Here is a 57347-nt window from a genome sequence, read left to right as displayed (position 1 = left end):
ATGCTACTCCTCGGGCTCGTCGCCCACGACGACCGGTTCGTGCTCGGAGGGCTGCACGCTCTCCTCGGCGAGGAGCTCGGCGCCGATCTCGGCAGGCGTGTCGAGATGCGGCTTGGAGAACAGCGGCACCTCGACTACGAACAGCATCGCGACGAACGAGAGGGCCATGAGCACCGTGCCCCACAGGAACGCCTCGGTGATACCGGTGGTCAGCGCGAGCTTCACATCGGTGAAGAACGGATCGAGCAGCGGCTGCAGCTCAACCGGCACCTTCGCGGCGACGGCTTCGAGGGCACCGGCGTTGAGCAGCTTCGCGGGTTCCTCGGCGAGTTTGGTGAACAGCGGGGCGGCCTTCCCGAACGTGTCCGAACTCGAGGCGACCAGCGCGGTGAGTTCGCGGCCGAACGCGGCATTCATCACGCCGCCGAGCGCCGCCACGCCCACGGTGCCACCGATCGAGCGGAAGAACTGCATCGCGCCGGTGACCTCGCCGATACGCGTGGGGAACTGCGACTGCAGCGACACGGTGAACAGCGGCATCGTGATGCCGATTCCGATACCAACCAGCACCATGTCGAACGCGAGCATCGCGCTGCTCGTCTCCATCCCGATGCGAGAGAGCATGAACATCCCCACGGCTGATACCGCCAGCCCCACCACTCCGTAGATCTTGTAGCGCCCGGTGCGGCTGATGATCTGCCCGGTGACGATGGAGCCGGTGATCATCGAGAGCATCATCGGCATGAGCAGGGCGCCGGAGTTCGATGCGCTGCGGCCTAAGACGACCTGCATGAACGTCGGCAGGAACATGATCGAGCCGAACATGCCCACTCCCGAGAGGAAGAGCACGGCCATGCTCGCCGAGAACCCGCGGTCCTTGAAGAGCGTGATGTCGAGGATCGGCTCGGAGGCGCGCAGCTCGCGCAGGCAGAAGAGTACGAGTGCGACGAGTGCCGCTGCCAGCAGCGCGAGGATCGTGGGAGAGCCCCACGCGTACTCCGAGCCGCCCCAGTTCAGCGCGAGCAGCAGCGGCACGAGCCCGGACGTGAGCGCGAGAGCACCCCACCAGTCGACGCGATGCTGCTGCCCGATCTCGGGCTTGGGCATGACGGCGATGAGCAGGCCGAGGGCGGCGATGCCCAACGGAATGTTGATGTAGAAGATCCAGCGCCATGACAGCGTGTCGGTGAGCCACCCGCCGAGCATCGGGCCGAAGACCGAGGCCAGCCCGAACACGCCTCCGGTGAGCCCCTGGTAGCGGCCGCGCTCGCGCGGCTCGAACAGGTCGCCGATGATCGCCATCGCATTGGCCATCATCGCGCCACCACCGATGCCCTGGATGCCTCGGAAGATGATGAGCTGCAGCATCGCGTTGTCGGAACCGGTGAGCGTGCGGAAGATCGAGTTGAGCCACGGCTCGCCGGCCGCGCCCGACAGCGCCGAGCCAACGAGGAAGATCATGATGCCGCCGATGTAGAACCACTTGCGGCCGTACAGGTCGGACAGCTTGCCGACGATCGGGATCGTGATCGTCGAGGTGAGCGAGTAGATCGTGAAGACCCACGAGAGCAGCGCCATGCCGCCCAGTTCACGCACGATGTTGGGCATGGCCGGCCCGACGATGGTGTTGTCGAGCGCGCCGAGGAGCATGGCGAGCAGTACTGCCCCCAGAATCGACATCTTGCGGCGTTGCGGGAGTGAGCGAAGTTGCATTCGGGGGCTCTCCTTGCGGTGGACGGGGTGGGTCAGCGGACGGTCGTCGGCGGTGTCTGACGCCGGGTCATCACCCGCAGTGGGAATCGGACACAGCGTTGAGCGTGCGAAGCGTCGCGAGAAACGCGGTACGCTCGGAGTCGGTCAGGGGTTTGAGCTTCGCCTCGAGCTTGGCCGAGAACAGGTCGCGGGTCCGCGCCAGCTCGGCGACCCCCGACTCGGTGATCTCGACCTCCACGACGCGCCGGTCCTCGCTGGAGCGAACGCGCGCGACGTGGCCGCGCTCCTCGAGACGGTCGACGATGCCGGTCAGCGACGCCTGCGACGTCTGCATGCGCTCGGCGAGGGCGGTCATCCGCAGCGGCCCGTCGGAGAGCGAACTGAGCGCCCAGTACTGCTGGCGGTCGATCTGCGCCGCCCGCTCGCTCTCGCGGATGAGCCCGTGCCAGAAGGCGCGCAACTCACGACCGATCTGGGCTGCCTCATCGGCACCCGCATTTGCTTTATGGGGAATATTGTTCATGGCATGAAGTATTACCACATGGCGGGGCCGGCATCAACCGCCCCCGCTCTGAATCGCCCTGCTAGCCGCTCTTGATGTAATAGCGGCATCGGATCGCCTCAGGGCAATCCGATGGAAGTTCCGACTGGATGTAGTTCCAGCCATGGCCTTCGATCGAGCACATACACTCGACCCGCTTCTTCGCGGCCTTGATTGTGATGTCGTGCGCGTCGTCTTCGTGCACCGACTCACGCCACCAGCTGCACTTGCCCGTTATCGGCTCGTACCAGCCGGCCATGTCGGCCTACTTGTCGACGAGCGAACGCAGCGTCGCGGTCATGAGGTCGAGGAACCGCTCGAAGAACTTCTCGAACTTCCCGATCTCATCGTCGAGCCCGCTGGGCTGGTACTTCGCGTAGAAGTCGCCACCGGCGACGCGCATGGAGAGGTCCTCCATGCTGTTGATCATGTAGTTCAGGCGCTTGAAGACCCACAGGTCGAGCATGGCGCCGATGACCAGCGTGACGATGAAGAGCGTGAGGCCGATGGCGATCATGGTGCTGTAGATGACCCACTTGGCCTCTTCGGCCTGCGGAGTGATGTTGTCGATCGCGTACAGAACGCCCACCTGCTTGCCGGCCTTGTCGGTGACCGGGATCACGACGTGTGTGCGGCTGTCGCCGTCGTCACTCCAGGCGACCTTCCAGAAGTCGCCCTCCTGCTTGATCGTCTGGTGGCACGCGCCGAGGCATGCGCCGTTCTCGATACCGACGATCTTGCCGATCTCGGGTACATCAGCTGCCGTCGTGGTCTTGAGCTGCATCTTCTCGGCAACGGCCTCGTCGGTCGAAGCAACCATGACGAAATTGTCGCGCTCATCGAAGTTGCTCGGCTTACCTGCCGCATCGAGCTGCTTCTCGTAGGTCTTCTGGTCGATGGCTTCCTTGTCCATCATGAGACCGAAATCAGCACCCGAGATGCCCTTGAGCGCTTCGACGTACTTGGTTGCGTTCTTTGGGTCGGTGAAGTCGCCGAACTCATCGGCGGCGATGCTGTTGAGCTCGGTCCACGACGCGGTACCCACGTCGAGCGACTCCTGCGCCCACACGTCCAGACCTCCGGAGAGCGACTGGTGAAGATAGACGATGACCAGCAGTCCGCCGATCAGATTGAGTGCAACGACCCCGACCAGCATCTTGGTGCGAATTGACGTGACCTTCATTGACTTCCCTCCCCAAGGCGGCCCTTCGCCGCTTGCCAGCAAGTGTACCCGTTTATCTACAATCAGGTTACGGCCAATACGTCGCCGTCGGAACGTCCGACGGACGGGGGTGGCGAGTGGGACTGCTGGCCGGATGGCAGCTGCCCACCACGCACGAACTCGAACGCAACTGCGTCTGCGGATTGAAGCTGCGCAGACGTATTCCGAGCAACCCGTCGTGCCCCGTACTCACGTACGGGAACGCATCGGGTGTGGCTCCATCTGTGGTGACGACCGTGCGGATGAGCATGCGCGGGCGCTTCCAGGCGTGCGGGATGCGCACGTGGCAGTCCACGCACGTCTCGCCCTTGTAGTGCTTGCTCGACGGGTCGAGGTCGGGGTGCGTCACGTGCCTCGCATGCAGCGATGCGCCGCCCGGCGTCGTCGTGCCCTCGATACCGCCCGAGTAGATCGGGTGACACTTGAAGCACACAACACGCCTGGTGCCGGTCGCTTGGAACTGACTGACGTCGCGCGAGGGGTTCGCGTACTCGGTCTGGCTGTACGCGGGGTCGATGGCGATGGGAACCGCCGAGCCGTGCGGCCCGTTCATGCCGGCCGGCAGCGTGTGGCAGTCCGCGCACGTCATGCGAATGTGACGGATCGACTCGGTGGTGTCGGTTGCGCCCGGCGGGAACGGTGCGGCGATGAGCCATTTCGTCTGCCCCGAGTTGGGAGGCAGCGCCCACACGTAGGTCGTGCCCTCGATGCTGAAGGTGGACTCCGGGAACAGCTTTTGGACGGCGCCGCCCACGAGCTCGGCTGAGAGCGCATTGTGGCCCGAGCCGGTGACGCCGTCGAAGGCTGCCTTCCAGTCGTCAAGCGGGTCGGACCACACGCTGCCGGCAGGAAGCGTGGGGGCCGTCGAGGTGTTCTTGTGCGCCGACGCCGCGGCGGCGGCCGTGTCGTGCTTGCTCCCGCTCGCGTGACACGACGCGCAACGCGCATCACGGTCGGCGATCGCACGCTTGACCGCGGTTGCGCCGGCGTACGAGCCCGCACCCGCTGTCTGCTCGTGGCATATCGCGCAGCTGCTCGAACCGCCGCCCTCGAGCGTGCCGGCCTGACGCGCGTTCTCGTGCTCCACGCGCAGGTCGGTCACGTGGCAGCCGAAGCAGCCGACGTTCTTGCCGTCGACGTACGCGACCCCGTTGACGGTGCCGGACCGGTTCGCGTCGTGGTCAGTGAAGTGCGTGTTCTCCGAGAAGCCCGCGTGGCAGGCGATGCTCGAGTCGACGCCGCCGCAACTTGTGATGGTCCCACCGAAGATGCTTGCCTGCGTCGAGTGGCAGCCGTCTGCGGTGCAGCCCACGCCGCGATGCAGTACGCGCAGGTCAAGCGACGCGTGGCAACCGCCCCGCGCGCATGCCCCGTTTTGCGGAGTGCCGCTGGCGGAGAGTTCGGTTGCTACGTGCGAGGTCTCGATCGATGCATGGATGGCGCGTGTGGAACCGGCAACGTGGCAGGCCCGGCACGCGCCGGTGCCGGCCTTCTGCGTCCAGCTCGCCTTGACCACCTCCGAGACATCCTCGGCGGCGTTGTGGCATCGCGAGCACAACGTCGATCGGCCGCGCGCGGGGCTCGCGTATGTACGCGAGTGCTCGGTGCCAAGAATCATGCTGTGACACGAGCCGCACGCCGTCTTCGTGCCGGCCGCAGTGTCGTCCCAGGTGGCCGTGGCCTGCGCTGCGCGCGCTGCGTGGTGTGCGGAGTCGGTGCCGTCCGCCAGACCGCCGCCGCCGTTGTGCACGTCGGTGGCCACCACGTAGCTGCCGCTGGCTGAATGACAGTCGCGGCCCTCGCCGCAGGTGCGCTTCTCGGGGTTGTACGCCTGATTGCCGTCTGCCTTCGTCCAGTCATGGCAGCGCAGGCAGTCGCGATGGATGTTCGCTGTCGTCGTGGGAGCGCCGACCTCGGAGAGGTCGTCGGTGGGATGACATCCGGCGCCCGACTCCGAGCAGCCCCCGCTGGTCTCGGCGTGGGCGGCCGCCACGTCACCCGAGTGCGCCTCGGGCAGACCGGCCTTGCCGTGACACGTCGAGCACGCCTCGCTCGTCGCGCGCTCGGGCCAGCTGTCCTGCACGGCGACGACAGCGGCTTCGTTGTTGTGGCAGTTCACGCAGACATTGCCCGGCTCACCGGACATCTCAGACGTCGCCAATTCGTGCTCGACGACGAGACTGGTTCCGTCGTTGTCCATGAAGTGGCAGCGACCGCAGGGCGCGTCGCCGAACGAGGTGTCTGCCGCGAGTGACCCGGCCGGTGAGTGCACTTCGATGTCGCGCGCATGAGTGTAGGAGTCGTTCACGTAGTACAGGTGGCAGGTCTCGTCATCCTCGCCGCCGCACGTGATCGCGTTAGGCTTCGCGGCCTCCGCGCCGATCACGTGACACGAACCTTCACCCTCCTCGGCTTCCCCGGAGCAGGTCTTGGGCTTGTCGGCGTGGATGAGGTGCAGGTCGTTGACGCTGTGGCAGCCCAAGCCGGTATCCCCGCATGAGAGCGGGCTCTTGGCCTCGGCCACCTCAAGCGATGTCGTACCGTGCTGCGGCGAGGATGAGCCGGTCTTGTGGCAGTCCTCGCAGGCGCGGCCCTTCCAGTCCGAGAGCACCTCGGCCAGACCGTTGGCGCGCACGTCGTTATGGCACTCTCCGCAGCCAACACCGCCCTTGTACTCGCTTCCCGCCACCGAAGGAACGTCGGTGTGCGAGGCGGCGAGATCGCGCGAGTGACAGTCCTCGCACTTCGCGGACGCCTTGCCCTCCTCGGATGCGCGAACGGGCTCGTCCATGGGCGTACCCATGGCTGTGTGGGTGGTCTCGCGATAGTGCCCGCGCGGGTAGGGGTCGGTCAGCTTGACCACGTCGGCCGCGCGCTCCATCGACCCGTCGTGGCAGAGCTGACACTCCTTCTCGGGCGGCATGTGGCACGGAATGCAGCCGACGCCCTGATAGTCGTGGCAGGTCGTGCACTTGGCGTTGGGGTGATAGACGTTGAAGTCACGGTAGGTCTTCTCGGCGCCGTGACAGCCCTTGCCGGAATTGGTGCAGCCGCTCTCGCGGTCCGGCTTGTAATCGCTGGCCTTCGAGAACTTGTGCACGTTCGTGGTGGGAGGATTCCAGCCCCATGCGAACGCGACGACAGCGATCACCGCGACAAGGATGATCCACGGGCGCGCCTTACGTGCGCGCTCGGCCTTTGGGTCTGGTTTCGGGTCCGAGAACGGCGAGCGCCAACCCGTATCCACGGGTCCGCCGGAGCTCACTGCCAGTCCTCGCGGCGGGAATCGCCTGGAAGCATTGGAGTACTACTCCAGGTTCAACCCGAAGAGTTCCCGGGCTGCCTCTCGCAGCGCCTGGATCTTCTGCGCATCGTCAGGATCGTCCGGCTTGACCAGCGGCATGAGGAAACCACACCTCATGGCGATCTCTCCGCGGGACTTGTAGATATCCAGACCGTTGGACTCGATATGCTGCTGCACCCGCTGGCAGTAGTCGTATAACTTGCCCATTCCGCTCCCCTGCGCGTTTTGCCAGTACCCCCGGACGGTCAACGGCATCATAACCGACCGCACGAGCGTGTTCACCATCAATGATGAGAATCGGCTAATGATGGGAATGCTTGATAGTTGAGTCCGAATAATCTCGGGCGTTTACGATACAGTGTGCGGAATTCGATTTCCCCAACCTCCAAGGAGGCCCTTGTCATGGCACCACTCTCTGGCGACACCGTCTTGGTGAACTACACAGGCACGCTGTCCGACGGCTCAGTATTCGACTCGAGCGAGGGTCGCGACCCCCTCGAGTTCGTTATCGGCACCGGCGCGGTCATCCCCGGTTTCGACTCGGCTGTGTCCGGGCTTGAGCTCGGCGAGACCGCCACGGTAACCATTCCCGCAGCCGAGGCGTACGGAGAGCACCGCCCCGAGGGACTGCAGACGTTCCCGCGCGATGCCTTTCCGCCCGACGCCAACCCCGAGGCTGGCTGGGCCGTGGAGCTCGAGGGCGAGGACGGCCGTCGCGTTCCCGCGCTCATCACCGAGGTTGATGACGAGAAGATCGTGCTCGACTTCAATCACCCCCTGGCCGGCCAGGACCTGACGTTCGAGATCACGCTGGTCGAGGTCAAGTAGCTCGAACGGCACCCGTCAGCCAACCAATCGCCTCCTGAGGGCCGCCAGCACCGGGGCTCCCGTCGCCGTCCCGTAACCGCAGCGCCACGCTCTGGAAACACGGGCGTGGTTGACTGCCTGCATGGCTAAACCCGTCACATCTCCTGCGTCATCCCAACCCGTCACCGACGAGCTGACGACACTGCTCGCGGTCAGCCAGACGATGGTGGGCAGCTTCGACATCGACCGCAACCTGCGCAAGTCGATGCGCCTGCTGGCCGAGGGCATCGGTCTGACGCGAACGATGGTGGCGCTCGTCAACCCGAACACACACGAGCTGCGTATCGCCGCAGCCCATGGGCTGACGCGGGCCGAGATCGCGCGCGGGATATACCGCGCCGGCGAGGGCGTTGTCGGCCGGGTCGTCGCCAGTGGCAAGGCGATGTGCATACCCAACGTGGGTGAAGAGCCGCTGTTCCTCAACCGCACCGCATCCAGGACGCCCAAGAGCGACGTCGCGTTCATCGCGGTGCCCATCACGCTGCGTGGCGAGGTGCTCGGCGTGCTTGGCGCCGACCGCGTGCTCGAAGGCGGCCCCGTAGGACTCGATGAAGAGGTGCGGATCCTCGAGATCGTCGCATCGATCATCGCCCATGCGGTGCGCTTGTACTGGACGTACCAGCACGAAGTGGAGTCTCGGGAGTCGCTCAGACGCGAGCTTCGCGGGCGCTATTCGCTGCCCAACATCATCGGTGACTCCGACGCCATGCAGGAGGTCTTTCGGGTCGTCACAAAGGTGGCGCGCTCGAGCGCGACCGTCCTACTGAGAGGCGAATCCGGAACCGGCAAGGAGCTCATCGCGCACGCACTGCACTACCAGGGGCTCCGTCCCAAGGGTCCGTTCGTTGCGATCAACTGTGCCGCGCTGCCGGAGAACCTGCTTGAAGCCGAACTCTTCGGTCACGAGAAGGGCGCGTTCACTGGAGCGGTCGCCACCAAACAGGGCCGCTTCGAGCTCGCACGGGGAGGCACGATCTTCCTCGACGAGGTAGGCGACATCTCGCCCTCGCTGCAGGCCAAGCTGCTGCGGGTCTTGCAGGAGCGCACGTTCGAGCGTCTCGGTGGGACCAAGACGCTGACGACCGACGCGCGGATCGTCTCGGCGACCAACCGCGACCTGGAGGCGATGAGCCGCGCCGGGGAGTTTCGCGAGGACCTGTACTGGCGCCTGAACGTGGTACCCGTCTTCCTCCCCGCGCTCCGCGACCGCCGAGAAGACCTGCCGCTGCTCATCGAGCACTTCCTCGAGCGTTTCTGCGCGACAGCCGGCCGAGAAGTGCGCCTGTCATCCGAGACGCTTCGGCTCCTCATGCGCTACCCCTGGCCCGGCAACATCCGCGAGCTGGAGAACGCCGTGCAGCGGCTCGTGGTGCTTGCTGAAGACGACGTCATCGGGCCCAGCGACCTGCCGATGCACCTGGTCATGCACGATCAGCCGGAGACGGACGGCGGGGCCGGACTCACGCTGGAGGACGAGGTGGAATCACTCGAACGGCGTAGAATCGTCGCGTCGCTGCGCCGTCACGCTCACGTTCAGGCGAAAGCCGCACGCGAGTTGGGTATCACCGCTCGGCAGCTCGGCTACAAGATGCGCAAGTACGACCTGGAGGGAGCGTGAGGTCAGTGGCGTTTGAGCGCACGCAACCGGATCTGGATGCCGCCGTCGCCGACCTCCTCGGACCAGAGGGCCCCGAATCGCGATTCGCGGCTCAGGTAGCTGAGCGACGCGTCGAGTTCGATGCGCTCGTTGAGCTACTCGAGCGCGACGCGACACCGGGTGTGGACTCGGATGACCGCCACCGCATCGCGCGCGCGGTCGCAGCGGGCTGCCTCGGGGAGCAACACCTGTGGCGTGACCTCGCGCTTGAGAGGAGGGGCGTGCTGCGCGCACTCCTCGAGGAGTACTTCGAGCCCCTGGCCGCCGACAACGTCATGGATATGCGCTGGAAGAAGTTCATCTACCGCCGACTGTGCCGGTGGGGCGGATTCGCCACCTGCAAGTCGCCGAGCTGCGGCGTATGCCCGGACTACTCGGAGTGCTTCGGGCCGGAGTAGCCCCGGACGACAGCGTCCTACTCGCGACCGGGTGGCTTGGGCCGCTCGGGGCGACCCTCGAGCCAGCCCTCGCTCGCGTCGGGGAAGCTGTCGAATCGCGGGATGTACGGCTTGATGTCGAGCAGCGGCGTCTCGTCGAGCACGTCGATCCCACCGACGGTGAGCGTCGTGCCGTCACGCGAGATCAGCGTCACGACGGTCATCCCGATGGCATTAGGCCGCGCGGGGTGACGCGTGGCGAACAGCCCGTGCACCTCATCGCCGAGGAAGGTCTGGCGCACCATCTCCACCGGCGCCGCCCGGTCGAACTCGTAGAGCAAGACGAGATGGCTGAAGCCGTCGATGTCAGCCAGTCCGGCTGCGAACTCGGGGTCCACTTCGACCGTGCCGGTCACCTCCGGGCGAAACGCTCCCTGGATCGGTGCGTCGTCTTTGGCGGCGAACGGCGTGCGGATGGTACCGATCGGGCGAAGCTCTGGCATCGACGGCTCCTTGTCCGGCGGTTGGCCGTGCGGCTCGCGGTGCTACTACTCCACGCCGAGAATGACGGCGCTTGCCTTGAACATCGCGGTGACCTCGGCGCCCTCCGTCAGCTCGAGGTCATCGGCGGCCTCGGTGGTAAGCGTCGCCGTGACGTATTGACCACCGCCAAGCTCGACTTTGACCAACGCGGTTATCGGTCCGCGCGTGACCGAAACGATCGTGCCCTTGAGTTGGTTCCTGACTGAGAGTCTCATGCGACCCGCTCCTTTCGGGTGAACGGTATGACCCGTTCCGACTTCTGTCCACGTCCCTTACGGTCGAACACCGAGTCAGGCACCTCCGCCGCATGGAGCAGGCGCCGGATCTCGGGGGTAGCAGGGTCACCGATGAGCTCACGTGCGGTCCCGACCTGTACGACGCCGGTGCCGGAGTACACGACGAGCGTGTCGGCCAAAGAGCACGCCTCATACAGGTCATGGGTGACCATCACCACCGGTATGTCCAGCTCGGTTTGGACCTCTGCCAGCAGTTCGCGCATCTCCACTCGGACGGGAAGATCGAGTGCGGACAGCGGCTCATCGAGCAGCAGCGCTCGTGGCTCGGAAGCGATGACCCTGGCGAGCGCCGCGCGCTGACGCTGACCGCCCGACAACTCATGCGGTAGCTTCGCCGCGAGTTGCCCGATGCCAAGGCGGTCGAGCGTCGTGGATACCCGCTCGGCTCGCGCGCGGCGCGGGGTGCGGACGAGTGCGTAAGCGACGTTATCGGCGACGCTCATGTGCGGGAAGAGCTGGGCGTTTTGCGGGACGTAGCCGATCATGCGCGCTTGGGGAGGAACCCACAGTCCTGCGGTCGCATCGAACAGCGTCTCGCCGCCGAGGACAACCCTGCCCGCGTCCGGACGCAGCGTCCCGGCGATCGCCGACAGCGTCAGGGACTTGCCCGCGCCCGAGTATCCCAACAGCACGGTGAACCCGTTGGTGACGGCCCACCCCGTGTCGAGTGTGAATCCCGGCAGGTACGCTCGAACCGAGACCGACAGGCCACTCATCGCGCCACCGCCCTGGTCAGACGGTTTGCCAGCAACAGCATTCCGGCCGACACGACGGTGAACACCGCGACGAGCATCGTCGCGCCGCGCCAGTCGCCGTACAGCACCGCGTTGTAGATCTGCAGCGCCATCGTGTTCGTGCGACCGGGGATGTTACCGGCGACCATAACCGTCGCGCCGAACTCCCCCAGCGCGCGGGCGAACGCGAGCGCGAGCCCGGCGGCGATCCCACGACTCGCCAGTGGCAGCACCACCCGCAGCGCCGTCGCGATCTCCCCGTGCCCGAGCGTGCGCGAGGCGTCCGCGTGCGCCGGGTCGACAGCCGCGATCGCGGCTCGGGCGGTGCTCACCGCAAGCGGCAGTGCGATCGCGAACGATGCGATGACCGCCGCCTGCCACGTGAATGAGATCCCGTAGGCGGTGCCGGTCAGCGACTCGGTCACCTTTCCGAGCAGCCCCCGCCGGCCGATCACGAGCAGCAGATAGTACCCGGTGACCACCGGTGGCAACACAAGCGGCAGCATGACGGCAACGTCGGCGATCGCCTTGCCCCGGAACTCGCGCGTCGCGAGCAGGTATGCCATCGGCACGCCGATGACCGCACAGCCGAAGGTGGCGAGCAGCGCGACCTGAAGCGAAAGCCGCAGCGGGAACGCTATGTCGGCGAAGGCGATCACCCTACTTCGCCGGTACCGCGGTGAAACCGGCCTCGGAGAAGGCCCGCTGGACGTCGGGCGACAGCAGGAACTCCAGGTAGGCCTTCGCGAGCTCCTGCTGCGTGGAAGCCGAGATCGGCGCCCCTGCGTATTTGATCGGCTTGATGGTGCCATCGGGCACCTTGTATGCGATCTCGATGTCATCTCGGCCGGTCGCGTCGCTGGCGAAACCGATGCCGGCGTCGACCTCACCGCGCGCGATGTAGTCATCGGTCTGAGCGGCATTTGCGGCGTAGACGAACTTGGAAGAGAGGGAATCCCACAGCCCGATCGCCGTCAACCACTCAACCGCCTTCTGCCCGTGTGGCGCCACAGCCGGGTCACCCGTCGCGAGCCGCTCCGCCTTCTTCAGGTCGCCGGGTCCGTGAATGCCGGCCGGATTGCCCTTCGGCACGAGCACCACGAGCGTGTTGCCCGCGAACGTGGCACTCGCTTCGCCGGAGGCCAGACCCTCGGCTGCCAACGTTGTGACGGCCGACGGGCTGGCCGACAGGAACAGGTCAACCGGAGCGCCGCCTTCGATCTGCTTCACGAGCTGCCCGGACGCACCGTAGTTGAACGTCACCTTCGCCCCGCTCGCGCTCTCAAAGGCGGGCGTCTGCTCGGTGAGGACCTTCTTGAGCGAGGAAGCGGCCGATATCGTGAGCGCAACCGGCTCCGTGGTCGTCGACGCCTCCGGGCTCGGAGCCGATGCCGCTGGGGCGCATCCGGCCCCTCCCAGCGCCAGTGCCAGTGCGACCAGCCCGCTGGCCGCTCCACGCGCCAGACCGGCGGTCACCTTCAGGGGTACTCGCAGCATCCGCTTCATCACGCCACCACTTCGCAGTAGTCATCGCCGAGGCGCGCCATGAGCGTCTCTGACTCCATGTCCTGATCCTTGCCGATAAGCCCGCACGCGTCCGCGCGGCACTGGTTGCAGTGCGTCATCTGCGACAGGTACTCGCCACAGGCGTCGCGGGCTGCGTGGATATCGGCCGGTGAGGGCGGCTTCGTGTGCCGGAATCTCGACTGCGGGATGAGCGGAAGGATGTTGGAGAGGTGCGCTCCGTACTCGGAGGCGAGCATCGCCACCGCGGGAAGCTCGAAGTCGTTGACTCCCGGAATCAGCACCGAGTTCACCTTCACGATCAGCCCCGCGCGCACCGCCTTTGCGAGTCCGTCCCATTGCCGCTCGAGCAGCCGCGCCGCGCCGTCGACGCTGCCGTCGCGCTCGCCGTTCTCGTCGCTCACCCACGCGTAGACGGCGTGGGCGGTCTCGGGCATAACCGCGTTGATCGTCACCGTGAGGCTGCGCACCCCGACCGCGACCAGGTCGTTGACGCGCTCGGGCAGCGCGAGCCCGTTGGTCGAGACGCACAGGATCGACTCGGGATACTCACGGCGGACCAGGTCGAGCGTCTCGAAGGTCGCTTCGTTGGCGAGTGGGTCGCCCGGCCCCGCGATACCCACGGCAGCGATCTCGCCACCGCCGCGCTCGACGACGGCTCGCACGCGCTCGATCGCCTCGGAGGGGGTGAGCACGGTGCTCGCCACGCCGGGTCGCGACTCGTTGACGCAGTCGTACTTGCGCACGCAGTAGCCGCACTGGATGTTGCACTCCGGAGCGACCGGCAGGTGAATGCGGCCGGCCCGCTTGTGCGCGTCCTTGCTGAAGCAGGGATGGTTGGCCATCACGAGACGCTCGTTGCTCTTGGCGCTACAGCCTGCTGTGGGATATCCGTCACTCATGGGGCTCTCCTCGGCGCGTCTTGGTGCTGAGATGTGCCCTCAACAAACGCAACGCGCGTGCCAACGCTCCATACGCCCTGACCTGCGGTTTTGCGCCCTGAGGCGCCGACAAGCCCGACCAGATGGTCGGGCTTGCGACATTTTTGTCTTGTCGTGAGCGCTACTCGTGAACCTGGTGGAATCCCGTGCCGTGACAGAACGGGCATCTTGGGAGGGCGTCGCCGTCCTCCAGGTCGAGTCGAGTCCCGCAGACGAGGCACTGATAGCGCCCTGCCCCCGGTGTATCTCCTGCTCGAAGCATCTCGTCGGCCTCCAGTCTCCTGGCCTGCAGCGTCCTACGCGGCGAAGGTGTGTGCGTTCTTGGTGCACACCTTCGAACACGACTGGCAGCCGATACACGCACCGCCATCGCTGACCGCCATCACCGTGCAGATGACATCCTCGTCGTCCTCGTCCTCGTCGAACTCGATCTCGAGCGGAGCGAGTACGCCGCGTCCGCACACCTTGTAGCACCGACCGCAGCCGATGCACGCCTTCGGGTCGATGGAGTCCAGGTACGCCGGAATCCACTCGCGACCGTCGCGTGTCAGCGCCGTCGTCATCTACGCCACCGCCTCGACGCCGACCTCGCCGGTACGGATCCGCGTCGCTTCTTCGATCGGCGCGATGAAGATCTTGCCGTCGCCGGGCTGCCCGGTCTGGTTGACCGCGATGAGCGCGGCGACGACCGCCTCGACCGACGCGTCCTCGACGATGACCGTCAGCATGCGCTTGGGGACGTAGAGAACGACCTTGGGCAGATAGTGCTCGAGCGCGTACTCGGACGGCGTGGGGTAGAGCGGCACGACGGTCGAGTTACACATGCGACCGTCCTCGTCCATGTCGAGCAGCGAGCAGGCGACGTCGCCGCGCTGCTTGCCTCGGCCTTCCACCGTCTGGATCGACAGGGACGGCAGTCCGAGCTCGACAAGCGCCTCCTTGGTGAGGTGCAACTTGTCTCGGCGGATGATCGCGGTGATCTCCTTCACAGTCCCACCTCGCCGGTACGGATGGTGTAGGCCTCCTCGACAGGCGAGATGAAGATCTTGCCGTCGCCGATGAACCCGGTGCGCGCCTTGTCCTCGATGACCTCGACGGCGTGCTTGGCCTGCTCGTCCTCGACGACGAGCATGAGCAGGGTCTTGGGCAGCTCGTCGTAGTAGATCGGACCGACCTGCAGGCCCTTTTGCTTGCCGCGTCCGAAGACCGGCATCTTGGTCAGCGAGCCGTACCCGGCGCCCTCGAGCGCCTGGACGACCTCCTGCTCCTTCTCGGGCCTGATGAATGCTCGAACCATCTTCATGTCGCGTTCCTCTCCTTCGTATCCTGCTGACGGGTAATGGCTAGCAATCCGCGGCAAGCGCCTTTCGCATCCACGGAGCGGGATTGGTGCGCATCGTCTCAACGAGCTTGTCGGCCAGGTCGTCGATGGGGGTTGCCGTCTCGGTCTTGAGCGGCATGACTCCCTTGCGAACGAGCTTGGCCGCGCTGGGGCCGCCGATCTCGGTGAAGTAGACGATCTTGCAGTCCGCGAGCTTCTCGATCTTGGCCGCGATCGCAGCGTCGTGCAGGTCACCCATGCCGCGCGTCACGACGACCTCGGTGTCGAGGTCCCCCTCGGCGACACGGCGCAGCTCAAGGAAGGCGGCGCCTTCGGGGGTGATGTCGTAGATCGCGAAGGCGCCGGCTCGACCGAAGTGCTCGTCGACGGTTGTGCCTCGCGTGGATGCGAAGGCGACCTTCATGTCGTGCTCCTTTCCTGGGGGGCTGGCGTGTGCGGCGCACCCGTGAGCGGTGCGGGATGGACCGGACCAAGCAGATTGGCGATGGCGTCGATCACGGCAGTGGCCCCGCGGTAGCCCACGGTGACCTCACGCGAGGCGCCGAACACCTCGAAGCGCGGGAAGCCGGTCTCGAACAGCGGGACGCCGAGCACGCTTGAGGTGCGCCGACCGTGGCTGCCGCCGACGAGCAGGTCGATGTCCCCGGGAACGCTCGCAAAGTCCCCGACGACGACCTCATCGGCGAGGATCCGGCGGGTGACGGGCGGCGCGGTGGGAACGACGACGCAGACCGGGCGAGCCGCCATCTCGTCGAGAATCGCAGCGATGCCGGCAGCGCAGTCTGGCTCGAGTGCGAGCGCGAACCGCTTGCCGCTCACCCGCAGGTGCGTGTCGCGCATGGCGTCGACGAGCACACGCCGGTCGCGCTCGAATCGCGCTGCCGGAGGCGCACCCGAGAGCAGGGTAAGCGTCGTGAGCAGATGATCCGTCCCGGCCAGGCCGGTCGCGGCATCGATCACCGTGTAGGGCGTGTCGAACCGTTCGCGCAGGTCGCAGGCGGCGGGTTCGAGTGACGCACCGATGACGATGGTGTGGCAGCTCGTGTGCAGGTCGCGCAGCTGGGGCAGGGTGACCCCGCCGCTGGCCAGCGCAGACAGGCCTTCTCGGCTGCCATCGAGCGCCGAGAGATCGGGGATGACGACGGCTTCGAGTCCGAACGCCTCGACGGTGTCGCGCAGTTCGCGCACGTCACCGGGCGAGAGGTGCGAGCCGGCCAGCACGGTGACCCGCCACGGGTCGGGCTCGGCCTCGGGGTGGGCGTTCTCGGCGAGCGTGAGGAGCGCGCGGACGGCGGCGAGATAGCCGTCCTCCAGCCCACTGGTGTAGTCGGGTGCGTGCACGCTCAGGACGCGTGCGTCGAGCTCTCGGTCGAGCGTGCGCACCATCGCGTCGACGTCCTCGCCCTTGACCTCGGCCAGACCGCCCGAGACGAGCGCGATGACATCGGGATGCGACGCCGCATCGAGTGAACGCAACGCCGCTCCTGCAGCGTCATCGCTGCCCATCACCACGTCTTCGGTGAAGAGCTTGGTGGTGCCAAGCGCGATCGGATCGTTGAAGTGCCGCAGCGCGAGGACCTTGCCCAGGAAGGTGCAGCCCTGCGCCGCGTGGAGCACCGGGATCGCGCGATCGACGCCCTGAAGTGCGAGAGCGGCACCGAGCGACGGAGCGTTCTTGAGCGCATCGATCGCGCCCGTTCGCTCCTCGATGCGGACCGGTGTGGTCGCCAGCGGCGCCGCGCACGAGATGTCACGATGCTGCCGCTGGTAGAACGAAACGCTCGCGGCCAGGTCGCGTGCGAGGTTCACGAGCCCCTCGTAACCGGCGTACGCCGTCTCACGCTCCTGGTTCACGTCAACAAACGGCCACCCCTCCTTCGCAGCGAGGTAGCGGTTGCGACCGCCCGCTACGAGCAGGGTCGCGCCCTCCTCGGCGAAGTAGCGGCGGATGACTGCAGGTGAGATGTCCTCGATCAGAGGAACCTCGTGGCCGAGAACCTGCAGGACCTTCTCTTCGTCCTCGGCGGACGACTTCTTTGTGCCGACGGCGAGGATCTCGACCCCGAGATCGACGAGCGCGGACGCCATTGACCAGCTCTTCACACCGCCGGAATAGAGCACGGCGCGCTGTCCGTGCAGGACCCCGAAGGGAGCGAGGGCGCCGTCCAGCCACGCCTCGCGTCGTGCGATGACCGACTCGACACGCTCACGCAGACCGGCAGCAGCGGCGTCGGGCGAGGTCGCCTCGAGCGCATCAGCGATCGCGCGCAGCGAGCGGGCGATCTCCGTGGCGCCGAAGAACGACACCTCGATGCTGGGCATGCCCCACTGCTTCTGCAGCCCGGCCGCAACGTTGATGAGCGCCCGCGAGCACACCGTCGCCGAGAGCTTGGCGCGGTGCGCGTAGCGGATCTCTTCGAAGCGCGCGTTGCCGGTGATGTGCGAGAGCACGCGGATGCCGCACTCGCGCAGCAGCGGCTCGACGAGGTCGAGGTCGCCGGCGACGTTGTACTCGCCGATGAGCGTGATGTCGAACGGGGTGGTGACTTCGGGCTCAGCGGTGCCGATGACGTGCTCGAGCAACGCCTCCCCCGCGATACGGTTACCAAGGTTCTTGGGGCCGACGAAGCCGGGCGCGTGCACCGGAATGACAGGTAGCCACAGCTCGGATGCAAGCTGCGCGCACACGCCGTCCAAGTCCTCGCCGATAAGCCCGGTCACGCAGGTCGCGTAGACGAACACCGCTTTGGGATGTTCGCGGGCAACGACCTCACGGACCGTCTCGGCGAGTCGCTTCTCGCCTCCGTAGACGATGTCGAGCTCACCGATGTCGGTCGTGAAGCCCCGGCGGTGGAAGTCGCCGGCGCTTGAGTGCACGCCGCGGCCCTCCCACGCGTTGCCGGCACACACGATGGGGCCGTGCACGATGTGAGCGGCGTCGGCGATCGGCATGAGCACGATCGCAGCACCGTCGAACGCGCACGACTCCCCACCGCGGCTGCGGCAGACCTTATGCTTGGCTTCCGCGTCGCATCCGGCCTCGAAGAGCTTGTCGAGTTTGACTGACATCGGGCTCTCGCCTACCTGACCAGGTCAAACGAAGCGTTGTTCATGCTCGCGCGGTCCATCTCGTCGAGCACGGTGTTCACGATGTCGGTGAGCAGGTTCTCCGCCCCGCGATAGCCGATGATGGCGCGCTTGTGCAGGTGGTGACGGTCGAAGAGCGGGAAGCCGACTCGTACGAACGTGGTGCCGGTGTCACGCCACAGGAACTTGGCGGTGCTGGGGCCGAGGAGCAGGTCGACCGGCTCGGTGAACATGAGCGAGCGCAGGTGCCACATGTCCTTCTTGATCCACACGGTCGCATCCGAGCCGAACGGCGACTCGGCAAGCAGCGCCTCGGCGGCCTTCTTGAACTTCTTGTCGCCGTTGGTCGCCACGACGTGCACCGGACGGGCGCCGATCTCGAGCAGGAAGCTGATGAGGCCGAGCAGCACGTCCGGGTCGCCCACGATGGCGACACGCTTGCCGTGCACGTAGGGGTGCGAGTCCACCATCGAGTCGACCGCGCGGCCGCGCTCGAGTTCAAGCTCAGCGCTGATGTCCTTGCCGGTCAGCGCGGTGACCTCGGCGAGCAGCGCATCGGTCGCGGTGACGCCGATCGGGAACGGACCCCCGACGAACGGCTGGTCCCACGACTTGGTGATGAACTCACCGGTCTTGACGCTGGCGAAGCGCTGGAGCGAGAGGGTGCCGACGGCGTTGATCGCCTGGCGCACGTCCTCGAGCTTGGTGCCGCCTTCGGGGTACATGTCGTAGTCGCCGGTAGCGGGCGAGTCGACCACGTCGGAGTAGTCGCCCAGCACGCGGTAGTCGACACCCATCGAGCCCAGGATGTGCTTGATCTCGCGCAGGTTGCCCGAGTACCCGTCGAAGCCGGGGATGACGTTGAGCGTGCCGTCGGTGGTCTCGGCCTTCTCGCCAGTGAGGCCCTCGAAGATGCCCTTCATCATGACGTCGTAGCCGTTGAGGTGGCTGCCGGCGAAGCTCGGCGTGTGTGCGAACGGGATGGGCATCTCGGCAGGTACGACTCCGCGGTCCTTGGCGGTGGTGATGTAGGCGCCCAGGTCGTCACCGATGACCTCGGCCATGCATGTCGTGGAGACCGCGATCATGTCCGGCTTGTACATCGCGTTGGCGTTCTCGAGGCCCTCGATCATGTTCGAGAGGCCACCGAACACCGCGGCGTCCTCCGTCATCGAGCTCGAGACGGTCGCGATCGGCTCCTTGAAGTGGCGCGACAGGTGGCTGCGGAAGTACGCGGTGCAGCCCTGCGAGCCCTGCACGAACGGCAGCGTCTTCTCGAACCCGAGCGCTGCGAGCACCGCACCGAGCGGCTGACACGCCTTGCATGGGTTGATGACGATGCCCTCACGGGCGAAGTTCAGCTCGCGGTACTCCTCGGTCTGCGTCCAGGCGCTGACCCGAGCGATCTCCTCGGCCGACGAGCCGTTCTCGAACTCCTTCTTGTTCTCGAACTGCTCGACGTATACCGGCTCGGAGAAGAGTGTGTTGTGGTCCTTGGTCGTCATGGCCGGCCTCCTAGCTGGCCGCGCGCTCGGTGACGGCGGCTGCCGCTCCCGGCTTGCGGACGAGTCCCCATACGGGGCTGTTGACGGTCATGTCCATGTCACGGGCGAACACCGAGAACCCGTCGAAACCGTGGTACGGGCCTGAGTAGTCCCACGAGTGCATCTGGCGGAACGGGACGCCCATCTTGTGGTAGGCGTACTTCTCCTTCACGCCGGAACCCACCAGGTCGGGCTTGAGGGCCTTGGTGAACTCCTCGAGCTCGTAGGGGGTGGCGTCGTCCATGATCACGGAGCCCTCGGCGAGCAGCGGGTAGGTGCGCTTGTACTCATCGGCGTGGCCGAACTCGTAGCCGGCTGCGATGATCTCCATCCCGAGGTCCTCGTAAGCACCGATGACGTGGCGGGGGCGCAGGCCACCCACGTAGAGCATCACGGTCTTGCCCTCGAGGCGCGGCTTGTACTCGGCGATGATCGCGTCCATCTCGGGCTTCATCTTCTCGATGAGCGCCTCGGCGTTGGCCTGGATGGTCTCGTCGAAGTGAGCGGCGATGGCGCGGATGGACTGGTAGATCTTCGTGGGACCGAAGAAGTTGTACTCCTCCCACGGGATGCCCCAGGTGTCTTCCATGTACCGGCAGATGTAGTTCATCGAGCGGTAGCAGTGGATGAGGTTGAGCTTGGCCTGCGGCGCGTTGGCGAGTTCGGCCATCGTCGCGTCGCCGGTCCACTGGGCGATGACGCGCAGGCCCATCGCCTCGAGGATCCGCCGAGAAGCCCAGGCGTCTCCGCCGATGTTGTAGTCGCCGATGATCGTGATGTCGTAGGGCGTGGTCTCGATCTCGGTCGCGGCCTTCTCGAAGATGTGGTCGCGGATGGCGTCGTTGGCGATGTGGTGGCCGAGCGACTGCGACACGCCGCGGAAGCCCTCGCACCGAACCGGCACGATCGGCTTGCCGTGCTCGGTGGTCTTGGCCTTCGAGACCTGCTCGATATCGTCGCCGATGAGCCCGACCGGACACTCGGACTGCACCGACACGCCCTTGGCCAGCGGGAACAGGCCGTCGAGCTCGTCGATGATGGTGCCGAGCTTCTTGTCGCCGCCGTAGACGATGTCGCGCTCCTGGAAGTCACTCGTGAAGTGCATCGTGCCGAACGAGTCCACGCCGGTCTGGCCGTTGTAGTAGTTGCGGCGCGACCAGTTGGAGTAGGCGCCGCAGCCGACCGGGCCGTGGCTGATGTGGATCATGTCCTTGACCGGGCCCCACACGACGCCCTTGGAGCCGGCGTACGCGCAACCTCGGACGGTCATGACACCCGGACGAGACTTGACGTTGGACTTGACCGCGCACGTGGAGCAGTCGCTCGGGTCGTTGGGCTTGACGTGCTTCTCACGGTCGATGCGGGTCTTCTCGGGATAGATCGAGAGGACGTCGTCGATGAGCTTCTGCGTCTGATGGATCTTGGAGGAGGGGTTGGACATGGCTTATGCCACCGCCCCGGCGGCCTCTTCGACGATGTCGGGCTCCATGATGCCGAACTCCATGAGCAGCTCTTCGAGCTCGTCCATGCTGATCGGCGTCGGGATCACGAGCATCTCGTTCTCGCTGATCTTCTTCGCGAGCTGGCGGTACTCCTCGGCCTGCACGTGCTCCGGGTTGTACTGCAGCACCGTCTTGCGGCGAAGCTCGGCGCGCTGGACCTCGTTGTCGCGCGGGATGAAGTGGATCATCTGGGTGCCGAGCTTCTCGGCGAGAGCCATGATCAGCTCGTCCTCGCGGTCGGTGTTGCGCGAGTTGCAGATGAGCCCGCCGAGGCGAACGCCACCCGAGTGCGCGTACTTCAGGATGCCCTTGGCGATGTTGTTGGCGGCGTACATTGCCATCATCTCGCCGGAGGTGACGATGTAGATCTCCTGCGCCTTGCCCTCGCGCATCGGCATGGCGAACCCACCGCACACGACGTCGCCGAGAACGTCGTAGAAGACGAAGTCGAGGTCGTCGGTGTAGGCGCCCTCCTCCTCGAGGAAGTTGATGGCGGTGATGACGCCGCGGCCGGCACAGCCCACGCCGGGCTCCGGACCGCCGGACTCAGCGCACAGAATGCCCTTGAATCCGCGCTGCAGGACGTCTTCGAGCTCAAGGTCCTCGACGCTGCCACGCTCGCGAGCGAGGTCCATGACGGTCATCTGCATCTTCTCGTTGAGAATCAGCCGAGTCGAGTCGGCCTTGGGGTCGCAACCAACGATCATGACGCCCTTACCGGCGTCCGCGAGTGCGGCCACCGTGTTCTGAGTCGTCGTGCTTTTGCCGATGCCGCCCTTGCCATAGATTGCTATCTGACGCATGGAGCCTCCTTTAACGTCGCCATCGCGATCGGAAAAACCGCGTTTCATGGGCGGTGTGAAGCGCAACGGGTGTGCCAAGTCCGATGAGGCTCTGACCTGCGGTTATACCAAGTCTGGCGAATCCACTCGCGACTATTTGGTGGCACCGTGCGACAGAAATGTCGCGAGATTTCGGAGAGGTTTCGGCGCGACAACGCAAGCCCGCGGGCTGCGCCTGACTCGCGGCAGCAATCCTTACGGATTCTGTAATGATTCTGGCACGCGCCTCGCTTTAGTCGGCAGCACCTGCCGAGAGGAGCCACGTTGACGACGACCAGAACTGTCCGAGCAGTGTTCGCATCGCAGCCCACCCTGGAGGGCGCCGGCGTGCACCTGAGGCGCGCGTTCGGTTTCGGCCGCGAGGAGCTGTTCGATCCCTTCCTCATGCTCGATGACTTCCGCGGCGATGACCCTGCGAAGTACAGCGCGGGCTTCCCGTGGCACCCGCATCGCGGCATCGAGACGATCACCTACGTCATCGACGGCGAGGTCGAGCACAGCGACTCGCTCGGCAACAAGGGCCGCATCGGCGCGGGCGACGTGCAGTGGATGACGGCCGGAAGCGGAGTGGTCCACCAGGAGATGCCCGAGGGCGACGCAACGGGCCGCATGGGCGGCTTCCAGTTGTGGGCGAACCTCCCCGCACGCCACAAGATGACCGACCCGCGCTACTGCGGCGTCCCCTCCGACGACATCCCCTCGATCGTCACGCCGGACTCGAGCGTGCGCGTGATCTGCGGCGAGGTCGACGGAGTCGAGGGGCCCGTGAGAGACATCGTCGCCGGCCCGGAGTACCTCGACGTGACGCTTCTCCCGGGCAAGTCGTTGACGCACCCGACCACGCCGGGGCACACGGTGTTCGCGTACCTCTTCGAAGGGTCGGCGTGCTTCGGGCCGGAAGGCGCCGAGACGATCTGCGCCGAGCAAGGAACCGTCGTGCTGTTCAACGACGGTGACGTGGTCTTGGCCCGTGCGGGCAAAGACAGCGCGAGATTCCTGCTCATCAGTGGAGCCCCGCTCGGCGAACCCATCGCCTGGGGCGGACCGATCGTGATGAACACCCGAGAAGAACTCGAGACCGCATTCGACGAGTACCGGCACGGCACGTTCGTGAAGGTGGGCACGCACCACCAGGAGTAGTCCCCGTGAACGTGAAGAAGGGCCGCACCCGAATCTCGGATGCGGCCCTTCGTGCGTTGTCGCGCGGTGGGTGCGGTGCGCCCTACTTCTTGTCCGGACCCAGCCCGACCATGATCGAGGTCTCGGGATCGTCCTGGGCGCGGCTGATCGTGATGCCCGCCTTCTGACCGTCCTTGATCGCCACGATGCTTGCGAAGGCGGCCTCCGAGTTGGTGCCGTCCATCGACTGGTCGATCTTCCAGCCCGCGGACTTCAGCTCGTCGGTGTACCACTTGAAGACATCAGCCGCGGCGTCGGCGGTCATGATGATGACCGTGAAGCTCTCCTCGCCGTTCGTACTGCCCTTGAGCCCCGAGTCGACCTTGCCGTTGGCGTACTGCGGGAAGTCCGACGGGAAGCCATCGGGGTAGGTGCCCTCGGCGGCGGAGAGCTCGGTCGTGTTGCCGTCCTCATCGGTCGTGCTGATGGTGCCTGCGTTCGTATCGACCTTGACGCCGGTCGCCTTCTCAACAGCGGCCTCGGTCGCTTTCTGTGCCATCTGCTGGCAACCCGAAAGTGCGAATACCGCGACCACCATAACCAGCACTAAACCCAAAGCTGTGATTCTGCGCATGAAGACCCCTCCGACTCATCCGCGATTCGGGCGAAAGCTCCGAGGAATCCCCGAGCACTACCGTCTGGCCGCCCTTGCGTGAATGCTAGCAGCGCACTGTGGTCGCCGTCGATGTCGCTCGCCGAAGTGTGACGGTCGTCGTGTTACCGAATGCGTGTAGGGGTATGCACCTACCGAGTGTTGAACCGTTCGACACCGAGAGGAGCCGACAATGGCAACCAGCGCTTTCGGCGACAGCACCGGTCTGATCACCGGTCTGTTCAGCGGGACGTTCGGCCTGATTTACGCGGCGTGGGCCGTTCTCTACCTCGTGGGGCTGTGGAAGATCTTCGCGAAGGCCGGCGAGCCCGGCTGGGCGGCGATCGTGCCGATCTACAACATCTTCGTACTGCTCAAGATCGTCGGTCGCCCGTGGTGGTGGCTGCTGCTCATGCTGATCCCCTTCGTCAACTTCGTGATCGCGATCATGATCACGTGGAATCTGGCGAAGGTGTTCGGTCACGGCTTCGGGTACTTCCTCGGCCTGCTGTTCCTCGGCGGCATCTTCTACCCGATGCTGGGGTTCGGCGGCTCACGGTACTTGGGACCTGCAGTCTAGCCCGAGCCCTGCGACTTCACCTGCAACAACAAGGCAGCCCTACCCCCGAGGGGATAGGGCTGCCGTCATTTCGTGGTGCGGGTGAAAGGAGTTGAACCTTCACGGGGTTGCCCCCACATGGACCTGAACCATGCGCGTCTGCCATTCCGCCACACCCGCGTAGCGCGAGGACAGATAGTAGCACCGCAGGTGGAGTGGGGCAAACAGGCAGGTGGAGTGGGGACGTCGCGCCGGCTCTCCCGACGCTACGTTGCGTGCGAACCCGCCAGATCCTCGCGTCGGAACAATCCGAGGAGCGTGGGCGCAGTCGCTGGCTGCACGAAGAACGATGGTGTGACCGTCGACTCCACGGAGGGCGGCATCGTGATCGTAGGCTGTTCCGATGCGGGCGGCTCTTCAGGTGTGGGCATCGCCGTGATGGAGAAGACGACCGTCTGCGTTGCCTCGACATTGCCCGCTACGTCCACTGAGCCGAACTCGAGGGTGTGTGGTCCGACCGTATCGGTCGCCAGCACCGTACCGGTCGCGATGTCACCGCCGTCGAGGCTCCAGCGGGTCTCGGCCACGCCCGTGCCCGTCGCATCGGTCGCCGAGAGCGTGATCGTCGCAACTCCCGAGTACTCGGTCGCCACGTCGCTCGCTGTGATCGGCGCGACGGTATCGACGGTGAACGTCGTCACGGTCGGCGTTTCAACGTTGCTCGCCGAGTCGACCGAGAAGAACTGCACCGCGTGCGTGCCCTCGACGCTCGTCGCAAGAACGGTCCCGCTTGTGACGGCACCGCCGTCGAGCGAGTAGTACGTGGCTTCGACTCCCGAGCCCGTGTCGGTAGCGACCAATGAGACGGTGCCCCGTGCGGAGGCCTCGAGATTGGCGACTGTGAGAGGCGCGATCGTATCGGTAGCGACTGCTGCAGTTCCGTCGGGCGACAGGTCGTGCACGTTGTACCCGCCTGCCGCATAGCTCTGCCCGTGGCACTCGCCACACGCCTGCGCGTCCGCTTCGGCATGGCCACTCGTCGCGCTCAGGTGCAGCGCGCCGCCATCACGCGCGAGACCGACGACAGTCTCGGTGCCGGGCGTCGCATACTCGGCAGCCCCGCTGTCCCAGCCGGTGCCGGTGTCGCTCGTGGTGTGGCAGGTGAAGCAGAACGCGCGCTCGCCTGCCGCCGAGGAGGTCTCGAGCGATGCCCCGAGCTCATCGGATATCTGTGCGCTGTTGCCCCGCTTGGAGCCGTGCGGGTTGTGGCACTCGAAGCACGGCATCGGCGAACCGACCGGCAACGTGCCGCCTGCGGTCACGATACGGTGGCCCGCGCCCGCGCGCCCGGATGTCACGTAGCGCTCGATGTCGACGGTGGTGGCGGCCGGACCGGTGCGATCGGCGCCGTGGCAACTGAGGCAAAGCGCTGCGTAGTCGCCCCGCGACTGATCGGCCGCGAGGGTCGCCTGCGTGGGGACGGTGAGCGTCGTGGCGAGCGCGTCATACGCATTGGGTCCGCGGTGTGCCGCATGGCAGTAGAGACAGTCGCCTTCACGCCGCGTAGCGGTGGTCTCCGCGCTGACTGCGACTGCGGAGGTCGGGATGCGGCTGTGCGCGTTGGTATCGGAGGCCCAGGTGGCCGGACCGGTCCACGTGCCCGAGACCGGATAGCCGGTCGCGTCACGCGTGGGCGCCGAGGTGGAAGGGTAGTCCGCGCCGTACCAGGAGTCGCCCGCGTCGTGACATGCGAGGCAGACAGCCGGCCCGCCGTCCTCGACGTCGACTCCGTTGATCCTGCGGTTCGCGAGCATGCGCCCGTCGGATGATGCGCCGTGCGAGTCATGGCACGTCTCGCAGCCGCCGATGTGAAGTCCCGATGCACTCGTTGTCTCAAGCGAATGACCGCTCGGGAGGGCGAAGGAGTCTCGTGTGCCCGTCGCAACGTTGCCGGCGCTTGCGTTGGCCCCCGTGTGGCAAGCGAGGCATCCGGCGGTTGGGCTATCGGCTGCCAGAACTCCGTCCGTCTCGCGATACGCGAGGTCGCGATGGGCCGTGTGACACGCAGCGCAGCTCTGGCTGTCGATCTTGGCCTGCACGTGGGGTGTCTCGGCGAACGCCGAGGCCACGCCAAACGACAGTGCACACGCAACGACGACAACGAGCGCGCTCGTTGGGCGCAGCGCTCGTCGGATGGGTCGGGCAGTTGGGGCGAAACGCACGTTCCACACGGTCCTTGCGCTGGGTTCCTCTACGTGACCCCCTATGCGCAAGGCGCGAGCCAAAGGTGCTCTCAAAGCGTGTGAATATTATGGAGACTTAACGAAAGCTCATTCGGGCGTCTGCTCGGCCTTCGCAGGTCGACTGCGCCACCAGCAGTACAGGTACACAAAGCCGAAGATCGGCAACAGCGACACAACCGGGCCGAGGTCAGACATCGGCGCCCCAAACCGCACGCTGTTGATGACCCAATCAGCCGCGGTCCCTCCGATGAGCACGATGGCGGCGGGCAGGTCTGCGAACCAGCCGATGATCAGCCCGGCGAGTGTGATGGCAAGAACCGTCATGTGGAGTGGATCGGTTGCGAAGAGAAAGAGCGGCGCGCCGTCTTCGAGGAACAACGCAGCCATAAGCAGCGCTACCAGCGCACCGATCCCACGCATGATCCACCGGATCACTCTCACGTGTCGCAGCGATTGGCTCTGTGTCGTAGTCATGGCGACTCCTTCCTGCGCGTGGCTTCAGCCCGACTCGCCCGCTAGGACTTGCCCCTCATCTTGTCCATCTCGCGCTGCACGTCGGCCTCACTCGGGCCATCCGGGTTCACGAGTGCTCGGAATCCTTGAATGGCCACGCCGATTCCCCAGCCGAAGATGGGCCAGCCGGGCCAGAAGTAGCCCCGCCCGTTGATGAACCAGACGCCTACGAGCACCGCGTTCACGACGACGTACACCGCCAGACTCATGTAGAACGAGCGCCGCTCACCGATACGGTGGAGTGCTTGCTTCCTGAGTTCCTCTTCACTGGACATGATGACCCCCTGTGTCCTGGCCTGAGCGGTGGATATTCTACAGTGTAGAATTACTCCATGGGCGGATTCTACACCGTAGAACGAATGCGTCAAGAGGCGACGTTGCGGACCTGCGCGCTAGTTCGCCAGCGCGTCAAGAAGGTCCGAGACGCGTCGGGCCCGGACCTCCTCGGCGGAGAGCGCTCCCATCTCGGCGAGCACCTCGCGAGTGCGAGGCACGTCGCTCGTGATGATTCCGTCCACTCCGCGCATCGCCGCTTCGCGCACCATGGCATCGTCGGTCAGCGACCACACCCAGACCTTCCTGCCGGCGGAGTGTGCCGCCGAGACGAACAGCGTCGAGGCCATCGAGGACGTAGGCGCTATCACGTCGGATGGCAGCAGCGGCACCTGCCCGATGGCCACCGAGACGAGATCGGCGGTGCGAAGGCGGGGTTCTTTGCGATGCGCGAGGTCGGTAATCGCGGGGTCAAGCGAAAGCAGCACCGTCCGGTCGATGGCACCGCGAGCCTGAAGCAACGTCACAACCTCCTCGGTCGACTGCTTGTCGCCGGGGTGCGTCTTGATCTCGAGCGCGAGAGGCGTGTCGCCGGCGGCGTCGAGGAACTCGATGAGCGTGGGGACGTGCTGGCCCTTTCCGATGTCGACTGCCTGCACCTCGGCTAGGGTGGATCCGCCCACGGAGATGTCCTTGCCGCTCAGGCGCAGCAGGTCCGCGTCGTGGACGACCACGAGTTGGCCGTCGCTCGTGCGCTGCACATCGAACTCGAGGCGGTCGGCGTTGTCCTTGCGCGCCTGCTCGACGGCGGCGACGGTGTTCTCGGGCGCATACGCCTCGCCCGCGCGGTGTGCGATGAGCTCGATCTGGGTCGGCGCAATGGGTCCCCCAAGCGTCACGCTGACGACCAGGACGCCGAGCGCACCCACTGTCGCCGCGGCGAGAACGATCAATCCGATGGCCGTCCATGGTGCCCGACCTGCTCGCTCGGCAGATGACGGCGCTATCGACCTGCTGCGAGCCCGCAGGTAGCGCGACATGACCAAAGCTTGAAGCGCGCTGAAGATGAGAACCGCGAGCGCCGCACTCAGCATGGAGTTCACCGCGAGCCACACTGCCAGCCAGCCCACGCTGCCACTCGCGCTCATGACCGCAAGGCGCGAGACGAGCGAAACCACAACGCCCGCGAGCATCAGCCCCAGAACCAACGCGGCGATCGAGCCGCCGATTCGCACCCAGCGACCGGCGGTGAGTTCACGGCTGCGCCGCAGTGCTGCTCGGCCGCGATAGCCCTGTTCGACGAATGCTTGTACGGAGAACACCCAGCGTAGCGCGAGATACACCCACATCGAAACCAGCACGACACCAAGCACTCCGCCGATCCAATACAGGCCGTTGGGATTGCGCGCGTACGCGGAAACCGGTCCTCTCGGCCCGAACGCGATCAGGTACGCACCACCCGCCAGCGCGAGCGCGGGAAGTGAGTACAGAAGCAGCAGCCAGAACTGCCACAGAGCGATTCTGAGCAGTTCTCCGAGGTGCTTGTCTGCCCCGGTCAACGCGTCCCATGCACCCTGCTCCGGATTGACGACCACAGCCGCAGTCGCCGCCACAGCGACGCGCTCGACTGAAATGGCCGCCAGCGCAGCGAGAGCCAATGCAAGCACGCTGACAGGAGTGGTCACGAGTCGGGTCAGCGCGGAGTTCACGACTGCGCTCGAGCCCGACGCCCGGGCCACGGCGAAGCTCCACGCACCAGCAGAGATCGGGCCCACGACGAGGAGGAGGAGTGCCTGGTACACAACGCCTACGCTACACAGCGCCCAGCCTCGCGCGCGGAACACCGCGATGAGGCCGGGGCTGCGTATCGCGCGGTGGTCTTCACTCACGGCGTGTCCCCCCTGTCGGCGCGATCATCCGCTCCATCACGCGCCCTCCCCTAGCCGCTCGAAGCTCCCAAGCAGCCGACTTCACTGATGCGAGCAGTATGGCACCGGCCGCCATCGCCTCACACGCGCTGGTCGGTGTGTCTCGACTTGCCGAGGAAGGGTACACTCCCCCCTATCTGACGATGCGCAGCGATTCTTGGGGGACGCCGTGCACGAACCCAATCCGCCTCTGCACCACACCACCAGCGGTGCCGTCTGGGGCGAGCACGAGACGGCTGCGTTCGATCGAGCGGTCATCACACATTCGCAGAACGCCGTCGTCGCCTGCGACGAGAACGGCGACCTCGTCGTCTTCAATCCGGCTGCGCGCACGTGGCATGGCATGGACGCGCGCGCTCTGCCGCCGGAGCAGTGGTCGAGCTACTACGGCCTGTACGAGAGCGATGGCGTCACACCGTACCCCACCGACCAGCTCCCACTCACGCGTACGTTTCGCGGAGAGACCATCCGCGACGTGCCGCTCGTCATCAAGGCCGAGGGACAAGAGCCCCGGCATGTCGCCTGTGGTGGCGGCCCGTTCTACGACGACTCCGGCAAGAAGCTCGGTGCCTTCGTGGTGATGGTCGACACGACCGCGATGCACCACCTCACACGAGAGCTCGAGCATCTCGCGAGCCACGATGTACTGACCGGCCTGGCCAACCGCCGGACATTCGAGTCCGAGGTCGAGCGCGCTACGCGGTTCGCCGCCAGGGGCGTGATCTCCACGGTTCTCTTCGCCGATGTGGACCGCTTCAAGACCTGCAACGATCTTTACGGCCACGAGTTCGGCGACAAGGTGCTGTCCGACATCGCCCAGCGCATGCGATCGGTGGTCCGCGCAGTCGACACTGTTGCGCGAATCGGCGGCGACGAGTTCGGCGTTGTGCTGTGGGGCAAGAGCGGTGAAGCGGTCGACCTCGTGGCAGTCCGGTTATCCGAAACGGTAGCGGCCGCGGGCCGTGTATACGACCTCGACATCGGGCTGAGTATCGGCAGCGCAGTGGTGGCCGCCGATTCCGATGCCTCGCGCGTGCTCGCCGAAGCCGACAGTCAGATGTACGGGATGAAGGCGACCGGAGGGCACGGCGGCGCGGGTGACGTGGGCGATGTGGGCGACAACCTCTAAGCCAGGGACGGTTGCCTGCTCGTCACGCAAGCGCGCGGTGGCGAGACCGTCATTCCCGCCGCGCGACGACGCAAGCACTCCCGCGCGCCCGCGAACACTTACAATGCGTGCGCCGCGCTTTACTCCCGAGGAGCCCTCCCGTGCCCCACATGCCTGATCTCAAACCGTTTGTGGTGGTGACCGGCCACTACGGCTGTGGCAAGACCAACCTCTCAGTCAACCTCGCCCTCGACTCGGTGGCGAAGTACCCGGCGGTAACGCTCGTCGACCTCGACGTCGTCAACCCGTATTTCCGCTCGTCGGACTACGCGGCGATGCTCGAGCGCGCGGGAGTGCGTGTCATCGCTCCTACCTTCGCGGGCACCACGCTGGACTCCCCATCGCTACCTGCTTCGATGTACTCGGCATTCGATACCGAGGGCGCCGTCATCATTGACGTCGGCGGGGACGACGCGGGTGCGACCGCTCTCGGAAGGTTCGCGCGCGAGGCGACCGCACTCGACTACGACCTGCTCTACGTCATCAACCGCTACCGCAACCTCACGGCGACGCCGGCCGAAGCTGCGGCGCTGCTCGGCGAGATCGAGACCGCGTCGCACCTCAAGGCGACCGGCATCGTCAACAACTCGCACCTGCGCGACGAGACGACGGCGGCCACCGTGCTCGACTCGGTGGAGTACGCGCGCGAAACGGCGGCGCTTCTCGGACTGCCGCTGGTGTGCACGACGGTACCCGCCGCGCTCGCCGACGAGTTCGCGGCTACGCAGGACTCTGCAGCGTTCGTGGAGAACGCATATCCTGTCGAGGTCTATGTTCACACCCCCTGGGAGGCCGGCTTCCAGCCGCACGAGGAGATCGGATAACGATGTCGAGGATCGTGGTCGACGAGCAGTACTGCAAGGGATGCGGGTTGTGCGTGGAAGCCTGTCCACGCCACATCATCGTGCTCGATCCCGACAAGATCACGCCCAAGGGCTACCACCCCGCCATGCTCACCGACGAGTCGGCGTGCACCGCGTGCGAGAACTGCGCACTCATGTGCCCGGACGTCGCGATCACCGTAGAGAAGGGGTGATCCCGTGGCCGAGAAGATCCTGATGAAGGGTAACGAGGCGCTCGCCGAGTCCGCGATCCGAGCGGGATGCCGGTGCTTCTTCGGATACCCGATCACCCCGCAGACCGAGGTCGCCGCGTACATGGCGAAGCGCATGGCCAAGGAAGGCGGCACGTACCTGCAGGCCGAGAGCGAGATCGCCGCGATCAACATGGTGTACGGCGCGGCGGCTGCGGGCGCTCGGGCGATGACCTCGTCGAGCTCGCCGGGTATCTCGCTCAAGGGCGAAGGCATCTCCTACATGGCCGGCGCCGACCTGCCCGGCGTCATCGTCAACATCCAGCGCGGCGGCCCGGGCCTCGGCGGCATCCAGCCGTCGCAGTCGGACTACTGGCAGGCCACACGGGCGACCGGCCACGGCGACTTCCACCTCATCGTGCTCGCGCCTTCGACCGTCCAGGAGATGGCCGACGACGTCTTCGAGGCGTTCGACCTCGCCGACACGTACCGCACGCCGGTCATGATCCTGGCCGACGGCATGCTCGGCCAGATGATGGAGCCGGTCGTACTGCCTGAGCGCAAGACCGAGTTCCCCGAGAAGCCGTGGGCGCTCACGGGTCACAAGAACCAGCGCCCACACAACATCGTCAACTCGCTGCACCTCAAGCCCGAGGACCTCGAGCGCTTCAGCGTCGAGCGCTTCGAGCGTTACGAGACCATCAAGGCCAACGAGCAGCGCGCCGAGACGTTCCTGGTCGATGATGCGGAGATCGTGCTCGTGGCGTTCGGCGCCTGCGCACGTATCGCCCGCAGTGCCGTGAACAAGGCGCGAGAGGCGGGCATCAATGTCGGCCTCATCCGCCCCATCACGCTCTGGCCGTTCCCCACCGATGCGATCGAGGCATCGCTGGGCACAGCATGCGCGGTCCTGACCGTCGAGATGAACATGGGCCAGATGGTCGACGACGTGCGCCTGGCCGTGAACGGCCGCGTGCCCGTCGAGTTCTTCGGGCGCGCCGGCGGCATCATCCCCACGCCCGCCGAGGTGCTCGCGAACATCGAGGCGCTCGCCGAGCGCTGCTCGGCGGCAAAGACGGGAGGTGACGCCCGATGAAGACCGTCTTCGAGCGTCCGCACGCCCTCTGCGACGTGCCCTTCACCTACTGCCCCGGCTGCACCCACGGCATCACGCACCGCCTCGTCGCCGAGGCGCTCGACGAGCTCGGCATCGAGGGCACGACCATCGGCGTCGCTCCGGTCGGCTGCTCGGTGCTCGCCTACGAGTTCTTCGCGTGCGACATGATCCAGGCAGCCCACGGCCGCGCACCGGCGGTCGCGACCGCCATCAAGCGTGTGAACCCCGCCAACACCGTCTTCACCTACCAGGGTGACGGCGATCTGGCCTCGATCGGCATGGCCGAGACGGTGCACGCCGCTAGCCGCGGCGACAACATCACCGTCATCTTCGTCAACAACGCGATCTACGGCATGACCGGCGGCCAGATGGCGCCGACGTCGCTCGCGAAGCAAGTCACGCAGACAAGCCCCTACGGGCGCGACGTGAGCTCTGACGGCTTCCCCATCCGCGTCTGCGAGATGCTCGCAACGCTCGACGGCGTCGCGCTCGCACAGCGGGTGAGCATGGACACGCCGCGCAACGTGCGTGCCGCGAAGAAAGCCATCAAGAAGGCGTTCGAGTACCAGATCGAAGGCGTCGGCTACACCATCATCGAGGTCGTCTCGACCTGCCCGACCAACTGGGGTCTGGCGCCAACCGACGCGATGGAGTGGCTGCGCGAGAACATGCTGCCGCACTACCCGCTCGGCGTGTACCGCGACGTGAAGGCCGAGGGCTTCGCCGACGTGGCCGAAGCCGCGCTCGCTCGCGATGCCGAGCCGGAGTGCGACCCGTGCACCGAGCCCATCGAGGCGTCCGAGCCGCCGTTCGAGGACGCACCCGGCGAGGTCGGCTCACAGGCAGGTGACGTCTGATGACCACCCTCAACGTGCTTCTCGCCGGATTCGGCGGCCAGGGCGTGCTGTTCGCCGGCAAACTCATCGCCGAGGCCGGCCTCATCGAAGGCCGCGAGATCTCGTGGCTGCCCAGCTACGGTCCCGAGATGCGTGGCGGCACCGCGAACTGCAGTGTCTGCCTCTCCGATGAACCCATCGGCTCACCGCTCGTACTCGAGCCCGACGTGCTCATCGCGATGAACCAGCCGTCGCTGGACAAGTTCTACGCCGACGTCATTCCCGGAGGCACGATCATCGTCGACTCGACCATGATCCCCAACGTGCCACAGCGCGCCGACGTCACCATCATCACGATTCCCGCGACCCAGCTCGCCGAGGACAACGGCCTCAAGGGCCTCGCAAACGTCGTGCTCGTGGGGACGCTCCTCAAGGAGCTTGGCTTCTGCGCCATCGACGCGCTCGACAAGGCGATCGTGAAGTCGGTTCCGCCCAAGCGCCAGCAACTGCTCGAGCCCAACCGCAAGGCACTCGCGCTGGGCATGGAAGGCGGCACCTGCGAGATGTAAGTAGCGCCATCCGCCGGCGCGAACACGCGCTCGCGAGTGGCTTTAACTGCTCGGCGAAGACGAGAGGGGTCTACACCATGAACACCGATTTCACGCAGATTGGGCTGCGCATCAGGGGGCTGCGCGAGGCGTGCGACATCACGCGCGACGAACTCGCGACCGAGCTCGGCGTCTCGGCTGAGACGTACGCCGCCTACGAGGACACCGGGGCCGACATCCCGATCTCGGCGGTCTACCACATCGCCAGTAGGTTCGGCGTAGACCTCTCCGAGATCCTCTCGGGCACGGATGCACGGCTCGACACCTACCAGGTGGTCAAGGCCGGCTCCGGGCGCCCGGTCAGCAGGCACCCCGGCTATCGCTACCAGGACCTCGCATGGCTGTTCAGCCGCAAGGTCATGCAGCCGCTACTCGTCACGCTCGATCCCACCGAAGAGCCCGCGGCGCTCGTCACCCACACGGGCCAGGAGTTCAACATGGTGCTGTCCGGCAGCATCGTGCTGACCTTCGACGACCGAGAGATCACGCTTGATGTCGGCGACAGCATCTACTTCAACCCGACGCACCCGCATGGCCAGAAGTGCAACGGAAGCACGCCCGCCCAGTTCGTCACGATCATCGCCGAATAGCGTAGGGGGAGACCGATCGCCATGGACCACCTGCTGAACAAGTTCTGCCCGCGCACCGAGTTCCACTCCTACGAGGACTTCGCCGAGAACTTCCGCATCGAGGCTCCCGAGGGCTTCAACTTCGGCTTCGACGTGGTCGACGAGTGGGCGGCGGTCGAGCCGGACAAGCGCGCACTAGTGTGGTGTGACGACGACGGCAACGAGCGGGTCTTCACCTTCGCCGAGCTCTCGCGCCTGTCGAACCAGACCGCCAACGCCTGGTCGAAGCTGGGTATCGGCAAGGGCTCGGTCGTCATGTTCGTGCTACGGCGCCGCTGGGAGTACTGGGTGGGAGCGATCGCTCTCGCCAAGCTCGGCGCCATCATCATCCCGGCGTCGATGATGCTCACCACCAAAGACATCATCTACCGCTGCCAGAGCGCGGGCGTCGAGATGGTGGCGTGCGTCGACGACGACTACGTCATCGAGCAGATGGAGGGCGCGCTTCCCGAGTGTCCCACCGTCACGAGCCGCCTCGTGGTCGCCGGCGAGCGTGAGGGCTGGGTCGATTTCAACGGGTTGCTCGAGGGCGAGTCCGATGAGTTCGCGCGTCCCGACGGCGAAGACCGCACCACCAACGACGACACGATGATCCTGTACTTCACCTCGGGCACGACCGGCCCTCCCAAAATGGTGCGTCACACGTTCACGCACCCGCTCGGGCACATCATGACCGCGCGCTACTGGCAGCAGGTCAAGGAGGACACCCTGCACCTGTCCGTCTCGGACTCGGGCTGGGCGAAGTTCGGTTGGGGCAAGATCTACGGTCAGTGGATCTGCGGCGCGACCGTGTTCGGCTACGACATGAAGAAGTTCGTGCCGGCGACCCTGCTGCAGAAGATCGCCGACTACAAGCTCACCACCTTCTGCGCGCCTCCCACGATGTACCGCTTCATGCTGCAGGAGGACGTCTCGGCATACGACCTGTCCTCGGTGCACAAGTGGACGACCGCCGGTGAGCCGCTCAACCCCGAGGTCACGAAGCAGTGGCTCGACCATACCGGCCACCGCATCCGCGAGGGCTTCGGGCAGACCGAGAGCGTCGTGCTCGTGGCGACGTGGCCGTGGCTCGACCCCAAGCCGGGCTCGATGGGCATGCCCTCGCCGCTCTACAACATCAAGCTGCTCTCCGATGAGGACGGCCACGAGTGCGCGGACGGCGAGGAAGGCATGATCTGCGTGACCGGCCTCGAGGAGGCCTGGCCTCCCGGCCTGTTCATGGGCTACTACCACGACGAAGAGCGCAGCCGAGAAGCCGTGGGCGGCGACTACTACGACACTGGTGACGTCGCGTGGCGCGACTCGGACGGCTACTACACGTTCGTGGGCCGCAACGACGACGTCATCAAGGCGAGCGGCTACCGCATCGGCCCGTTCGAGGTCGAGAGCGCGCTCATCGAGCATCCTGCGGTCGTCGAGTGCGCGGTCACCGGCGCGCCTGACCCGATGCGCGGCATCGTCGTGAAGGCGACGTGCATCCTCGCAAAGGGCTTCGAGCCGTCAGACGAACTCGTCAAGGAGCTGCAGGAGCACGTCAAGAAGACGACCGCCCCCTACAAGTACCCGCGCGTTGTCGAGTTCGTCGACGAGCTGCCCAAGACGATCAGCGGCAAGATCAAGCGCGCGCAGATCCGTAGCGAGGACGGCGTCGAGGAGTAGGCCGTGCCTGTACCACCGTTGCAGACAAAGGGGCGGCCACAGCGGCCGCCCCTTCTCGTTGCGTCAGTGTGCGCACCCGGTACTACTGCACAGGGGCCATTGCGGTCGAGAGCACCGATGCCGACTTGGTGAAGGCATTGCCCGACCAGTTCACACGCACTTTGAAGTGCGTGTACATCACATATGTGTCGCCGTTCCAGGGATTGACGGGTACGGGCGCGACCGTGACCGCGTTGGACCCACCGAAACTGAACGGGTTCTCCAGCGCGTAGGTCTCGTAGTAGTCGACGCCGTTCGTGCTGCCATAGCTGCGGGTAAGCAGGTAGCCGCCCACGAGTTTGTCGGCCGAGACGCCCGATGTGACGGGAGCCTGAAGCATCATCCAGTTGAGCGCCGTCGGTTGCAGGATGCGGAAGAACGAAGGCGCGCCGACGGCGAGCTTCGGATCGTACTTGGTGTCGCGGATCTTGATCGTGAACTCGCGCGTCTTGGACCGGTAGTGGTCACAGCCCGGATACCACAACCGATACGATCCGGCCTTCGGCTTCGTGAGCGCAAACGAGATGTTGCCCTTCTCGGTGGGGCGAACGCGAACGAGCGTGCGCCACACTCCGTCGAGCTTGCGCTGGACCCTGACGACGGAGTGCCTGTTCCAGTGAGCAGCGTTGGGATCGCTCGTGATGGTCCCGAGCTCCCGCAGATTGTTGCCCCTGATCACCGTGTGCGTTGAAGCGAAGCCGTTGAGCTTCACGGCCTCCTTCGCCATCGCGACGCTTGGCAGAGCCGCGCACACGACGACAGCGACCGCGAAGGCCGCAAACGTCCTCTTCCTCATGGTTCCTCCTCCGTGATAGCCGATCATCCCCGTGTCCGCGCACTCACCCGGAAGCGTGATTCCCCGGCGCGGTACCTCATCACTATGTATCCATTACGGCACCGCGCTAACTCGCCACCCGGCCCGCTGGTCCCCGGTCCGGGTCGAAGTGAGACGCCCGTCACATGCTGAGAATTCCCACACTCAACCCCTCGCCCTCCCCTGCCGATGAACCTTGTGAGGCACGAGTCACCGCGCGCCTGGCGTGGTGAATGAACCGAGCGGACTGGAGGCAATCATGCTGATCGCCGTCCTCGAGAGCACACCCGAGTCGATCGAACGTGACGTCGAGTTCTCATACGGCACGTTCACGGCCGAGGGTCTCGGCGAACTCAGTATCGAAGAGCTGCGAGCGTTCGACGCCGCAGGTCAGTTGAGGTGGGCGTCCAACGACGTCCGCGCGCTGGCGCTCGGATACTCTTCGCATTCCTCGGCCGCTCACGACGGAAGCATCGCCCCCGACGACACGCAGTTGCGGCTCGACGTCGAGACCGAGGTCGTCTACGTTCCCGCGCAGCGAATGGGCGTTCGCACCGAAGCCGAACTGCGGCGCATCGTGGGCGACATGACCGCTCGCGGCTGGGTCCTCGTCGAGGACACGCGAGTCGGCGCATCCGGAGGGCACCTGACGTTTCATCGCGCCGAGCCGCTCGATCGCGAGCAGCTCTCGGCGGTCTCGTACGCCGGCTAGCGCTTCACCTTGCCGCGCCACGCGGCCATGCCGCCGGCCACGCTGTAGGCGTTCTCGAATCCCATCGACTTGAGCTGCTTCGCGGCGGTTGCGCTGCGGCTGCCACTCGCGCAGATCAGGAACGTCTCGGCGGCAGGGTCGTATTTCGCGACGCCTGTCCGCAGCTGTCCGAGCGGGATGTTGATCGCACCGTTGATACGGCCGCCCTTGAACTCCGAGGGCTCACGCACATCTATAAGGACGACCTTGCCGGCGCCCATCTTCTCTGCCAGCTCGGCGGTCGTGATCTTCTTGACACCCCATCCGAACACGCGGCACCTCGTTTCTGTGACGGTCGACCTGTGCAGCATAGACCAGTGCCTCGCGGGGAAGGAACAACTCGGGGAAGGGTTGACCGGCGGCTCGACACAGGTCCGCGGGCGCGTGTCGCGACTGACTGAGGGGGACGACCATGAAACGAACACTCATCCGTGCGCTGGTACTCGCGAGCGCACTCGCGCTGCTGGGGGCTTCGGTCGCGTGGGGTGGTGTCGCCTTCCCGAACGACTGGTTCGCCATGCGTCCACTCCTGCGAAACGGCGTCGGCGATCTGGGCGAATACGCCTACAAGACGGGGGACTTCGCTGGGTCCCGCCTGGTCGTCGGACGCACCGACATCGCCGGGCGCGTCGTGCGCGCGTACGACCTGCGCACCAGCACGGTGACGGACCTGGGCCAGGGGCTCACCTCGGCTCGAAACCCCCAGGCGGCGGGTTCGTGGGCGTTCTACCCCGGTGAGAACGCGGGCACCTGGGGCTTGTATCGGCAGGCGTTCGGCACCCTTGCGGGCGAGCCGGTCACCGTGACCGCCAATGCTGAGAGCTGCTCGATCGACGATGAGACCGGCAAGCTCGCAGTCCTCATCAATGCGGACCCGTTCACCGATGACAGCCAGCGGGTGTGGGTCGCCTCCGTCACTCAGCCCACTGCGCTGACTCGCCTGAACTCGATCGACAAGTGGCAGTACAAGCCCGTCGCAAACGACGGTTACGTCACGTACATGCAAGACGCCGACGTCGACTTGGGCCAGGACACGTTCGACCTGATGCTCACAAGCCAGACGAATCCGGCCGACACGTCAATCATCGCAACCGGAGTCATGCCGGCGTGGAACAACGATCAAGCTGGCCAGGACTTCGACGGCGACCTGTTCGCCTGGCAACACGACGACCCCATCGCCAACAAGCACGTGATCCAGTACCGGAACGTCTCGGACGGAACGACGGGCACCATCGCAGTTACGGGGTTCGCGTACGACCCGAAGGTGGACGGCACCAAGGTGTATTTCAGGTCCGGTTCTCCGGGGAGCGACACTATCCTCATGTTCGATACCAGGCTCGGCACCTCCTACATCGTGGCCGTCGGATCGGCGATGGACTTGCTCTCGGCACAGGACGGTCGCGTGTTGTTCTCGATGAGCAACGGGACCTCATCGGCAACGCTCATGGAGGCGACTGCAGCCGAGCCGGTTCTCTCGATAACGGCGCCGTCCTCGGTGGCATATCAGGCTCAGCCCACCATCTCGGGCACTCTGACCGATGCGGGCGATCCCATTCAGACCGCCGAGGTCACGGTGCAACGCTCGACCGATGGCATCCACTGGGTGGGCGTGAGCAGCGAGTTCACGGACTCGCTCGGACGGTGGAGCACGCCGGCACCGGCGCTCTCGACTACGTCGAAGTACCGCGCGAGGTACAGCGGAATGCGCGTGCCGTCCGACCCCGACTACACGATGCATCTGTCCACGGTCAGCGACGTCGTCGTGGTGGCCGCTCGGCCGAGGATCGGAACGCCGAGCAAGCCGCGCACTGTCGTACACAACCGCACGTACACCGTGCAGGGCACGATCTCGCCGAGCCAGGCCGCGCAGCACGCTTCCGGCAAGGTCATCGCGTACAAGCGAACCAACGGGCACTGGATCGCTCGGCGCTCGTTTACCGCGAGCTTCTCGGCGGGCAAGTACTCGGCGCGCATGAAACTGCCGAGCTCCGGGAGCTGGCGCTACCGCCTGAAGTTCGACCGCAGCGACACGAACGCTTCAGCGTACGGGCCGTATCGGACGGTGACGGCGCGGTAGTCGGCGCCCCATCGTGGCTGCAACAACGGAGGCCCCGTCCGGAAATCCCGGGCGGGGCCTCGTGCGTCTCGTGCAGTAAGAACCGCTACTCCGGGATGGTCTCGAAGTCGTCGGGGCCGAACTCCGGTCCGTCGCCATCCGACCCGCCCTCGGGGCCATCGCCCTCCGGCGTCTCGTGGCGGCTGCCAAGCAGCTTCTCGCGCCAGCCCTCGAGCAGCGCGTAGGCGACCGGCACGACCACCAGCGTGAGCGCCGTCGACGTCGTCAGACCGCCGATGACGATGACCGCCAGCGACTGGCTGATGAGCGCACCCTCGGCGAAGCCCGAGGCGAGCGGCACGAGCGCGAAGATCGTGGCGAGCGCGGTCATGAGGATCGGACGCATTCTGGTCGCACCGGCGTCGCGCAGCGCGTCGTTGATCGACTCGCCATTCTCGCGCTTCTGCTGCACGAGCTCGATGAGCACGATCGCGTTGGTCACGACGATGCCGATGAGCATCAGCGCACCGATCAACGCCGGGATGTCGAGCGGCAGCTTCATCACGAACAGCCCGAGCAGGCCGCCGATGATGGCGAGCGGAAGCGAGAACATGATCGCGAGCGGCGCCACAGCCTCGCCGAACGCGAGCACCATGACCAGATAGACCGCACCGATGGCGATGAGCATCGCGATGCCGAGCTGAGCGAAGCTCTCGTTCATCTGCTCGGCGGTTCCGCCGACCTCGACCGAGACGCCCTCGGGCAGGCTGACCTTCGCGATGCGCTCCTTGGCAGCGGTGATGACCGAACCGGTGTCACGTGAGGTGATACTGCCGGAAACGGAAGCGTACTCGTCACCCTCCTTCGTGAGCACCGAGACCGGGCTACCGGTCTCGACCACTGAGGCGATCTTGGACAGCTTGATCTTCTTGCCGAGCGGCGTGTCCAGCGTGATGTTCTTGATCTGCTTGATGCCCGTGACCTTCGAGAGCTTCAGCGAGTACAGAATCGGCGTGTCGTTACCGTCGATCTTCACGGTGCCCAGGCTCTGCTCGGCGACGAGGCTGCGCACGGTGCCCGCGACCATCGCGGCGTTGAGCCCCTGCTTGGCAGCCTTCTTCTCGTCGACCGTGATCGCTATCTGCTTGCGCTCCTGGCCGAGGTTGTTCGCGACGTTCTCCACGCCCTCCAGGCCATCGAGCGCCTCGGTCACCGCTTCGGCTCCCGTGCGGATGTCGGCGAGCGAGTCGCCGGTCACGACCGCTTCGATCGTCGAGTTCGAACCCGCAGCGCTCTGAGCGTTGATGGTGATCTTGGCCGCCGAGTCGATCTCCTTGAACTCGGTGCGCATCTCCGAGACGATCTTGCGCGTATCGGCCTCGCTATCGAGCTTGACGAAGATCGCACCGCGGTTGGTGCCGGTCACACCGTTGCTCAGATCGAATCCACCGGCCGAGCCGACGTTGGTGTTGTAGACGAGCACCGCCTTCTCGGCAGAGAGCTTGTCCTCGATGGCCTGCATCGTCTTGTCGACGGTCGCAGCCTTCGTGCCCTCGGGATACTCGACCGTGACGTTGACGTACTTCTCCTTGCTCTCAGGCACGAAGCCGGTGCCGATGTAGGGCACGAGCGCGAGCGAGCCCACGAGAAGCGCCATTGCGCCGGCGAGCACGACCGCCTTGTGGCCGAGCGCCCATCCGAGCATGCGCTTGTACCACGCCTGTACCTTCGTATCGCCCTCAGGTTCCTGCTTCACCTTGGCGCGCAGCAGCGTCCACTTCGCCATGAGCGGCACGATCGTGACCGCGACGAGCAGCGACGCAAGCAGCGCGATGCCCACCGTGATGGCGAACGGACGGAAGATCTTGCCGATGATGCCCGTGACCAGGCCCAGCGGCAGGAACACCGCGACCGTGGTGATCGTCGAGCTCGTGATCGCCGAGGAGACCTCCGAGACGGCCTTGCGGATCGTCTCGGGAGTGCGCGGCTCGCCCTTCGAGAGGTGTCGGTAGATGTTCTCGATGACGACGATGGAGTCGTCGACCACGCGGCCGATGGCCACAGTCAGGCCGCCGAGCGTCATGACGTTCAAGGTGACGCCTGTGAACTTGAGCGCGACGAGCGCGATGACGACCGACATCGGGATCGAGACGACGGCGATGATGGTCGAGCGCCAGTTGCGCAGGAACAACAGGATGACGATGAACGCGAACAGCGCGCCGAGCAGACCCTCGCGGACCATGCCGTCGACCGATGCGTTGATGCCCACCGACGCGTCGTAGGCGTACGTGACCTCTGCGCCCCTGGGAAGCTGCCCGGAGAGCCTGTCCATCTCGGCCCGGACGTCCTTGGAGACGTCGACGGTGTTGGCGTCCTGCGTCTTGACGATGTCGATGAGGACGGCTGGCTCGCCATTGGCACGGCTACCCACGACCTCACCGGGCCCGTAGGTGACTTCGGCGATGTCCTTGAGCTTGATGAGCTTGATCTTGGGCGAACTCATGGAGCTGCTGCCCATGCTCATGCCACCCGAGGATCCGCCGGACGACCCGCCCGACGACATACCCGAGCTCGAGCCGCCCGAGTTCAGCCCGGACAGCTGGCCCTGCACACCAGCGATGGCGGCCTTCACGTAGCCGATCTGCGGCGCGAGCGCAGCCATCTGCGCGCTGGTGCTCTTCAGCGTCGCGCTCGCGTCGTCGCTCACGTCCTGCGCGAGCGTGCGGTCGTGATCGGATGGGCCGCCGGCCGTGGCCGTGGTCGGGTCGCTCACGATCGCCTGTGCCTTGTCGTAGATCTTCTGCGCCGAGGCGTTCTGAGCAGCGGCCTTCTCGTAGGGGATCTGCAGCTGGACGAGCGACGCCTGCAGCTGCTGCAGTCCGGCGACGCCGCCGAGACCCTGCCCCAGCTGCCCCATGCCGCTGCCGAGCTGCCCCATGCCCGCGCCGATCTTGCCGAGCGCCCCGCCAAGCGCGCCGAAGCCCTTGCCGATCGAGGCGAACGCGTCACCGAACATCGCGTTGGTGTTGGGATAGATCGCCACCGAGAAGTTCTTGATGTCGTCGACCGTACCAAGCGTGCCCGAGACGCGGATGGGCTGATTCACGTCGGCCACGTCGACCGCGCCGACCGGGAACGAGAGGTTCGCGGCCTGGAGCTGCTGGGTGACACCCGAAGCGGTGAGACCGTGCTTGCGCAGCTTCTTGGGATCGAGCTTGATCCGCACCGAGTTCTGGTAGTCGCTCGCGATGGACGCCTGACCCACGCCCGCAACCGAACCGAGCGCCGGCACGACCGTGTCGCGTGCAACCGCCCGCAGCTCGGACTCGGACTCGCCGCCGGTGATCGCCATCTTGAGGATCGGTGCCGAGCCGAAGCTGATGCGCTTGATCTGCGGCGTGACTGCCGTCTCGGGCAACTTCACGGCGTCTGCGGCCTTCTTGATCTCTTGCTCGGCCTTGTCCATGTCGGCTGAGAACGAGAACTGCGCGATGACCGCCGAGACGGAGTCGGCCGAGGTCGCCTGCACCTTCTCGACACCCGGGACGGCGGCGATCGCCGCCTCCATGGGCTTCGTCACGTTGTCGTAGACGTCGTTGGGCGCAGCACCGGGGTACGGCGTGACGATCGCCACGACCGGGATGTTGATGTCCGGCATCGTCTCGCGCTTGAGCTGCGACGCGGAGTAGATGCCTCCGGCGACGGCAAGCACTGCGACGATGATGATCGCTGCAGCGTTCTTGAGTGCGAACTTGGTTATGCGGTCCACTGTGGTTCCGTTCTGTCGTGTCGGCGTTGTGTGGCCGAGCGGTTCATGAGCAAACGCGCCACGGGGACGCGGGAGTGTTCGAGCCGGGCGCGGGCGAAGTGCCCGCTGCGGATCAGGGCGCAGACGCCACCATGGCGTCGATGAGCTTGTGGTGGATCGTGATGAGCGTTCGGATCTCGTCGTCGGTGAGCACCGCCATGTGGCGGCGCATCGCGTCTCGGCGACGGGTCTCGGCGGCGTGAAGCGCGTCGCAACCGAGCGGGGTGAGCGTCACGAGCGTGACTCGGCGATCGGAGGGGTCCGCCGCGCGCTCGACGTAGCCTTCACGCTCGAGCGCATCGATCGCAGCCGATGCGGCGGGCGCCTTGATCGCCAGCAGGGCGGCGACCTCGCTCATCTTGACCGCGCCGTGCGATTCGATGGCGCGCATGAGGAGCGCTTGAGAGAGCGTGATCGCGTCGGGCGCGTTGCACTCGGAACCGAAGTGACGTGCCGACATGAGGCGTCCCATGCGCAGAATCACGTCATCGAGTTCGTCGAGAAGTGCGTCGCCCATGCCGCCGGTTGGAGCATTTGTTTCGTTCTTCGAATTATTCATGCGTCGAAACATAGCGAGCGCCGTGCCATCGGTCAAGAAGAATCTATTCGAAGACCCGCGTGACCTCGGCCCACACGCTGCCTGCTGCCTCGCGCACGCGGGCGATCGCCGCACGCGGGCCGCGTCGGGCGAGACGCACGCGAGCTCCCACGTAGCGGCGCAGCCGTGCGGCGTCCGCTCCCCCGACGCGCGCGAGCGCGGCCTCGAACCGCTCAGGCGCGACCTCGGTCTGCGCGAGCTGCCACAGGGCCTCGCGGGTCTCCTCGGAAAGCTCGGTGAGCGTCTGACGCACGTCGCCGAGCTGCGCGCGGAGTTCGTCGATGGCCACCAGGGACCGCGCGCGGTCCTTCTCGCCAAACGATGCGAACTCGTAGTCAAAGGGCACCTCGTAGATCTTCTGACCCGCCACCACGTGCAGCTCGCAGTAGACGTACTTGAACGCGAGTTGGAGGATGCCCTCCTTCTCGATGCGTCGCATCGATGTGCGCACCGGCCCGGTTCGAAGAATCCGGAACTTGCCGAGCTTGGCGGCGCGCTGCGCGTAGTCGTGGTCCTCGGCGAGCAACACCTCCTCGTCGAACCCGCCGATCGCCTCGTGAGTCGCCTTGCGCGTGAGCATGCAGAAGCCTGGCGCGTGCGGTGACACGTACTGCATGGCTTCGAGGTAGAAGTTGGCGACCTCGCACGCGAACAGGTTGCCGGGCTCTCGTTCGAGCGGCTCGATGCGCGCCCCGGCGATCGTGAGGTCGCGCTCGAGGAACTCGGCGACCGCGGACTCGATGAAGTCGGAGTCGAGATCGACGTCGGCGTCGAGGAAGAGCAGCATCTCGCCGGTGGCGACGCCGGCTCCTGCATTGCGGCCCACGGCCGGCATCCCGCCATCGACGACGAGCGCGCCGGCCGCCCGGGCGATCGCACGCGTGTCGTCGATCGAGTGTGCGTCGGCGAGCACCACCTGGTCGGGCGGCGTGGTCTGCTCGGCGAGCTGCTCGAGCAGGTGAGCGATTCCGGAGGCCTCGTTGAGCGCGGGGATGACGACGGAGAGCGTGGGGCGCATGCAGACCTCCCGGCGCATCGCGGGTGAGCGCGACGCGAGCGTGTTCGATGTCGCCGCCAAGTCTCGCATAACCCCGCACCGCGGGTGCTGGGCTAGAATGTGCCCCGAGAGGATGCCGGTCGCAACGCCGAGGGAGGGTGCGTGGAGCAACCGCTGGTTCTCGACCGCTACCGCCCGCTCGAGGAACTCGGCGAGGGCGGTGCAGGGGTCGTCGTGCTTGCGTGGGACACGCGCATGCATCGACGCGTCGCCATCAAACGCATGCCGCTGCCGCTGGACCGCGACGGCCATCCGGTCGCCAACCCGCCTGGGCTCGCGGAAGCTCGTACGGCGGCGATGCTGAACCACCCTGCGATCGTCACCGTCCACGACTTCGAGACCGACGATGACGAAGCGTTCCTCGTGATGGAACACGTCGACGGCGCGAGCCTCGACGACATCCTCGACGACCTCGGTGAGCCGCTCGACCTCGATGAGATGGCCGCGGTGTTCGGCGCGGTCGCCGATGCGCTCGACTTCGCACACGACAACGGCGTGCTGCACCTCGACATCAAGCCCGCCAACATCCTCATCGCCCGAGATGGGCGCGTGAAGGTCGCGGACTTCGGGATGGCGGCGATCTCGACTGCGATGGGTCACGGCGCGAGTGTCGGCGGCACCATCGGCTACATGCCGCTCGAACAGCTCGAGGGCATGCGCGTGAGTGAGCCCACCGACGTGTGGGCGCTGGCAGCCGTCACCTACGAGTGCCTCACCGCCGAGAACCCCTTCGACGACGACACGATCGAGGCCGCCATCGTGCGGCTCGAGACGCAGGATCCACGTCCGCCTACCGAGTTGGCTCCGCAGCTCCCCGATGCGATCGACGACGTGCTGCTCGCCGCGCTCGGACTGCGCCCGGCGGACCGCTACAACAGCGTCGTGGCATTCGCCGACGCGCTGGAGCCGCAACTGGGAGACATCGGCATGGGCAAGCGCTCGCTCGCCGAGCTCGTGGCGGCCCACTCCGACGACGAGCCCGAAGCACAGACTCCCGGCTTCGACGAGGTCGGCCTCTGGGACCGGCTGCGCGGACGCTCCGGGCGCCTGCTCGTGGGTTCGATCGCGGCCGTCGAGTCCTCGTGGCTCGCCTGGGCGGGGCTCTCGGGCACGAACCTCGATCGCGCTGGCGTGCTGGCTGCCTGCGCGATGATCGCCACGGCCGGACTGCTCGCGCCTCCGCTTGGGACCGTGCTCGGACTGGCCGCATTCGCGATCGGGCTGTTCTCGACCGGCAACTACCTGCTCGGTTTCGTGGCCGTGTTGGGCGGCGGGGCGTGGTGGTGGTTCTCGGCACGGCACAGCAACAGCGCTTCGGTCATACCGCTTTCAGCACCCGCGCTCGGGCTACTTCACCTCTCACCGGCGGCTCCGATGATCGCGGGTTTCGTACTGCCGCTGCGGCAGGCCACCATCGCGGGTCTCATCGCGGGGCTTCTGTCGTTCGTCGCCTCGGCTGCGTCTCTTGTCGAGCCGCCCTACGCCCACGTCGTCTCGAGCGTCTTCCTCGACGTTGGCCGAGGCCCACTGGTCGGCGCCGCGCTGCGTGAGGCGTTCACGAATCCGTCGACCTACATCGCACTCGCCGGCTGGCCGCTGTGCGCGGCGGTGATGTCGTGGTTCTCGGCAAAGGGCTCGCGGCTTTCCGCGATGATCGGAGCCAGCGCGGCGAGCGCGGTTCTCGCAGGAGCCTACATACTCGCCGACCTCGTCAGCGTGTCACTCGGCAGCGGGCCTCCGTGGATGACGACCGGGCTCGCGGTGTCTGTCGTCGCGTCCCTTACAATGGTGTTTGTGGCCGCGGCGCTCGGTGCGCCGGTGCGGTCTGAACAAGACGGCGAAACGGAAGTGTCCGGTTCGCCCTGACGAAGGGCCACCGTGAGCCTGCTTTCGGAGTTCGAGGACAGAGTCGGGCGCGCCGTCGAAGGCGGCTTCGCTCGGGTGTTTCGCTCCCCCGTACAGCCCGCCGAGATAGCAAAGGCGGCCGGCAAGGAGGTCGAGCGCGGGCGCAAAGTCGGCGTGGGCAAGGTGTACGCCCCCACGCTCTACAGCGTGCTGCTGTCGCCCGAAGACGATGACAACCTCGGTGGATTCGCCGAGACCCTCGCCGGCGAGCTCGAGACCTACCTGGTCGGCTACGCCCGCGAGCGAAGCTACACCTTCGCCGTGCGCCCGGTCGTTCGCTTCATCGTCGACCCCGAGCTCAAGCTCGGGCGCTTCGAGGTCATCGGCGAGCTGCTGTCGCCGGAGGAGCTTGCCGAGGAGCTCGGCGACGACTACGCCGATGAGCCCGTCGAGGCGCAGGGTGTCGCGGCGAGTGCTGCGAGCATCGGTGCAGGTGGTGCGGGCGCAGCCGCTTCGGCGGCGGAGGAAGCCGCCCTCGAAGAACTCGCAGAGCTCGGGCGCCTCGGCACGCCGGGCCGCAAGCCGTCGATCCCCGTCGTGCGACCCGCGCTGTTCTTCGACGCCGAGGTCGAAGACTCGGATGCCACAGGCACGCGAGCCGGACACATCGCAACCGTGACCGTCCGTGGCATCGACCACGACGTCGTGCTGCGTGGTGACCGCATGCTCGTGGGGCGTCTGGGCAGCTGCGACGTCTGTCTGCAGGACCACAACACGTCGCGTCAGCACGCTGCGTTCGTACGCACCGACGACGGTTGGGCGGTCGAGGACCTCGGCTCGACCAACGGCACCGTCGTCAACGGTGCGCACATCGACCGCATCGTCCTGCGAGACGGCGACGTGATCGTCGTCGGCATCACCGAGCTCGTCTACCACGGCCCAAGGGGCTGATCGGATGATCGACGTCGCGCTGCTTGCCGGCCGACTCCTCCTGCTCGCCACCCTGTACCTGTTCCTGTTCGCTGCGGTGAAGACCGGCATCGGGCTTGTCGCCGGTCAACGCGGCAAGGGCCGTGGGCAGTGGACGTTGGCCGTGGTGCAGGGCCCGCGCGAGCTCATGGGCGTCTCCGTGCCGGTCGCCGGCCCCGTCGTCATCGGCAGATCGCCCGGCGCCGACATCGTGATCGGCGATGATTTCGTCAGCGGAAGCCACGCGCGGGTCTCGCCATCAGCCGACACGGCGGTCCTCGAGGATCTCGGCTCCACCAACGGCACGCTGCTCAACGGCTCGACCGTTCGCGCTCCCATGTCCCTGCGTGTAGGCGATGTGATCGACATCGGCGCCGTCCGACTCAAGGTAGGTCGCTCATGACGCCGAAAACCAAGCCAAGCTGGGCCTCGCTGACCGACGTCGGTCGTGTACGCGAGCACAACGAGGACAGCGTGCTCGCTCAGCCGCCGCTGTTCGTCGTCGCCGATGGACTCGGGGGGCATGAGGCCGGGGAGGTCGCGAGTTCGATCGCGGTCGAGACGCTACGCGATCACGCACCCAGGCGTCCGGACTCCAAGGCACTCACTCGCGCGGTTCGCGCCGCCAACCGCGAGGTCATGCGCGCCGCCCGTGAGGGCTACGGTCGTCAGGGCATGGGCACGACGATGACCGCCGCGATCGTGGAGGGCACACACATCGCACTCGCGCAGGTGGGCGACTCGCGCGCCTACCTGCTGCACGCCGGCGAGCTTTCGCAGCTCACCGACGACCACTCGATGGTCGCCGACATGATCCGCCGAGGACAACTCACCGAGGCGGAGAGCCGCTACCACCCCAACCGCAGTGTCATCACGCGCGCGTTGGGCACCGACCCCAACATGGCCGCCGATGCGTTCGACTACGATGCCGAGCCGGGCGACCGCTTGTTGCTGTGCTCCGACGGCCTCACGGCGATGCTCGAGGACGGCGCAATCGCCGAGGCGCTCGGCGCCTACAAGGACCCGGCGATTGCGGCGCGCATGCTCGTCGACGCCGCAAACGACGCCGGCGGACACGACAACGTCTCGGTGATCGTCGTCGACATCGAAGGCGACCCGTCTCGGGCAGGCTCGTCGGTGGACGCGCGCGGCAAGCGGGCTGATAGCGGCATCCTCGCGATCATCGGCTGGCTGCTGCTCTTCGTGCTGGTCGTTGGTGGCATCGTCTACGGCAGCTACCTCTACGCCTACAAGCAGGCGTTCCTGCGCGCGAACGCCGACGGCGTCGTCTACGTTTACCAGGGCGTGCCCGGTCAGCTCGGGTCGCTCAAGCTCGAGCGCTTCGTCGAAGCGACCCCCGTCACCGTCGATTCGGTACCCCCCGCCGACCAGCAGACTCTGCGCGAGGGCATGCGCTTCAAGAGCCTCGATGAGGCCCGGGCGAAAGCCCGCGCCTATACGGCCTCGGGCCTCTAGGCGCCGCCGATGAGATCGCGCCGCACAACCGAGTTGCTGCTCCTGCTGGCGGCATCCCCGCCCGTGCTTCTCGTGTTCGCGCTCGTCGATGCGCAGCGCGCCAAGGTGTTCGAGCCGAGCGCCCTGCTGGTACCCGGCGCGCTGCTCGTGGCGTTCATCGCGGCGCATCTCGCCGTGCGCCGCTTCGCACCCAACGCCGACCCGGGGCTGCTACCGATCGTCTTCGTGCTGTCGGGTATCGGCCTGGCGGTCGTCACCCGTCTCGACGCCACGCTTGCTGCATCGCAGGTGACCTGGCTGTTCGTGGGCGTGGCGGCACTCGTCGCAACGCTCGTCGCAGTTCCGTCGCTCGAACGGCTCGCGCGCTACAAGTACACGCTCATGGTGGGCGGCCTCGTGTTGCTGCTGCTGCCTGCGTTCATCGGACGCGAGATCAACGGTGCCAAGCTGTGGATCCGCTTCGGCGGCTTCGGCTTCCAGCCCGGTGAGCTCGCCAAGATCCTCATCGTGCTGTTCCTCGCGGCCTACCTCGCCGAGAACCGCGAGCTGCTCTCGGTGTCCACGCGGCGCATCTTCGGACTGCGGCTTCCCGAGCCTCGCACGCTCGGGCCGCTGCTGCTCATGTGGGTCATCTCGCTCGTCGTTCTCGTGTTCGAGCGCGACCTCGGCTCGTCACTCCTCTTCTTCGCGATCTTCCTCGTGATGCTCTACGCCGCCACCGGCCGCGCGGCCTACGTCGTCGTGGGACTCGTGCTGTTCGGCGCCGGTGCGACCGTCGCCTACAAGCTGTTCAGCCACGTGCGCGTGCGCGTCGACATATGGCTGCACCCGTTCACCGACGCCGCCGGCAAGGGCTACCAGCTCGTGCAGTCGCTCTTCGCGCTGGCGGCGGGCGGGCTGACCGGCGTCGGTCTGGGCCGCGGGCTGCCCGATCGCATCCCGTTCGTCACCACCGACTTCATCTTCTCGGCGATCGGCGAGGAGCTCGGGTTGCTCGGCGCGGCCGCGATGGTGCTGTGCTTCCTCGCGTTCGCGGTGCGCGGCTTCGCGACGGCCGCTCGCGCCAAGACCGACATGGCGGCGTTCACGGCCGTAGGCCTCATCGCAGCGATCTCGCTGCAGGCGTTCGTCATCGTGGGCGGCGTCACGCGCCTCATCCCGCTGACCGGCGTCACGCTGCCCTTCGTCAGCTACGGCGGCTCGTCGCTGCTCTCGAGCTTCATCGCACTCGCGCTGCTGCTTCGCGCGGGCGACGAGGGCACCGGCGTCGATGTCGCGCTCCAGTCCACCAGCGCCGACCTCGGCGTGCTGGGCCGGCTCGCGCTGGGACGCCGACTCGTCGCGATCACCACGGTCACAGCGCTGCTCATGGCCGCGCTCGTCGTCAACCTCACGTGGATCCAGGTCGTCGACGCACGCGCTCTCTCGAACAACCCCGCCAACACGCGCAACCTCGCCAAGCAGGCCCGAGACGACCGCGGCTCGATAGTGACCCGCGACGGCGTTGTGCTCGCCGAGTCCAACCCCGCCGGTCGCGGGACGTTCGAGCGCGTCTACCCGAAGCGCACCTTCGCCGCGCACACCATCGGCTACTACTCAACGCGCTACGGCCGCACCGGCATCGAGGCCGCCGAGAACGACATGCTCGCCGGCGGCACCCGCGCGTTCACGAGCTGGAGCGACGTGATCGACGCCGCAACCGGTCGCTCGGTGCCCGGCAACGACGTCGTGCTCACGATCGACTCACGCGTGCAGAAGGCCGCCGAGAAGGCGCTCGCCGGACGCAGTGGCGCGGTCGTGGCGCTCGACCCGCGCACCGGGGCCGTCCTCGCCGCCGCCGCGAACCCCACCTACGACCCCGGCACGGTCGACAAGAACTGGGACGCGCTCAGCACCGACCCGGACTCGCCTCTGCTCGACCGGTCACGCAACGCGCTGTTCGCGCCTGGCTCGACCTTCAAGATCGTCACGCTGACCGGCGCGTTGTCCGAAGGCGTCGCCACCCCGACCGACTCGTTCGCCGGCCCCGGCTCGATGAAGATCGGTGGCGCGCCGGTCACCAACTACGAGGGTGGCGGCTACAGCAAGATCGACCTGACGACGGCGACGATGAAGTCGGTCAACACCGTCTTCGCGCAGGTCGCGGTGAAGCTCGGCGCGCCGGCGCTCGTGAAGCAGGCCGACCTCTTCGGCTTCGATCGCGAGCTCGGCTACGAGATCGGCGCAAAGACCTCGCTCATGCCCGAGCCTGCGGAGATGACTGAGTGGGAAACGGCGTGGGCCGGCGTGGGCCAGCCCGTCGGCGAGCACGAGAGCCCCGCCGGCCCGCAGGCGACCGTGATGCAGATGGCGCTCGTCGCCGCCGGCATCGCCAACGACGGCGAGGTCATGAAGCCGCACGTGCTCGGCTCGATTCGCAACAACCTCGGCCAGCAGGTGGGCACCACTCGACCGGCCTCGCTCTCGCGCGCCACCGACCCGGCCACGGCGAAGATCGTCGCCGGGATCATGCAGAAGGTCGTATCGGGAGGCTCGGGCTATCGGGCGAGCATCAGCGGCACCAAGGTCGCCGGCAAGACCGGCACCGCCGAGGTCGGCAAGGGCAGGCCCACGAACGCGTGGTTCATCGCCTTCGCTCCCGCCGAGAACCCCACGGTGGCCCTCGCGATCATGATCGAGGGCGGTGGCGTGGGCGGTCAGGTCGCCGCGCCGGCGGCCAAGCCCGTGTTGGAAGCGGCCCTCTCGGCGCAGAAGGGTCGATAGAGCGATGCAGCACACACACAGCGCATATGAAGTATCAACGGCACGGATACGCACGGCACCAAGCACGAGTAGTGGTCTAGAATGTCGGCAGGGAATCATTCCCGCAGGTGAGCGAGCACGGGGGACACAGTGAGCGAACTGGTTTTCGGAAGCAGGTACCGCGCGACCGAGAAGATCGGCTCGGGCGGAATGGCCGACGTCTACAAGGCCGTGGATGAGGTGCTCGGCAGAACCGTAGCGGTCAAGGTCATGCACCCGCGCTATGCGTCCGATCCCAACTTCACGCAGCGCTTCCGCCAGGAGGCCCAGGCCGCGGCCAATCTCGTCTCCCCTAACATCGTCAACATGTACGACTGGGGTCAGGACACCGACACGTACTACATCGTCATGGAGTACGTCCGCGGGACCGACCTGAAGTCGATCATTGAGCAGAAGGGCGCCCTGCCCTCCCGCACCGTCGCCGAGATCGGAGCGCAGGTGTGCTCGGCGCTCACCGCCGCGCACGGGTACGACATCATTCACCGCGACATCAAGCCGCACAACATCATGGTGCAGCCCGACGGCACGGTGAAGGTCATGGACTTCGGCATCGCACGCGCCGGCAACTCGACCATGACACAGACCGGCTCGGTTCTCGGCACGGCACACTACGTTTCGCCCGAGCAGGCGCAGGGCCGTCCGCTCAACTCGGCAAGCGACCTGTACTCGCTGGGCGTCGTGCTCTACGAGGCCGCGACCGGCAACGTGCCCTTCGACGCCGACACCCCCGTGGCCGTCGCGCTCAAGCAGGTCAACGAGACCGCGACGCGGCCGAGCGCGCTCAACCCCGATATCGACCGTAGCCTCGAGTCCATCATCGTTCGCGCGATGGCGAAGAGCACCGATGACCGCTACACGACCGCCGAGGAGATGCGCCGCGACCTGCTGCGCGTCATCCAGGGCGAGCCGGTCGGTCCCGCCGCCGGGTTCGCGGGCGCTGCGGCAGCCGCCGGATACGTCGCCGGAGCCGCTGGCTCGGCCGATCACACAGCCGTCATGTCGCCGGTTGGCGCGAGCGGTGCAGCGGTCGCACGCACGGCGCAGCGCAAGAAGAAGCCCGTATGGCCGTGGATCGCCGTCACGGCTGCGCTCATCCTCGCCGGGCTCGGCGTGGCATGGTACATGGGGTTGCTCGGCAACGCGGTCAAGCCCGTACCCGACGTTCGCACGCTGGACCGCGCCGCAGCGACCGTCGCCCTCGAAGAGGCCGGGTTCATCGTCGGCAACGTGAAGCAGGAGTTCAGCGACGAGGTCGAGAAGGACAAGATCATCTCGCAGAGTCCTGGCGCCGGCACGCCGGCCAAGAAGGACACCCCCATCGACCTGGTCATCAGCAAGGGTCCCGATCTCGTCGTGGTTCCCGACATCCGCAAGATGCCGCAGGCTGCGGCCGACGCGGCGCTCGAGGCAGCGGGTCTCGACAGCCGTGTCGCATCGTCGACGTTCGATCCCAAAGTCACCGCCGGCAGCGTCATCAGCCAGGAACCCGCCGATGGCGAGCAGGTCACGCGCGGCACCGTCGTCAACTACGTGCTCTCACTCGGGACCGAGCAGGCGGTCGTACCTGACGTCGAGGGCCTGACCAAGAGCAGCGCGACCAGCAAGCTCAAGGCAGCCGGATTCAAGGTGTCGGTCACGAGCTCGTCGAGCAGCTCGGTCAAGGAAGGTCGCGTCATCTCGCAGGACAAGTCGGCCGGCGGCTCGTACCCCAAGGGCAGCACCGTCACCATCGACGTGTCCACCGGCAAGCCGCTCGTCACGGTTCCCAACGTCCTGGATATGTCGCCCGATGCCGCACAGACCAAGCTCACCGATGCCGGACTTGCGGTCGAGTTCACCTACAACAACGTCACGGCCACCGGGCTCGTGAAGGGTCAGCTCCCGGCGGCCGGGAAGAAGGTCGCGCCGGGCACGAAGATCACGCTCGAGGTCGATGGAGACGATCCGAACGTTCCGTAGCACAGCCGCTGTGGTGGTTGTCGCCTGCGCGCTGATCGGCGCGTCCGGCTGCTCAATCATGCCGTGGCGCGACGCTCCAGCCGCCGAGACACGCTCCGGGGCCGTCCGCCCTGCGCCCGTCGCGGCGGTCGCCAGCGCAAACCGCTACGACATCGCGCAGGCCAAGGACGCGATGCTCGCCTACCTCGATGCGCTCGCAAGCCGCGACGCGAGCGAGGCCGCCAAGCTCATGACGCCCTACCGGCGGGGTGAGACCGCGAGCAAGGGATGGAAGTCCGACGTCGGCTGGTGGAAGACCGCGCGCGTGCGCACCGTCATGCATCCGGGCCGTTACGTAAGCGACGAGCGCACCTTCGCCGAGCTCTACGCCGAGCAGATAGGCAAGCCCCCCTACAAGCTCGTCGTGCTCAACGTCGCCTACACCGCGGTCCTCGGCAGACCAGCAGGCGACCTCGACTTCGTGCTCACGCAGGCGTCTCCCAAAGCGCCCTGGCTCGTGCACGACTTCGGTGGGGCGTTGCAGCCCAATCCCGAGGCCACTCCCACGGTCGACGCCACTGAATCCGGCGATGAGGCCGGCAGCGAGCATGCGACACGATCCGCGGACCCCGAACGCCGACCGTAGCGGGGACACGCGACGGCCGAGGCGATAGACTGAGCCGAAGGTCATCACGAGAGGAGCCCCTCATGAGCGCTTCGAGGCGCACGACGCCCGCCCTGCTGATCGCGGTACTCGCGTTCATCGTGATCGCTGCGATCGCGCTCACGGGCTGCGGCCCCAAAGTCCCCGACGTCACCGGGATGACCGCCGAGCAGGCCGTACGGACGCTCCAAGATGCCGATTACAAGCTTGGTGACGTGCGCAGGATGTTCACGCCGGGCGTGCCTGCGGGGCAGATCTACCAGCAGGATCCCGCTGCCGGAACGAGCCTGCGCAAGGGCGAGTCAGTCCGAGTCACCGTCGCCGTCGCGCTCGGCTCGATCACCGTCCCCGACCTGTCGAAGCTCAGTGCCGATGAGGCATCGCAGGCGATCGCCGGCTCGCAGCTGGTTCCGGTGCAAGTCGACCAGCACTCCACTGATGTCGCGAAGGGCAGCATCGGAGGCCAGGTTCCCGCTGCGGGAGCGAAGGTCGACCCCGGTGCCACCGTCGTGTACGTCGTGTCGATGGGCGCGGCGCCAAACAAGGTCAAGGTGCCCGATATCACCGGCAAGACGCAGTCCGAGGCCAGCGCCGCGATTGAGAAGGCCGGCCTGAAGGCCTCAGTCCAGCGCGCGTACAGCGACACCGTCGCCAAAGACCGCGTGATGCTGCAGAACCCTGCGAAGGGGGCCTCGGTCGATCCGGGCTCACTCGTCTCCTACGTGCTTTCGCTCGGCAAGTCGTCCAAGTCCGTGACCGTCCCCAACGTCGTGGGCCGCCGAGAAGCGGACGCCTCCTCGGCGCTCAGTGGCGCGGGCCTGAGCGTGCAGGTCAATCGGCAGCAGAGCGCAACGGTCGCCAAGGGTGTCGTCATCTCGCAGATGCCGCCTGCGGGCTCGAAAACCGCTGCGGGCGGCGTGGTCGGGATCGTTGTGTCCTTGGGCTCGGACTCCACCATCGCGGTGCCCGACGTCACCGGAAGGTCCTCGGCCGATGCTCGCAGAGCCATTGAAGCGGCGGGGCTCGTTGCCTACCCGGTCGACCAGCCAAGCGCCGATGTGGACGAGGGCAACGTGATCCTGCAGCTGCCCGTCTCAGGCAGCAGAGTGCCCGCCGGCTCCTCGGTGCTCTACGCGGTCTCCTCGGGCACGCCCGAGTAGCGGGCGCAGGTGCCTGTGCCCGCGATGCTGACGCGCCCATCCGCCACCGAACGTGAGTAGCCGCGCCAAGACCGCCGTACTGACCGGCGCCGTGGTGTTGTTTGCGCTTATCGCCGTCGCAGGTGTATTTCTGCTGCGCGGCGCGGAGCAGACCGGGCCGCTCGTCGTCATCGATGCCGGCCACGGCGGTGGCACATCCGGCGTGGGCGTGGACGGCGTGCGCGAGGAGGAGTTCAACCTCGCGATCGCCAAGAAGCTCCGATCCGAACTCACGCGCCGCGGTTACCGCGTGATCATGACGCGCACCACCGATTCGCGCGTTGCGACCGCCACGATTCCCACCTGGCGTTGGGTCGGCCTGAAGAAGCGGCTCTGGGCGTTCGGCGTCAACACCTCGCTCAACGAGCGCGCGGCCGCCTCGCACAGCGACCTACAGTCTCGCGTGGACATCGCGAACGCAGCGAACGCCGACGTCTTCGTGAGCGTACACAACAACGCCTCGCGTAAGCCCGAGATCCGCGGCACGCAGACGTTCGCCGCCCGAGGCGACAAGGCGGGGCGTGCGCTCGCGGCGTCGATTCAGGACGGCGTAGTGGCACGCACCAGCAGCGAGAATCATGGCGCCGGAGGATCGGGCTTCTATGTGTGCCGCTGGACGAACATGCCCGCCGTGCTGGTCGAATGCGGGTACTTCACCAACGCCGAGGACGTGGCCGCGCTCAAGTCACCGCGGTATCAGGCGCGCGTCGCCGAGGGTATCGCCGACGGCATCGACCGGTGGCGCATCTCGTATCCGCTTACAGCGAAGGAGCCGCAGATCGCCGCCGAGAACCCGGTCGCGCTCGCTGCGGCCGTCAGCGCGAAGGCCCATCCCGACGGCGGCGGGGTCGCCGTCGTCATGCCCGCCGACCAGCCCGCGCTGGGGCCGCCCGCGAGCGCGCTCGCCGCACTCCTCGGCGCCCCGCTGCTTCTGAGCGAGCGCGCGACGCTGCCCACC

The 57347-nt window shown here is 66.5% G+C and carries 55 protein-coding genes and 1 tRNA gene; 24 read left to right on the top strand and 32 right to left on the bottom strand.

The features are described 5' to 3' along the window. Window positions 1-3 precede the first annotated feature (3 nt). The 6 genes from HGB10_02500 to HGB10_02475 all read right to left on the bottom strand — a co-directional run bounded on the left by HGB10_02500 (window position 4) and on the right by HGB10_02475 (window position 6987). Window positions 4-1713, bottom strand: a complete 1710-nt coding sequence (locus HGB10_02500) for an MFS transporter (protein ID NTU70680.1) — start codon at window positions 1711-1713, stop codon at window positions 4-6. A gap of 70 nt (window positions 1714-1783) precedes the next feature. Continuing rightward, window positions 1784-2236 carry a MarR family transcriptional regulator gene (locus tag HGB10_02495; GenBank protein ID NTU70679.1) on the bottom strand — a complete coding sequence of 151 codons (453 nt, stop codon included), beginning with the start codon at window positions 2234-2236 and terminating at the stop codon, window positions 1784-1786. A gap of 61 nt (window positions 2237-2297) precedes the next feature. Beyond that, window positions 2298-2513, bottom strand: coding sequence for a hypothetical protein (locus HGB10_02490; GenBank protein NTU70678.1), 216 nt, complete (start codon window positions 2511-2513; stop codon window positions 2298-2300). Window positions 2514-2519: 6 nt separating this feature from the next. Next, entirely contained in the window at window positions 2520-3437 is a 918-nt protein-coding gene (locus HGB10_02485) for a hypothetical protein (GenBank protein NTU70677.1), read from the bottom strand. A 67-nt stretch (window positions 3438-3504) separates the two neighbouring features. Then, window positions 3505-6741: a cytochrome c3 family protein gene (locus HGB10_02480; GenBank protein NTU70676.1), complete on the bottom strand. Its 3237-nt coding sequence runs from the start codon at window positions 6739-6741 to the stop codon at window positions 3505-3507. A gap of 42 nt (window positions 6742-6783) precedes the next feature. Further along, window positions 6784-6987, bottom strand: a complete 204-nt coding sequence (locus tag HGB10_02475; protein ID NTU70675.1) for a hypothetical protein — start codon at window positions 6985-6987, stop codon at window positions 6784-6786. Between the two features lie 195 nt (window positions 6988-7182). On the opposite strand from HGB10_02475, the gene HGB10_02470 reads away from it, so the two are divergent. The 3 genes from HGB10_02470 to HGB10_02460 all read left to right on the top strand — a co-directional run bounded on the left by HGB10_02470 (window position 7183) and on the right by HGB10_02460 (window position 9702). Continuing rightward, complete coding sequence (locus HGB10_02470; protein ID NTU70674.1) at window positions 7183-7608, top strand: peptidylprolyl isomerase; 426 nt, start codon at window positions 7183-7185, stop codon at window positions 7606-7608. 121 nt (window positions 7609-7729) lie between these two features. Further along, window positions 7730-9265 (top strand): sigma 54-interacting transcriptional regulator, encoded by a 1536-nt coding sequence (locus HGB10_02465; GenBank protein ID NTU70673.1) that lies wholly within the window; start codon window positions 7730-7732, stop codon window positions 9263-9265. Window positions 9266-9270: 5 nt separating this feature from the next. Then, the gene (locus tag HGB10_02460) at window positions 9271-9702 is read left to right on the top strand and encodes a nitrogen fixation protein NifQ (GenBank protein ID NTU70672.1); all 432 of its coding nucleotides are present in this window, start codon (window positions 9271-9273) and stop codon (window positions 9700-9702) included. A 17-nt stretch (window positions 9703-9719) separates the two neighbouring features. On the opposite strand, the gene tsaA is transcribed toward HGB10_02460, so the two are convergent. The 15 genes from tsaA to nifH form a co-directional block, all read right to left on the bottom strand. Further along, complete coding sequence (gene tsaA / locus HGB10_02455; protein ID NTU70671.1) at window positions 9720-10184, bottom strand: tRNA (N6-threonylcarbamoyladenosine(37)-N6)-methyltransferase TrmO; 465 nt, start codon at window positions 10182-10184, stop codon at window positions 9720-9722. A 45-nt stretch (window positions 10185-10229) separates the two neighbouring features. Then, window positions 10230-10439 (bottom strand): TOBE domain-containing protein, encoded by a 210-nt coding sequence (locus tag HGB10_02450; protein NTU70670.1) that lies wholly within the window; start codon window positions 10437-10439, stop codon window positions 10230-10232. Then, on the bottom strand, window positions 10436-11236 hold the full coding sequence (locus HGB10_02445; GenBank protein ID NTU70669.1) for an ATP-binding cassette domain-containing protein: 801 nt from the start codon (window positions 11234-11236) through the stop codon (window positions 10436-10438). The genes HGB10_02450 and HGB10_02445 overlap by 4 nt, the downstream gene beginning before the upstream one ends. Next, a complete protein-coding gene (gene modB / locus HGB10_02440) occupies window positions 11233-11913 on the bottom strand; it encodes a molybdate ABC transporter permease subunit (GenBank protein ID NTU70668.1) in 681 nt (226 codons plus the stop codon). Before modB ends, HGB10_02445 begins: the two co-directional genes overlap by 4 nt. A gap of 1 nt (window position 11914) precedes the next feature. Further along, on the bottom strand, window positions 11915-12760 hold the full coding sequence (gene modA, locus HGB10_02435; protein ID NTU70667.1) for a molybdate ABC transporter substrate-binding protein: 846 nt from the start codon (window positions 12758-12760) through the stop codon (window positions 11915-11917). Then, window positions 12760-13623 (bottom strand): radical SAM protein, encoded by an 864-nt coding sequence (locus HGB10_02430; GenBank protein NTU70666.1) that lies wholly within the window; start codon window positions 13621-13623, stop codon window positions 12760-12762. The genes modA and HGB10_02430 overlap by 1 nt, the downstream gene beginning before the upstream one ends. Before the next feature lie 217 nt (window positions 13624-13840). Further along, window positions 13841-13981 (bottom strand): zinc ribbon-containing protein, encoded by a 141-nt coding sequence (locus HGB10_02425; protein ID NTU70665.1) that lies wholly within the window; start codon window positions 13979-13981, stop codon window positions 13841-13843. Between the two features lie 34 nt (window positions 13982-14015). Then, window positions 14016-14282 (bottom strand): ferredoxin III, nif-specific, encoded by a 267-nt coding sequence (fdxB, locus tag HGB10_02420; GenBank protein ID NTU70664.1) that lies wholly within the window; start codon window positions 14280-14282, stop codon window positions 14016-14018. After that, window positions 14283-14708, bottom strand: a complete 426-nt coding sequence (locus tag HGB10_02415; GenBank protein ID NTU70663.1) for a P-II family nitrogen regulator — start codon at window positions 14706-14708, stop codon at window positions 14283-14285. Beyond that, window positions 14705-15022: a P-II family nitrogen regulator gene (locus HGB10_02410; protein NTU70662.1), complete on the bottom strand. Its 318-nt coding sequence runs from the start codon at window positions 15020-15022 to the stop codon at window positions 14705-14707. The genes HGB10_02415 and HGB10_02410 overlap by 4 nt, the downstream gene beginning before the upstream one ends. A 40-nt stretch (window positions 15023-15062) precedes the next feature. Then, a complete protein-coding gene (gene nifX, locus HGB10_02405) occupies window positions 15063-15464 on the bottom strand; it encodes a nitrogen fixation protein NifX (GenBank protein ID NTU70661.1) in 402 nt (133 codons plus the stop codon). Then, the gene (nifN, locus tag HGB10_02400) at window positions 15461-18130 is read right to left on the bottom strand and encodes a nitrogenase iron-molybdenum cofactor biosynthesis protein NifN (GenBank protein ID NTU70660.1); all 2670 of its coding nucleotides are present in this window, start codon (window positions 18128-18130) and stop codon (window positions 15461-15463) included. The genes nifX and nifN overlap by 4 nt, the downstream gene beginning before the upstream one ends. Before the next feature lie 11 nt (window positions 18131-18141). Further along, on the bottom strand, window positions 18142-19653 hold the full coding sequence (gene nifK, locus HGB10_02395) for a nitrogenase molybdenum-iron protein subunit beta (GenBank protein NTU70659.1): 1512 nt from the start codon (window positions 19651-19653) through the stop codon (window positions 18142-18144). Window positions 19654-19663: 10 nt separating this feature from the next. After that, entirely contained in the window at window positions 19664-21133 is a 1470-nt protein-coding gene (gene nifD, locus HGB10_02390) for a nitrogenase molybdenum-iron protein alpha chain (protein ID NTU70658.1), read from the bottom strand. Window positions 21134-21136: 3 nt separating this feature from the next. After that, complete coding sequence (gene nifH / locus HGB10_02385; protein ID NTU70657.1) at window positions 21137-21997, bottom strand: nitrogenase iron protein; 861 nt, start codon at window positions 21995-21997, stop codon at window positions 21137-21139. Between the two features lie 303 nt (window positions 21998-22300). Between nifH and HGB10_02380 the strand changes: the two genes are divergently transcribed. Further along, window positions 22301-23176, top strand: coding sequence for a pirin family protein (locus HGB10_02380; protein ID NTU70656.1), 876 nt, complete (start codon window positions 22301-22303; stop codon window positions 23174-23176). Window positions 23177-23258: 82 nt separating this feature from the next. Here HGB10_02380 and HGB10_02375 read toward each other — a convergent pair whose 3' ends face one another. After that, entirely contained in the window at window positions 23259-23789 is a 531-nt protein-coding gene (locus HGB10_02375; protein ID NTU70655.1) for a hypothetical protein, read from the bottom strand. 211 nt (window positions 23790-24000) lie between these two features. Between HGB10_02375 and HGB10_02370 the strand changes: the two genes are divergently transcribed. After that, a complete protein-coding gene (locus HGB10_02370) occupies window positions 24001-24387 on the top strand; it encodes a signal peptidase I (GenBank protein ID NTU70654.1) in 387 nt (128 codons plus the stop codon). Between the two features lie 73 nt (window positions 24388-24460). Here HGB10_02370 and HGB10_02365 read toward each other — a convergent pair. From HGB10_02365 to HGB10_02345, 5 genes are all read right to left on the bottom strand, one after another. Further along, window positions 24461-24546 (bottom strand) — tRNA-Leu (locus tag HGB10_02365). Window positions 24547-24632: 86 nt separating this feature from the next. Continuing rightward, on the bottom strand, window positions 24633-26588 hold the full coding sequence (locus HGB10_02360; GenBank protein NTU70653.1) for a cytochrome c3 family protein: 1956 nt from the start codon (window positions 26586-26588) through the stop codon (window positions 24633-24635). 108 nt (window positions 26589-26696) lie between these two features. Beyond that, window positions 26697-27083, bottom strand: coding sequence for a hypothetical protein (locus tag HGB10_02355; protein ID NTU70652.1), 387 nt, complete (start codon window positions 27081-27083; stop codon window positions 26697-26699). 41 nt (window positions 27084-27124) lie between these two features. Next, complete coding sequence (locus HGB10_02350; protein NTU70651.1) at window positions 27125-27397, bottom strand: 2TM domain-containing protein; 273 nt, start codon at window positions 27395-27397, stop codon at window positions 27125-27127. A 117-nt stretch (window positions 27398-27514) separates the two neighbouring features. Further along, a complete protein-coding gene (locus HGB10_02345; GenBank protein NTU70650.1) occupies window positions 27515-29284 on the bottom strand; it encodes a hypothetical protein in 1770 nt (589 codons plus the stop codon). Window positions 29285-29492: 208 nt separating this feature from the next. Between HGB10_02345 and HGB10_02340 the strand changes: the two genes are divergently transcribed. The 8 genes from HGB10_02340 to HGB10_02305 all read left to right on the top strand — a co-directional run bounded on the left by HGB10_02340 (window position 29493) and on the right by HGB10_02305 (window position 36373). Beyond that, window positions 29493-30452 carry a diguanylate cyclase gene (locus HGB10_02340; GenBank protein ID NTU70649.1) on the top strand — a complete coding sequence of 320 codons (960 nt, stop codon included), beginning with the start codon at window positions 29493-29495 and terminating at the stop codon, window positions 30450-30452. Between the two features lie 149 nt (window positions 30453-30601). Continuing rightward, window positions 30602-31315, top strand: a complete 714-nt coding sequence (locus tag HGB10_02335) for a ParA family protein (protein NTU70648.1) — start codon at window positions 30602-30604, stop codon at window positions 31313-31315. A gap of 2 nt (window positions 31316-31317) precedes the next feature. Further along, window positions 31318-31527: a ferredoxin family protein gene (locus HGB10_02330; protein NTU70647.1), complete on the top strand. Its 210-nt coding sequence runs from the start codon at window positions 31318-31320 to the stop codon at window positions 31525-31527. A gap of 4 nt (window positions 31528-31531) precedes the next feature. Then, window positions 31532-32620 carry a 3-methyl-2-oxobutanoate dehydrogenase subunit VorB gene (locus tag HGB10_02325; protein NTU70646.1) on the top strand — a complete coding sequence of 363 codons (1089 nt, stop codon included), beginning with the start codon at window positions 31532-31534 and terminating at the stop codon, window positions 32618-32620. Further along, window positions 32617-33498 (top strand): 2-oxoglutarate oxidoreductase, encoded by an 882-nt coding sequence (locus HGB10_02320; protein NTU70645.1) that lies wholly within the window; start codon window positions 32617-32619, stop codon window positions 33496-33498. Before HGB10_02325 ends, HGB10_02320 begins: the two co-directional genes overlap by 4 nt. Next, window positions 33498-34046: a 2-oxoacid:ferredoxin oxidoreductase subunit gamma gene (locus HGB10_02315; protein ID NTU70644.1), complete on the top strand. Its 549-nt coding sequence runs from the start codon at window positions 33498-33500 to the stop codon at window positions 34044-34046. The genes HGB10_02320 and HGB10_02315 overlap by 1 nt, the downstream gene beginning before the upstream one ends. 77 nt (window positions 34047-34123) lie before the next feature. Next, entirely contained in the window at window positions 34124-34675 is a 552-nt protein-coding gene (locus tag HGB10_02310; GenBank protein ID NTU70643.1) for a cupin domain-containing protein, read from the top strand. A gap of 21 nt (window positions 34676-34696) precedes the next feature. Continuing rightward, window positions 34697-36373, top strand: a complete 1677-nt coding sequence (locus HGB10_02305; GenBank protein ID NTU70642.1) for an AMP-binding protein — start codon at window positions 34697-34699, stop codon at window positions 36371-36373. 82 nt (window positions 36374-36455) lie between these two features. On the opposite strand, the gene HGB10_02300 is transcribed toward HGB10_02305, so the two are convergent. Beyond that, window positions 36456-37208, bottom strand: coding sequence for a hypothetical protein (locus HGB10_02300; GenBank protein ID NTU70641.1), 753 nt, complete (start codon window positions 37206-37208; stop codon window positions 36456-36458). 277 nt (window positions 37209-37485) lie between these two features. Between HGB10_02300 and HGB10_02295 the strand changes: the two genes are divergently transcribed. After that, entirely contained in the window at window positions 37486-37938 is a 453-nt protein-coding gene (locus HGB10_02295) for a hypothetical protein (GenBank protein ID NTU70640.1), read from the top strand. Here HGB10_02295 and HGB10_02290 read toward each other — a convergent pair. After that, window positions 37935-38288 (bottom strand): rhodanese-like domain-containing protein, encoded by a 354-nt coding sequence (locus HGB10_02290; GenBank protein NTU70639.1) that lies wholly within the window; start codon window positions 38286-38288, stop codon window positions 37935-37937. The two genes, HGB10_02295 and HGB10_02290, sit on opposite strands and share 4 nt — an antisense overlap. Before the next feature lie 101 nt (window positions 38289-38389). On the opposite strand from HGB10_02290, the gene HGB10_02285 reads away from it, so the two are divergent. Further along, complete coding sequence (locus HGB10_02285) at window positions 38390-40054, top strand: hypothetical protein (GenBank protein NTU70638.1); 1665 nt, start codon at window positions 38390-38392, stop codon at window positions 40052-40054. An 85-nt stretch (window positions 40055-40139) separates the two neighbouring features. Here the strand turns inward: HGB10_02285 and HGB10_02280 are convergent, their stop codons facing one another. The 3 genes from HGB10_02280 to HGB10_02270 all read right to left on the bottom strand — a co-directional run bounded on the left by HGB10_02280 (window position 40140) and on the right by HGB10_02270 (window position 45457). Then, entirely contained in the window at window positions 40140-43802 is a 3663-nt protein-coding gene (locus HGB10_02280; protein ID NTU70637.1) for an efflux RND transporter permease subunit, read from the bottom strand. A 112-nt stretch (window positions 43803-43914) separates the two neighbouring features. Continuing rightward, entirely contained in the window at window positions 43915-44358 is a 444-nt protein-coding gene (locus HGB10_02275) for a winged helix-turn-helix transcriptional regulator (protein NTU70636.1), read from the bottom strand. Between the two features lie 85 nt (window positions 44359-44443). Further along, the gene (locus tag HGB10_02270; GenBank protein NTU70635.1) at window positions 44444-45457 is read right to left on the bottom strand and encodes a glycosyltransferase; all 1014 of its coding nucleotides are present in this window, start codon (window positions 45455-45457) and stop codon (window positions 44444-44446) included. A 141-nt stretch (window positions 45458-45598) separates the two neighbouring features. Between HGB10_02270 and HGB10_02265 the strand changes: the two genes are divergently transcribed. From HGB10_02265 to HGB10_02225, 9 genes are all read left to right on the top strand, one after another. Further along, window positions 45599-47362: a serine/threonine protein kinase gene (locus tag HGB10_02265; protein ID NTU70634.1), complete on the top strand. Its 1764-nt coding sequence runs from the start codon at window positions 45599-45601 to the stop codon at window positions 47360-47362. A gap of 12 nt (window positions 47363-47374) precedes the next feature. Then, window positions 47375-48292 (top strand): DUF3662 domain-containing protein, encoded by a 918-nt coding sequence (locus tag HGB10_02260; protein NTU70633.1) that lies wholly within the window; start codon window positions 47375-47377, stop codon window positions 48290-48292. A 4-nt stretch (window positions 48293-48296) separates the two neighbouring features. Then, window positions 48297-48713 (top strand): FHA domain-containing protein, encoded by a 417-nt coding sequence (locus HGB10_02255; GenBank protein ID NTU70632.1) that lies wholly within the window; start codon window positions 48297-48299, stop codon window positions 48711-48713. Beyond that, on the top strand, window positions 48710-49786 hold the full coding sequence (locus HGB10_02250) for a Stp1/IreP family PP2C-type Ser/Thr phosphatase (protein ID NTU70631.1): 1077 nt from the start codon (window positions 48710-48712) through the stop codon (window positions 49784-49786). The genes HGB10_02255 and HGB10_02250 overlap by 4 nt, the downstream gene beginning before the upstream one ends. A gap of 9 nt (window positions 49787-49795) precedes the next feature. Next, window positions 49796-52549 carry an FtsW/RodA/SpoVE family cell cycle protein gene (locus HGB10_02245; protein ID NTU70630.1) on the top strand — a complete coding sequence of 918 codons (2754 nt, stop codon included), beginning with the start codon at window positions 49796-49798 and terminating at the stop codon, window positions 52547-52549. A 129-nt stretch (window positions 52550-52678) separates the two neighbouring features. Further along, window positions 52679-54547, top strand: a complete 1869-nt coding sequence (gene pknB / locus HGB10_02240) for a Stk1 family PASTA domain-containing Ser/Thr kinase (GenBank protein ID NTU70629.1) — start codon at window positions 52679-52681, stop codon at window positions 54545-54547. Next, entirely contained in the window at window positions 54522-55172 is a 651-nt protein-coding gene (locus HGB10_02235; GenBank protein NTU70628.1) for a hypothetical protein, read from the top strand. The genes pknB and HGB10_02235 overlap by 26 nt, the downstream gene beginning before the upstream one ends. 62 nt (window positions 55173-55234) lie before the next feature. After that, on the top strand, window positions 55235-56350 hold the full coding sequence (locus tag HGB10_02230) for a PASTA domain-containing protein (GenBank protein ID NTU70627.1): 1116 nt from the start codon (window positions 55235-55237) through the stop codon (window positions 56348-56350). Window positions 56351-56402: 52 nt separating this feature from the next. Continuing rightward, window positions 56403-57347: N-acetylmuramoyl-L-alanine amidase (locus tag HGB10_02225; GenBank protein ID NTU70626.1), on the top strand; the 945-nt coding region annotated here is incomplete at its 3' end.

The sequence above is a fragment of the Coriobacteriia bacterium genome, assembly GCA_013334745.1.
Lineage (GTDB): Bacteria > Actinomycetota > Coriobacteriia > Anaerosomatales > JAAXUF01 > JAAXWY01.
The sequence above is the reverse complement of the archived record's forward strand: the minus strand, read 5'-3'. Positions and strand labels throughout refer to the sequence as shown.

Excerpts from the sequence above, each read along its gene's own strand:
- HGB10_02320 (NTU70645.1), top strand. The coding sequence starts at position 32,617 with ATGAAGACCGTCTTCGAGCGTCCGCACGCCCTCTGCGACGTGCCCTTC.
- HGB10_02445 (NTU70669.1), bottom strand. The coding sequence starts at position 11,236 with ATGAGTGGCCTGTCGGTCTCGGTTCGAGCGTACCTGCCGGGATTCACA.
- HGB10_02330 (NTU70647.1), top strand. The coding sequence starts at position 31,318 with ATGTCGAGGATCGTGGTCGACGAGCAGTACTGCAAGGGATGCGGGTTG.
- HGB10_02315 (NTU70644.1), top strand. The coding sequence starts at position 33,498 with ATGACCACCCTCAACGTGCTTCTCGCCGGATTCGGCGGCCAGGGCGTG.
- HGB10_02375 (NTU70655.1), bottom strand. The coding sequence starts at position 23,789 with ATGCGCAGAATCACAGCTTTGGGTTTAGTGCTGGTTATGGTGGTCGCG.
- nifK (NTU70659.1), bottom strand. The coding sequence starts at position 19,653 with ATGACGACCAAGGACCACAACACACTCTTCTCCGAGCCGGTATACGTC.
- tsaA (NTU70671.1), bottom strand. The coding sequence starts at position 10,184 with ATGCCAGAGCTTCGCCCGATCGGTACCATCCGCACGCCGTTCGCCGCC.
- HGB10_02305 (NTU70642.1), top strand. The coding sequence starts at position 34,697 with ATGGACCACCTGCTGAACAAGTTCTGCCCGCGCACCGAGTTCCACTCC.
- HGB10_02255 (NTU70632.1), top strand. The coding sequence starts at position 48,297 with ATGATCGACGTCGCGCTGCTTGCCGGCCGACTCCTCCTGCTCGCCACC.
- HGB10_02475 (NTU70675.1), bottom strand. The coding sequence starts at position 6,987 with ATGGGCAAGTTATACGACTACTGCCAGCGGGTGCAGCAGCATATCGAG.
- HGB10_02450 (NTU70670.1), bottom strand. The coding sequence starts at position 10,439 with ATGAGACTCTCAGTCAGGAACCAACTCAAGGGCACGATCGTTTCGGTC.
- HGB10_02310 (NTU70643.1), top strand. The coding sequence starts at position 34,124 with ATGAACACCGATTTCACGCAGATTGGGCTGCGCATCAGGGGGCTGCGC.
- nifH (NTU70657.1), bottom strand. The coding sequence starts at position 21,997 with ATGCGTCAGATAGCAATCTATGGCAAGGGCGGCATCGGCAAAAGCACG.
- HGB10_02270 (NTU70635.1), bottom strand. The coding sequence starts at position 45,457 with ATGCGCCCCACGCTCTCCGTCGTCATCCCCGCGCTCAACGAGGCCTCC.
- HGB10_02230 (NTU70627.1), top strand. The coding sequence starts at position 55,235 with ATGAGCGCTTCGAGGCGCACGACGCCCGCCCTGCTGATCGCGGTACTC.
- HGB10_02495 (NTU70679.1), bottom strand. The coding sequence starts at position 2,236 with ATGAACAATATTCCCCATAAAGCAAATGCGGGTGCCGATGAGGCAGCC.
- HGB10_02275 (NTU70636.1), bottom strand. The coding sequence starts at position 44,358 with ATGGGCGACGCACTTCTCGACGAACTCGATGACGTGATTCTGCGCATG.
- nifX (NTU70661.1), bottom strand. The coding sequence starts at position 15,464 with ATGAAGGTCGCCTTCGCATCCACGCGAGGCACAACCGTCGACGAGCAC.
- nifD (NTU70658.1), bottom strand. The coding sequence starts at position 21,133 with ATGTCCAACCCCTCCTCCAAGATCCATCAGACGCAGAAGCTCATCGAC.
- fdxB (NTU70664.1), bottom strand. The coding sequence starts at position 14,282 with ATGACGACGGCGCTGACACGCGACGGTCGCGAGTGGATTCCGGCGTAC.
- HGB10_02500 (NTU70680.1), bottom strand. The coding sequence starts at position 1,713 with ATGCAACTTCGCTCACTCCCGCAACGCCGCAAGATGTCGATTCTGGGG.
- HGB10_02410 (NTU70662.1), bottom strand. The coding sequence starts at position 15,022 with ATGAAGATGGTTCGAGCATTCATCAGGCCCGAGAAGGAGCAGGAGGTC.
- HGB10_02465 (NTU70673.1), top strand. The coding sequence starts at position 7,730 with ATGGCTAAACCCGTCACATCTCCTGCGTCATCCCAACCCGTCACCGAC.
- HGB10_02295 (NTU70640.1), top strand. The coding sequence starts at position 37,486 with ATGCTGATCGCCGTCCTCGAGAGCACACCCGAGTCGATCGAACGTGAC.
- modA (NTU70667.1), bottom strand. The coding sequence starts at position 12,760 with ATGAAGCGGATGCTGCGAGTACCCCTGAAGGTGACCGCCGGTCTGGCG.
- HGB10_02300 (NTU70641.1), bottom strand. The coding sequence starts at position 37,208 with ATGAGGAAGAGGACGTTTGCGGCCTTCGCGGTCGCTGTCGTCGTGTGC.
- HGB10_02485 (NTU70677.1), bottom strand. The coding sequence starts at position 3,437 with ATGAAGGTCACGTCAATTCGCACCAAGATGCTGGTCGGGGTCGTTGCA.
- HGB10_02290 (NTU70639.1), bottom strand. The coding sequence starts at position 38,288 with ATGCTGCACAGGTCGACCGTCACAGAAACGAGGTGCCGCGTGTTCGGA.
- HGB10_02430 (NTU70666.1), bottom strand. The coding sequence starts at position 13,623 with ATGGCCAACCATCCCTGCTTCAGCAAGGACGCGCACAAGCGGGCCGGC.
- nifN (NTU70660.1), bottom strand. The coding sequence starts at position 18,130 with ATGTCAGTCAAACTCGACAAGCTCTTCGAGGCCGGATGCGACGCGGAA.
- HGB10_02370 (NTU70654.1), top strand. The coding sequence starts at position 24,001 with ATGGCAACCAGCGCTTTCGGCGACAGCACCGGTCTGATCACCGGTCTG.
- HGB10_02490 (NTU70678.1), bottom strand. The coding sequence starts at position 2,513 with ATGGCCGGCTGGTACGAGCCGATAACGGGCAAGTGCAGCTGGTGGCGT.
- HGB10_02425 (NTU70665.1), bottom strand. The coding sequence starts at position 13,981 with ATGCTTCGAGCAGGAGATACACCGGGGGCAGGGCGCTATCAGTGCCTC.
- HGB10_02350 (NTU70651.1), bottom strand. The coding sequence starts at position 27,397 with ATGTCCAGTGAAGAGGAACTCAGGAAGCAAGCACTCCACCGTATCGGT.
- HGB10_02285 (NTU70638.1), top strand. The coding sequence starts at position 38,390 with ATGAAACGAACACTCATCCGTGCGCTGGTACTCGCGAGCGCACTCGCG.
- HGB10_02250 (NTU70631.1), top strand. The coding sequence starts at position 48,710 with ATGACGCCGAAAACCAAGCCAAGCTGGGCCTCGCTGACCGACGTCGGT.
- HGB10_02245 (NTU70630.1), top strand. The coding sequence starts at position 49,796 with ATGAGATCGCGCCGCACAACCGAGTTGCTGCTCCTGCTGGCGGCATCC.
- HGB10_02335 (NTU70648.1), top strand. The coding sequence starts at position 30,602 with ATGCCTGATCTCAAACCGTTTGTGGTGGTGACCGGCCACTACGGCTGT.
- HGB10_02470 (NTU70674.1), top strand. The coding sequence starts at position 7,183 with ATGGCACCACTCTCTGGCGACACCGTCTTGGTGAACTACACAGGCACG.
- HGB10_02235 (NTU70628.1), top strand. The coding sequence starts at position 54,522 with ATGGAGACGATCCGAACGTTCCGTAGCACAGCCGCTGTGGTGGTTGTC.
- HGB10_02355 (NTU70652.1), bottom strand. The coding sequence starts at position 27,083 with ATGACTACGACACAGAGCCAATCGCTGCGACACGTGAGAGTGATCCGG.